Annotated in this window: 42 protein-coding genes (2 of these 42 cut by a window edge); 15 read left to right on the top strand and 27 right to left on the bottom strand. The window is 66.0% G+C overall.

Going from position 1 to position 57,671, the window contains the following annotated elements:
* Positions 1–325, bottom strand: the start of a protein-coding gene (locus BG60_RS01560; RefSeq protein ID WP_008346426.1) for a hypothetical protein. 428 nt of this gene lie to the left of the window's left edge; only the first 325 of its 753 coding nucleotides appear in the window; it begins with the start codon at positions 323–325; its stop codon lies beyond the left edge, outside the window.
* 153 nt (positions 326–478) lie between these two features.
* Between BG60_RS01560 and BG60_RS01565 the strand changes: the two genes are divergently transcribed.
* The gene (locus BG60_RS01565) at positions 479–2,254 is read left to right on the top strand and encodes an ATP-binding response regulator (protein ID WP_034470142.1); all 1,776 of its coding nucleotides are present in this window, start codon (positions 479–481) and stop codon (positions 2,252–2,254) included.
* Between the two features lie 14 nt (positions 2,255–2,268).
* On the opposite strand, the gene BG60_RS01570 is transcribed toward BG60_RS01565, so the two are convergent.
* The 8 genes from BG60_RS01570 to tssJ all read right to left on the bottom strand — a co-directional run bounded on the left by BG60_RS01570 (position 2,269) and on the right by tssJ (position 14,337).
* Positions 2,269–2,976, bottom strand: coding sequence for a response regulator transcription factor (locus tag BG60_RS01570; RefSeq protein ID WP_008346429.1), 708 nt, complete (start codon positions 2,974–2,976; stop codon positions 2,269–2,271).
* 21 nt (positions 2,977–2,997) lie between these two features.
* Positions 2,998–4,824 carry an MltA domain-containing protein gene (locus BG60_RS01575; protein WP_008346431.1) on the bottom strand — a complete coding sequence of 609 codons (1,827 nt, stop codon included), beginning with the start codon at positions 4,822–4,824 and terminating at the stop codon, positions 2,998–3,000.
* A gap of 49 nt (positions 4,825–4,873) precedes the next feature.
* Positions 4,874–6,697, bottom strand: coding sequence for a serine/threonine protein kinase (locus BG60_RS01580; RefSeq protein WP_008346433.1), 1,824 nt, complete (start codon positions 6,695–6,697; stop codon positions 4,874–4,876).
* On the bottom strand, positions 6,694–7,455 hold the full coding sequence (gene tagF / locus BG60_RS36225; RefSeq protein WP_008346435.1) for a type VI secretion system-associated protein TagF: 762 nt from the start codon (positions 7,453–7,455) through the stop codon (positions 6,694–6,696). The genes BG60_RS01580 and tagF overlap by 4 nt, the downstream gene beginning before the upstream one ends.
* Positions 7,452–11,081, bottom strand: coding sequence for a type VI secretion system membrane subunit TssM (tssM, locus tag BG60_RS01590; RefSeq protein WP_034470145.1), 3,630 nt, complete (start codon positions 11,079–11,081; stop codon positions 7,452–7,454). Before tssM ends, tagF begins: the two co-directional genes overlap by 4 nt.
* Before the next feature lies 1 nt (position 11,082).
* Complete coding sequence (locus tag BG60_RS01595; RefSeq protein ID WP_008346439.1) at positions 11,083–12,399, bottom strand: DotU family type VI secretion system protein; 1,317 nt, start codon at positions 12,397–12,399, stop codon at positions 11,083–11,085.
* Between the two features lie 18 nt (positions 12,400–12,417).
* Entirely contained in the window at positions 12,418–13,758 is a 1,341-nt protein-coding gene (gene tssK, locus BG60_RS01600; protein ID WP_008346440.1) for a type VI secretion system baseplate subunit TssK, read from the bottom strand.
* A 75-nt stretch (positions 13,759–13,833) separates the two neighbouring features.
* Complete coding sequence (gene tssJ, locus BG60_RS01605) at positions 13,834–14,337, bottom strand: type VI secretion system lipoprotein TssJ (RefSeq protein ID WP_144403632.1); 504 nt, start codon at positions 14,335–14,337, stop codon at positions 13,834–13,836.
* A 159-nt stretch (positions 14,338–14,496) separates the two neighbouring features.
* Between tssJ and BG60_RS01610 the strand changes: the two genes are divergently transcribed.
* The 6 genes from BG60_RS01610 (at position 14,497) to tssC (ending at position 26,948) form a co-directional block, all read left to right on the top strand.
* Positions 14,497–16,629, top strand: a complete 2,133-nt coding sequence (locus tag BG60_RS01610) for a CHAT domain-containing protein (protein WP_008346444.1) — start codon at positions 14,497–14,499, stop codon at positions 16,627–16,629.
* 35 nt (positions 16,630–16,664) lie between these two features.
* A complete protein-coding gene (locus BG60_RS01615) occupies positions 16,665–18,398 on the top strand; it encodes a ShlB/FhaC/HecB family hemolysin secretion/activation protein (protein ID WP_008346446.1) in 1,734 nt (577 codons plus the stop codon).
* 28 nt (positions 18,399–18,426) lie between these two features.
* Positions 18,427–23,775 carry a beta strand repeat-containing protein gene (locus tag BG60_RS01620; RefSeq protein ID WP_081851804.1) on the top strand — a complete coding sequence of 1,783 codons (5,349 nt, stop codon included), beginning with the start codon at positions 18,427–18,429 and terminating at the stop codon, positions 23,773–23,775.
* 9 nt (positions 23,776–23,784) lie between these two features.
* Complete coding sequence (gene tssA / locus BG60_RS01625; RefSeq protein ID WP_008346449.1) at positions 23,785–24,807, top strand: type VI secretion system protein TssA; 1,023 nt, start codon at positions 23,785–23,787, stop codon at positions 24,805–24,807.
* An 85-nt stretch (positions 24,808–24,892) separates the two neighbouring features.
* The gene (gene tssB, locus BG60_RS01630; RefSeq protein ID WP_008346450.1) at positions 24,893–25,402 is read left to right on the top strand and encodes a type VI secretion system contractile sheath small subunit; all 510 of its coding nucleotides are present in this window, start codon (positions 24,893–24,895) and stop codon (positions 25,400–25,402) included.
* Between the two features lie 28 nt (positions 25,403–25,430).
* Positions 25,431–26,948 (top strand): type VI secretion system contractile sheath large subunit, encoded by a 1,518-nt coding sequence (gene tssC, locus BG60_RS01635; RefSeq protein ID WP_008346451.1) that lies wholly within the window; start codon positions 25,431–25,433, stop codon positions 26,946–26,948.
* Positions 26,949–26,979: 31 nt separating this feature from the next.
* Here the strand turns inward: tssC and BG60_RS01640 are convergent, their stop codons facing one another.
* The 7 genes from BG60_RS01640 to BG60_RS01670 form a co-directional block, all read right to left on the bottom strand.
* Positions 26,980–27,765, bottom strand: a complete 786-nt coding sequence (locus BG60_RS01640; protein WP_008346453.1) for a PP2C family protein-serine/threonine phosphatase — start codon at positions 27,763–27,765, stop codon at positions 26,980–26,982.
* 13 nt (positions 27,766–27,778) lie between these two features.
* A complete protein-coding gene (gene tagH / locus BG60_RS01645; protein ID WP_008346455.1) occupies positions 27,779–29,113 on the bottom strand; it encodes a type VI secretion system-associated FHA domain protein TagH in 1,335 nt (444 codons plus the stop codon).
* Between the two features lie 3 nt (positions 29,114–29,116).
* Complete coding sequence (gene tssH / locus BG60_RS01650) at positions 29,117–31,744, bottom strand: type VI secretion system ATPase TssH (protein ID WP_008346457.1); 2,628 nt, start codon at positions 31,742–31,744, stop codon at positions 29,117–29,119.
* A 95-nt stretch (positions 31,745–31,839) separates the two neighbouring features.
* Positions 31,840–32,922 (bottom strand): type VI secretion system baseplate subunit TssG, encoded by a 1,083-nt coding sequence (tssG, locus tag BG60_RS01655; RefSeq protein WP_034470152.1) that lies wholly within the window; start codon positions 32,920–32,922, stop codon positions 31,840–31,842.
* Positions 32,898–34,784, bottom strand: coding sequence for a type VI secretion system baseplate subunit TssF (tssF, locus tag BG60_RS01660; RefSeq protein WP_034470155.1), 1,887 nt, complete (start codon positions 34,782–34,784; stop codon positions 32,898–32,900). Before tssF ends, tssG begins: the two co-directional genes overlap by 25 nt.
* A gap of 17 nt (positions 34,785–34,801) precedes the next feature.
* Complete coding sequence (gene tssE, locus BG60_RS01665; protein ID WP_008346462.1) at positions 34,802–35,308, bottom strand: type VI secretion system baseplate subunit TssE; 507 nt, start codon at positions 35,306–35,308, stop codon at positions 34,802–34,804.
* A gap of 16 nt (positions 35,309–35,324) precedes the next feature.
* Complete coding sequence (locus BG60_RS01670) at positions 35,325–35,915, bottom strand: type VI secretion system tube protein Hcp (protein ID WP_008346463.1); 591 nt, start codon at positions 35,913–35,915, stop codon at positions 35,325–35,327.
* 144 nt (positions 35,916–36,059) lie between these two features.
* Between BG60_RS01670 and BG60_RS01675 the strand changes: the two genes are divergently transcribed.
* On the top strand, positions 36,060–36,542 hold the full coding sequence (locus BG60_RS01675) for an Hcp family type VI secretion system effector (RefSeq protein WP_008346465.1): 483 nt from the start codon (positions 36,060–36,062) through the stop codon (positions 36,540–36,542).
* A gap of 4 nt (positions 36,543–36,546) precedes the next feature.
* On the opposite strand, the gene BG60_RS01680 is transcribed toward BG60_RS01675, so the two are convergent.
* From BG60_RS01680 to BG60_RS01735, 11 genes are all read right to left on the bottom strand, one after another.
* Positions 36,547–37,155, bottom strand: a complete 609-nt coding sequence (locus tag BG60_RS01680; protein ID WP_008346467.1) for a chemotaxis protein CheB — start codon at positions 37,153–37,155, stop codon at positions 36,547–36,549.
* 90 nt (positions 37,156–37,245) lie between these two features.
* Positions 37,246–38,160: a LysR substrate-binding domain-containing protein gene (locus tag BG60_RS01685; RefSeq protein WP_008346469.1), complete on the bottom strand. Its 915-nt coding sequence runs from the start codon at positions 38,158–38,160 to the stop codon at positions 37,246–37,248.
* 78 nt (positions 38,161–38,238) lie between these two features.
* Positions 38,239–38,985, bottom strand: a complete 747-nt coding sequence (locus BG60_RS01690) for an SDR family oxidoreductase (protein ID WP_008346471.1) — start codon at positions 38,983–38,985, stop codon at positions 38,239–38,241.
* A gap of 289 nt (positions 38,986–39,274) precedes the next feature.
* Positions 39,275–40,444 (bottom strand): dihydrodipicolinate synthase family protein, encoded by a 1,170-nt coding sequence (locus BG60_RS01695; protein WP_008346473.1) that lies wholly within the window; start codon positions 40,442–40,444, stop codon positions 39,275–39,277.
* 6 nt (positions 40,445–40,450) lie between these two features.
* Positions 40,451–41,230, bottom strand: coding sequence for a 3-ketoacyl-ACP reductase (locus BG60_RS01700; protein ID WP_008346475.1), 780 nt, complete (start codon positions 41,228–41,230; stop codon positions 40,451–40,453).
* A complete protein-coding gene (locus tag BG60_RS01705) occupies positions 41,227–42,372 on the bottom strand; it encodes an acyl-CoA dehydrogenase family protein (RefSeq protein ID WP_008346477.1) in 1,146 nt (381 codons plus the stop codon). Before BG60_RS01705 ends, BG60_RS01700 begins: the two co-directional genes overlap by 4 nt.
* Positions 42,373–42,783: 411 nt before the next feature.
* Positions 42,784–43,578 (bottom strand): TetR/AcrR family transcriptional regulator, encoded by a 795-nt coding sequence (locus BG60_RS01715; RefSeq protein ID WP_404989944.1) that lies wholly within the window; start codon positions 43,576–43,578, stop codon positions 42,784–42,786.
* A 210-nt stretch (positions 43,579–43,788) separates the two neighbouring features.
* A complete protein-coding gene (locus tag BG60_RS01720) occupies positions 43,789–45,453 on the bottom strand; it encodes an alpha-amylase family protein (protein WP_008346480.1) in 1,665 nt (554 codons plus the stop codon).
* A gap of 68 nt (positions 45,454–45,521) precedes the next feature.
* Entirely contained in the window at positions 45,522–46,010 is a 489-nt protein-coding gene (locus BG60_RS01725) for a hypothetical protein (protein ID WP_008346481.1), read from the bottom strand.
* Between the two features lie 84 nt (positions 46,011–46,094).
* Positions 46,095–46,553, bottom strand: coding sequence for a PRC-barrel domain-containing protein (locus BG60_RS01730; protein ID WP_008346482.1), 459 nt, complete (start codon positions 46,551–46,553; stop codon positions 46,095–46,097).
* Between the two features lie 161 nt (positions 46,554–46,714).
* Positions 46,715–47,809, bottom strand: coding sequence for a transglutaminase-like domain-containing protein (locus BG60_RS01735; RefSeq protein WP_008346484.1), 1,095 nt, complete (start codon positions 47,807–47,809; stop codon positions 46,715–46,717).
* A 592-nt stretch (positions 47,810–48,401) separates the two neighbouring features.
* Between BG60_RS01735 and oxlT the strand changes: the two genes are divergently transcribed.
* From oxlT to BG60_RS01770, 7 genes are all read left to right on the top strand, one after another.
* Complete coding sequence (gene oxlT / locus BG60_RS01740) at positions 48,402–49,754, top strand: oxalate/formate MFS antiporter (protein ID WP_008346486.1); 1,353 nt, start codon at positions 48,402–48,404, stop codon at positions 49,752–49,754.
* A gap of 285 nt (positions 49,755–50,039) precedes the next feature.
* Entirely contained in the window at positions 50,040–51,782 is a 1,743-nt protein-coding gene (gene oxc / locus BG60_RS01745; RefSeq protein WP_034470157.1) for an oxalyl-CoA decarboxylase, read from the top strand.
* Between the two features lie 27 nt (positions 51,783–51,809).
* Positions 51,810–53,063: a formyl-CoA transferase gene (gene frc, locus BG60_RS01750; RefSeq protein ID WP_034470159.1), complete on the top strand. Its 1,254-nt coding sequence runs from the start codon at positions 51,810–51,812 to the stop codon at positions 53,061–53,063.
* A 98-nt stretch (positions 53,064–53,161) separates the two neighbouring features.
* The gene (locus tag BG60_RS01755; protein ID WP_008346492.1) at positions 53,162–53,593 is read left to right on the top strand and encodes a PAS domain-containing protein; all 432 of its coding nucleotides are present in this window, start codon (positions 53,162–53,164) and stop codon (positions 53,591–53,593) included.
* Positions 53,594–53,865: 272 nt separating this feature from the next.
* A complete protein-coding gene (locus tag BG60_RS01760) occupies positions 53,866–55,425 on the top strand; it encodes a Re/Si-specific NAD(P)(+) transhydrogenase subunit alpha (RefSeq protein ID WP_034470162.1) in 1,560 nt (519 codons plus the stop codon).
* Between the two features lie 10 nt (positions 55,426–55,435).
* On the top strand, positions 55,436–56,833 hold the full coding sequence (gene pntB, locus BG60_RS01765; RefSeq protein ID WP_008346496.1) for a Re/Si-specific NAD(P)(+) transhydrogenase subunit beta: 1,398 nt from the start codon (positions 55,436–55,438) through the stop codon (positions 56,831–56,833).
* Between the two features lie 16 nt (positions 56,834–56,849).
* On the top strand, positions 56,850–57,671 hold the 5' portion of the coding sequence (locus BG60_RS01770; protein WP_008346498.1) for a 2-dehydropantoate 2-reductase. The gene runs 228 nt beyond the window's last position; only the first 822 of its 1,050 coding nucleotides appear in the window; its start codon is at positions 56,850–56,852; its stop codon lies off the right edge, out of view.

A 57,671-nucleotide genomic window follows, 5' to 3' on the forward strand; every position in this document is an offset into this window, starting at 1 on the left:
GCTGATTGCTCGCGCTGCGCAGACAATCGATCAGAAAGCGCCTGAAATACGTGCATACGGCGTAGCCGCTCGACGGCGCGCTGTGCTCGCTCGCGTGCGATTCGCCGTGGCCCGGTTCGAGCCGCAGCACTTTCGCGTAGATGAACTGCGCGACGAGTTCTTCCTTGTCCTCCTTGAGCGATTGCAGCTCGGGCGGATGATAGCCGCGCAACGCGCCTTTCACGAGGTTGTAGATCGAAACCATTTCGTCCTGCGACAGATGCGTGCGCCGGCGCCAAAGGTCGGTGAGCATCGAGGGCGCACCCGTCTCCTGGACGGGATTCATTGTCAAGGTCTCCACGTTGTCAATCCCCTCAAAACGGTGGCAACGTGATGAGTATGGTTTTCTCCTATTAAACGACCAATATGAAGTTAGTCATATCCGTCGACTAGAACTTTCGGGTAAACCGGGCGGATCAACGCAGCAAGGGGATGACAGATGCAAGGCGATCGTGAGCACGGCGAGACCGACGAGGACGTCGCCAGTGCGCTCTACGCGGCGGACCCCGCATCCTTCATCGCGCATTGCTGCGCGATCGCGCTCTTCTATCCGGCATTGCTGTCACGCCCGCACGCCGGATGGCTCGTCTTCGGCTGCGTGCTCTTCCACGCGGGCGCGAATGGTCTCGCGATCGGTCTTTGGGCCTGGCGGCGTCACGATCCGCTTCGTTTCGGCGCGCGTCGATGGATCGGCCTGCATGCGCTGCGAAACGTGCTGCTTCACGCGGCGCCGGGCATCGCGATCTGTTTCGCGTTCCAGAACGAATCCGCCGGATCGGTCGCCGCGCAGGCCGTTCTGCTCGTCACGCTGGCCGCGCTTGCCTACGGTTCGAACGGATTGAGCGTGCGCAACCTGTCGGGCGCGGTGCTGACGCTGCTTCTGCCCGTCACGATTGCGAGCCTGATGCAGCCCGCCGATGGCCGTTTCGGATTGGGCGTCGTGCTTGCCGTGTTCGTCGTCGCGATCCATCTTTTCGGCTCGCAGTATCGGCGTCTTTTTCGCGGCATCGTGAAGGCGCGCGTCGAGCAGGAGCGGCTCGCGCAAACCATCGCGCTGCAGAAAAGCGTGATCGAGGAAGCGAGCCTTGCGAAGACGCGTTTTTTCGCGGCCGCCAGTCACGATCTGCGCCAGCCGCTTCACGCGATCGGCCTGCTCGCGCAGGCACTCACCGACGGCCGCGCGAGCGCGCAGGAGCGCGATGACTCCGCGCAGCACATCATCGCCAACGTCGACGCGCTGAATCAGCTCTTCAATCAGGTGCTCGACCTCGCACGCATCGAAAGCGGCGTCACGCAGGTGATTCCGCAGCATTTCCTGATGTCGGAGCTGCTCGCGCGCATCGAGCGGCAGTTCCGGCCCGCCGCCGCCGCGAAGGGGCTGGCGTTGCGCATCGCGCCGACGTCGAGCGTCGCCTTCACCGATCCGGTGCTGCTCGAACGCGTGATCGGCAATCTCGTGTCGAACGCCGTGCGCTACACCGAGCGCGGCTCGATATGGATCGGCGTGCGTCACGGCGGCGATCCGGAGCAAGGTCATATCGAAGTGCGCGATTCGGGCATCGGCATCGCGCCCGACGAACACGCGCTCGTCTTCGAGGACTTCTATCAGGCGCCGCTCGCGCATCACGGCGCGCGCGAAGGACACGGCCTCGGTCTCGCGACGGTGCGCCGTCTGACGCGGCTGCTCGGCGGCGAGCCGACGCTGCGCTCGGAGCCGGGACGCGGCACGACGATCCGCGTGCCCGTGCGCTTCGGCGATGCGAATCTCGTTACGTCGAGTCTGTGCGCGCCGCTGCCGGTCATCGGATGCATCGAAGGACGCCATGTGCTGTGCGTCGACGACGATCCCGCGAATCTCGATGCGCTCAGCGCCTTGCTCACGCGCTGGGGATGCAGCGTGCGCGGCTGTCGCGACGAGCTGGCGGCGGTGCGCGCCATTTCCGAGGGCTTCGTGCCGGACGTGCTGCTGTGCGATTACCAGATCGACCGCCACGAGACCGGCGCGGAAGTGCTTCAGGCCGTGCGCGAGGCGTTGCGGCGGCGCGGCCACGGCGAGCCGGCGAGCGTGGTGATTACGGGCGACATGGCGTCGCCCGGCCTCGCGGCGCTCGTCGCCGCCGGTTTGCCGGTCCTGCACAAGCCCGTTACGCCGACGCGCCTGCGCCGCACGCTCGACATGCTGCTTCAGCCGCGCGGACAGGACGAAGCGGCCTGAGCGCGGCGCGCCGCTCAGAGCGTGCGCCCGCCTTGCAGCCAGCCGTTGATGAGCGCGATCGCCGAAGAACGGTTGTGCACGCCGAGCGCACGAAAAATCACGGAGAGATGAACCTTGACCGTGCCTTCGGCGACCTGCAATTCGCGCGCGATCATCTTGTTCGTGCAGCCGCGATGCACGAGCCGCATGATTTCGCGCTGACGCGGCGACAGGTTTTCCATCAGATGCAGATGATGCGGCGCGAGCGCGGGCGCCGCCGTGTTCGTCATCGGGCGCGGACGTTCGGCGGCGCTCTGGCGCGCGAGCCGCGACGGCGACGGATCGATCAGGCTCAGCGCCTCGATCGGCACATACGCGCCGCCGGACAGCACGAGCTCGATCGCCTTGACCATCACGTTGGCGGGCTCGCGCTTGGGCACGAAGCCGAGCGCGCCCGCGGCGAGCACCGCGCGCATCTCGTCGACGGATTCTTCCGCCGACAGCACCACGAGCGGCAGCGCCGGATTCGCCTTCAGCAGCGCCGAGAGCGACGCCGCGCTTTCCATGCCCGACATGTGCAGATCGACGATCGCGAGATCGTGATTCGCTTCCGGACGCGCGGCGGCGGCGAGCGTCTCCCAGTTGTCGGCTTCGTCGAACTGCGCGTCCGGATCGATGCCGCGCAAAAGCGCCTTGACGGCCTGGCGGATCAGTTCGTGGTCATCGGCGACGAGAAACCTCATGCGCTTCCCCGATAGGTTCCGTCATTGCGTATCGTCGACGCACAGGTCGGGATCGCTGACGACGCAATCCGCGCTCGGCATCGCGGGCCCGCCGCGCACGCGCACGCCGGTCTCCTTCGCGGAGATGCGCAAGCCCTTCGGCAGGAGCACCCACATTTGCGTCGGCTGCTTCATGCGGCTCGCCTGCTGCTGGGCCTGCGGTCCGGTGCCGAAGAAATAATCGGCGCGCACGGCCCCGCGAATCGCGCCGCCCGCGTCCTGCGCCATGAGCAGGCGCGTGATGGATGCGCCCGCCGGCCCGCCTTCGCTCGCGTTGACGAAGACGGGCGCGCCGAGCGGCGTCGTGCGCGGATCGATCGCGGCCGAGCGCCCGGCGGAAAGCGGCACGCCCAATGCGCCGATGGGTCCGGCGGGCGAATCGGGGATCGTGCGGAAAAAGACGTAGCTCGGGTCCGATGCCGCGAAGGCATAGCCGATCGGCGCGCTCTTCGCGAGCGATGGCGTCGCGGTCTTGTCCGTGGCGCGGTCGGATGGCGCGTCCGGCGCGCTCACCCGCGCCGGACGCGCGGCGGGAACGGCGGCGCTCTTCGCGAGCGTGAAGCCGCGCAGAAGCGGCGATTGCGGCGGACCGTCGGCGTCGCCATGCACGGCGGGCGATGCGCCGTCCGCGTCCGCATCCTGAGCGCCGCGCAGGAGCGAGGACTGAGGCACATCGTCGGAAGCCGCGCCGCCGACATCGTTTTTTGCGTTCTGCGTGCTCACGCTGCCTTCTTCCAGATCGATCTCCACGCCGCGCACCAGAATCTTGCGACCCTTGCTTCCCGCGCTCGCGACGGGCGGATTGAACGCGAAGCCGTTCTGTTCCGCATAGGCGAGACGGATGACGCTCTTGCCGTCGGGCAGCACGATCTTTCCCGCGCCCTGTAATTGCATAGAGTAGAGCATCGCGGGGTCTTCCACATAGGCGAGCACGGGCGCGCGGCTCATGCCGCGCTCGATATCGGCGCGTGCGTAGTAGGGCACGATATCCGCGCCTTCGCGGCGCAGCCGCAGCTTCTTGTCGCGGATGTCCGGCACGCTGTCGCCGACGCGCAGCGTGTACGTCTTGCCGCTCATCGATACGGTCGACAGCGGAACGACGTTGCGTCCTTCGATGCGTGCCGGAACCGGCGTGCCGCGCGCGCCGGGCGGCAGGCGGCGGGCGTCGAGGAACAGCATGTCGGTCGGCACGCCGTAGACCGGATAGACATACGGCGCGCGGCGCTCGCGGCTGCCCTTCAGGATCGGCTCGTAATAGCCGGTCAGGACGCCGCGCGCGCTTCTGTCGACATTGAGGATCTGATAGACCGTGAAGTTGTCCTCGAAGAAGCGGCGCACCGCGGCGGCGTTGCGCGCATCCACGCCGCGAGAGGCCGCGCAGGGCGCCGCCCACGCCGGCTTGCCGCTCAGCACGCCGCAACTGCGCCGGAACGCGTCCCAGGATTCGGCGACGTTGTCGGTCGCCCAGCCGGGCACGCTCGCGAAGGCGACGGGCGTATAGAGTGCGTTCTTCGTCGCGAAAGGCGTGGCGTTCATGCCGACCGACGCCGACGGACTCGCCGGCGACGGATTCGCGATGCCCGGCTCCGCGCCTGTCGCGCTGACCATGCGCGCGTCGTCGCCTGGCGCGGAGGGCGGCGCGGCCTCATCGACGCGCACGGCGGGCGAGGGCGGCGCGCCCGCGCATCCGGCGAGCGTGGCCGCGGTCAACGCAAGGGCGGCGAAGGCGGCGAGCGGATGCGCCGTTCCGGATGAAGCGCCCGGCGCGATGCCCGGCTGCGCGGCGACGCCGCTCGTTCGTGATGCCATGGTGCCCTCGTCTCGCGGCCGAAGCGCTTCGCTTTCGATTCGAATTTCCCTATTTAGACGAACGGACGACATCGATTTTGAAGGTCGCCGCGCCATACGCGACGGGACACGACGGCGCGTTGCCGCCGCACGCCGGCACGCCCGCGAACGGCGATGCGCTGAGCGTCCGCTGCGCAGCCGCCGCGTTCTGCGCCTCGGGCGAGAGACTGGCGAAGACGGCGTCGTGCGCGAGACCGAGCGCCGGGAACTCGCGCGGCGCGGCGGAAACGATCGCGACGAAATGATTCGCGCCGACGGGCTCGCCCGCCTGCATCGGCCAGCTCGGACGCGGCAGCACGAGACGTTTCTTCCTGCCGATGCGATTGTCGCTATCGAGCGCGTTCGGAAACAGTTGCAGATATTGATTCGCCGGATCGACGACGAAAACATACACATAGCCGTCGCGATTGCTCGTGATCGCGAAGCGCAACAAGTCGCGGTCGACGACGGCGCGCGCGACGGGCACGTCCACCTTGACATCGAACGACGGATCGGCGAGCGAAACGATGCGCGCGAATTCGCCATCGGGCGTGAAAGGCGGCAGCGCGGCGGGCGGCGGAGGCGGCGGCGCTTCGGGCGCGACCTCCGGCGCAGGCGCCGAAGCCGGGACGACCGCCGAAGCAGCGACGCGCTCGGCCGAAGGCGCATGATGCGACGTGAAGCGCGGCACGAACCATCCGAGCGTCGCCGCCGCGCCGAGCAGACACGCGGCGCCGGCCGCCCAGCCGATACGCCTGCGCGCCGCGCTTTTCGCCGTGCGCGGCGCGGGCGCGTCGTCGAGCGAAATGCCGAGCTCGGCGGCGAACTGCCGGTCGGTCTGCGGCCGATGCGCGGGCGCAACCGCGAGCGCATGATCGATCGCCTTCAGGAATCGGTCGGAGTAACGGCCCGCCGCCAGTTTCGCGAGCGGCTGATAACTGTCCTTGACCACGCGCCCGACCGAAGGCGGCGGCGTTCGCCCGGTGATCGCGAAATACACGAGCGCGGCGAGCGCGTAGTGATCGGTCCACGGTCCTTGCCGCATCGACGGCACTTCGGCGTACTGTTCGATCGGCGCGTAGCCCGGCTTGAGAATCACCGTGAGCGCCTGCGTCATGTCGCCGATCACGCGCCGCGCCGCGCCGAAATCGAGCAGCACCGGCCGATGGCTTTCCTCCAGCAGGATGATGTTGTCCGGCGCGATATCGCGATGAAAACAGTCGGACGCGTGCAGCACGGCGAGCGCGTCGATGAGCGGCGTGAGCAGCGCGCGCAGCCAGGCTTCGTCGGGCGGCTTTTTCATCGCCCGGAGCGTTTCCTTGAGCGTCACGCCCTTGTAGTAGGGCATCGCCATGTAGGCGGTGCCGTTGGCCTCCCAGAAGCGGTACACCTTCACGAGCGACTGATGATCGAAGCGCGCGAGCAGCCGCGCCTCGTCGTTGATGAAGCTCTTGAGACCGGCGCGGAACATCGGCTGGTAGCGGCCGGACTTGACCTGAACCTGCGTCACGCCGACGCGCGAGGCGAGCGCCGCCGGCATGTATTCCTTCACCGCGACGTAGCGGTCGAGCGAAGTATCGAAGGCCAGATAGACGATGCCGAAGCCGCCCTCGCCGATGAGCCGCACGATCTCGAACTCGCCGAGCCGCGTGCCGGGCGGCAGGATGCTGTGCGCGGGCGGCGCGTCGGACGTCGATGAAGGCGCGCCCGCGCCCGCCACGTCGGATCGACGCACGCGCGCGCCGCTGACGATCACCGTCTTGTCGTCGCCCGCGTCGCCCGGATTGGTTTCGGTCTTGCCGGCGTTGCCGGTCGTGCCGCCGCCTTCTTCCGGTAGCCTGCCCGTCGCATTCATGATCCGCAGTCCCGCAGCAGGGTGATGAAAAGCGCCGTGTCGGGCAGGCCGTACGCCGGCCAGATCGTGATCGGGCGCGGCGCGCGATCGTCGCGATCGTCGCGATCGTCGGGCTCGTCGGAAGCGGGCGCCGTCTGCGCGGCGGTCCACAGGCTCATCCCTTGGATCTCGGTTTGCCAGAGCGGCGCGAGCGTGCGCGCGAGTGAATCGGGCAGCGTCGCGGCCGATTGCGCGATCCACGGTTCGTCGAGCATGGCGGCGCGCGTGCCGGCGTTCGCCGGCTGCGGCACCGGCAGCGCGGCGAGCTGTTCGTCGAGCCGCTCGATGCTGTGATCGAAATCGAGCGCGGCGAGCGCGACATGTTCGATCGCCGAAAGCCATTGCCAGAGCGCGGCGACTTCGCCGCCCGTCGATGGCGCCGCCTGCAGCGACGCCGCGATCGTCAACGGAAAATGCCGCCCGACGCGGTCCACCGACGCCATCACCACGCCCGTCCAGCATGCGCCGAGCGCCGGCGCGATGGCGCCGGGCATCGCGAAAAAGCGCCACACCGGGCACGTCAGATAGATCGAGAGCCACGCGTCGCCGAGCGCGAGCTGCGTTTCGCCGACGCGCTCGGCGAGCCATGCGTCCCACGGCGCGACGAACGCGTCCGACAGCCGCCGCGCCGCGAAATCGCCGAGCGACGGCAGCTTGCCGTACCAGCCTGCGATCGCCGCGCCGTCGTCCGCGAGCGTGCCGCCGAGCGCGTCGTTCATAGCCGCTCCGGACAGGAGAACTTGCGCAGATCGGCGAGCCGGAACGGATTCTCCACGCTGTTCGCCGTCACTTCGAAGCGCGTCTTGCGCCCTTCGACATCGAACGTGACGATGAAGCGCTCCGGCTGATCGGTCGGCTGCACGTCGAGCCGGTCGAACATGCGAAACAGCGCCCACGGCCCCTCGAACACCAGATTGCTCGCGCCGCTCGTCGGCGGCGGCGTGAGTTGCAGGCTCACGCGTCCCGAGCCGCGCGTGCCGGGCCACTGAATCGCGGTCGCGATCTGCGGGCCGTGCGCGTAGGTGAGCACTTGCCCGTCGACGTCGAGCGTGAAGGAGAGGATCGACGGGTCCATGTCGAGCGGCTTGAACTGCAGCGCGAGCGCGGGCGACTTGCCGCCGCCGCGGAAGAACACGCCGCGGATCGTCGCGGCGCGCTCGAACTGCGCCAGACCGGCCGGACTGATCTGCGACGCCGACGAATCCGACTTCTTGAACGCCCACGGCTTCGCGGAAACATCGACGTCGGGCGCGAGGTTCTTCTGGAAGAAATCGTCGAACTTGCCGCCCGGCGCGAACAGCGTGCCGAAGTCTTCAGGCAGCACGTCGCGCGCGGAATTCGGGCTGAACGGATAACGCCCGCCGACCGCGCGAACGCAGAACGCCGAGATCGACTCCTTCAAGTCCGCCGACAGATTCACGCGCCGCGCCTCCTGCGACTGCGCCGCGCCCTGGCTGCCGAGATCGAGCAGCGCGGTGCGGATCGGCTCGGGCATGCGCGCGGCCTGCGTGCGCAGCTTCGCCGGCGCGTCCGATGGCGGCGGCGCGGTCTTCTGCTGCAGGGCTTCGTCGGTGGCGCTGAGATACGTGTAGACATCGTTGATGACGGCGAGCGTCTGCGCGATCGGCGCGGGCTGCCCCGCGCCCGGGCTCGTCACGAGCGCGCGCAGGCCGGTGAACCGGTCATCGACGATGCTTTCCAGTTGAGCGCCCGGCGCGACCGGCGCGATCTGCGTCGGATCGGCCCCGCGAATCACCTTCAGCAGCTTTTCGCGCGCCGCGCCGAGCTTGTCGCCCGCGCGATCGACGACGGTCGTTTCGCTTTCGGGCTTCGCGCCGAGCGTCGTTTCGCGCGACGCCGCCTTCGCGAGCGCGGCGAGCGGCGAATCGGGCGCGGAGAGAATGCGCGCGATCTGCGTCGATTGCGACAGCGTGTCGGCGCGCACGATGCGGACATCGTTCAGGAACTCGGTCCAGATCCGCGCGTAATCCTGAAGATAGAGCAGCCGCACGTCCTCGGTGATGCGCTGCATCGCCGCCGGATCGCCGCGCGGCAGGCCGCCCTGATCGCGGATGCCGAGCACCCACGGCTCTTCGGCGGCGAGCTGGGCGGCGGTTTCATCGACGGCTTTCAGGAACGCCTTGTGATAGCCGTCGAACGAATAAAGCCCCGCCACGCCGCGCGTGAGCGGCGCGCCGCTCGAACGCGTGAACACGAGCGACGCGTTCGGCCCGCCCGCGTGCGCGATCGTGAACTCCGGATAATCCGCGCCGACGCCTTGCTGCTTCACGCGCCCGTACACGCGCTGCGCGAGCGTGTTGGCGGCCAGCATGGCGCGCAGATGCGCGACGAGACGCTCGTCGAACGGCAGATTCGGATGCACGAGGCCGCGCGCCAGCAACGCATCGAGATGCCCGGCGAGCGCCGCGCGCTCCTCGTTGCCGACCTCGCGCGGCAGCGAGCGGTCCCAGTCGGTGAGAATCCACGCCTTGAGCGCATCGGCATCCTGATGATCGGGCTGATTCAGCATCAGATACGCCTTGAGCGCTTCGTACGCGTAGCCGGGATTCGCGGGCGTCGCGCCGCGCGCCTGTTCCTCGATGCGCGCCGCGAGCTTCGGCAGGAACAGATCGGTCAGAAGGCGCTCGTACGCGAGCGTCGCGGCGGCGTCGAGTTTCGCGCCTTGCCAGAGGCCCCATTGCATCGCGATCGGCGGATGCGCGGCATCGACCTGAGGCGTCGATGCGAGGCCGCGCACCGCCGACAGCAACGGCAGCAGCGCGACGAGATTCGTGCCCGCCGCCGATGTCCCCGCCACGGCTTCCTTCGCCGCGCGCGCGGTGTGATCGACGTTCGCGACATAGCTGCGATTGCGCACATAGCTCGTGCCCCAGAGTCCGAGCACGCCAGCCGTTACGGCCGCGATGACCGCATACGCGCCGAGCCGCCACAGATGCCGCTTGCGCGCCCATTGCAGATTCGATCCGGCGAGTCCCTGTTCGGCGAACACGACCTGCGTCAGAAGCCGCTCCAGAAAGAAGCTGCGCCCGCTCGACGGACGCGGCGGCTGCACGCCCCGCTCGATGCCGAACGCGCGCGCGAGCGAGCCGAGCACGCGATCGATCGGCGTGCCTTCCTGCGTGCCGCTCGTGAAATAGACGCCGCGCAAAAGCGGTGCATCGTCGTGTTTCGACTGGACGAAGGTCGCGCGCAGCGCATCGGCGACGAGCGGCTTCAACGCGGCGAACTGCTGCGGAAAACTCATGATCGCGGCGCGTTGCGCGAGTCCGCTTTCCGCGTTCAGGCGCTCCGGCAGACGCGCGACGAGCCGGGCTTCGAGCGCGTCCAGCTCGGCATCGATCCGTTCGCCGAATGCGGCCTGCGTGAGCGTGCGTTTCGGCTCGTAGGCAAACGTGAAGCCGAACACCTGCGCGCGCTCTTCCTTCGACATATCCGCGAAAAACTCCGTGAAGCCCGCGAGCAGATCCGTCTTGGTGACGAGCACGTAGACCGGAAAGCGCGTGCCGAACGCCTGCATCAGTTCGCGCATGCGCGCGCGCAAGGTCGATGCGGTTTCGTCGGTGCTCGCGGGCGTCGCGGCGAGCAGATCGGGGACGGCGAGCGTCAGCAGCACGCCGTTGATCGGCTGGCGCGGGCGCGTCTTTTTCAGGAGCGCGAGGAAGCCTTGCCATGCGGTCTGGTCGGCGTCGCGGTCGCTTTCGTGGGTCGTGTAGCGCCCGGCCGTGTCGATGAGCACGGCGTCGTCGGTGAACCACCAGTCGCAATTGCGCGTGCCGCCGACGCCGCGAATCTTGTCGGTGCCGAAGCGCTCGGCGAGCGGAAAGCGCAGCCCCGAATGCACCAGCGCCGTGGTTTTGCCCGCGCCCGGCGCGCCGATGAACATGTACCACGGCAATTGATACAGATATTGCCGGCCGGAGAGCGTGACCCAGTCGCGCCAGCCGGGTTTTCTGCCGGACGCGGTAACGCGCGCCTCGCGCAGCACGGCGAGCGCTTCGTCGAAACGCTTGCCGAGCGTCGCGACTTCCGCTTCGCCGGCGCTCGGTGCGGCAGCCTCGCGGCGCGGACTTTCGCTCTGCGCGGCGAGTCCCGCCGACAGCGCCGCCTGCGTGCGCCGCGCGCGCCACGCGGCCCAGAGCCGCCGCAGCACGAAGAGCAGCACGACGCAGCCGATCGCGATGTAACGCGACATCGCCGATTCGAGCGGATAGCTGCGCGCGAACGACAGGAGCGGCCCGGCGATCCAGATCGCAGCCGCAACGAGCAGCAGCCCGACGATCAGCAGCAGCACCGGATGAAACAGGATCGAGAGGATTTTTTTCATGTCAGGACCCGGGCTTCGCGAACAGCGTCACTTCGACGCGCCGGTTGCGCGCGCGGCCGGCGGGCGAATCGTTCGGCGCGACGGGATCGGCGTCGCCCTTGCCTTCCGCTTTGAGACGCGAAGGCGCGATTGTCGCCGCGAGCAGGTCGCGCACGTTCGCCGCGCGTTCCTGCGACAGCTCCCAGTTCGAAGGAAAGCGCGCCGAGCGGATCGGCCGGTCGTCGGTGTGGCCCGTCACGAGCACGTTGCCGGGCACCGCCTTCAGCGCCGCCGCGATCCGTTCGATGAGCGGCCGCGTCTGCCCCGACACTTCGGCGCTGCCGGGTTTGAAGACGTTGTCGCCGTGCAGCGTGACGACTGAACGGTCGACGCGGTCATCGACGGCGACGAGGCCATCGCGGATTTCCTGCGCGAGGAATTCCGCGAGACGGGGTTTCGCCGCCTGCGTCACGACGAGAGGACGCTGCGCACCCGCGCGGATCGAGGCGAGCGTGCCGAACGCGGGATCGGAGAGGCGTCCGAGCTGGAAGCTCATCGCGAGCCACGCCAGCGCGAGCACGAGCAGCGCGAAGGCGCCGACGACCCAAACCGGCAGCACGTCGGTCGTGCGCCGCCGCGCCGTCGGCACGCCTTGCCAGTGCGGCGACAGCGCGCGCTCCGGTTCGCCGCGCTCCTTGCGGATCAGTTGATACAGCCGCGCGCGGATCGCGTCGAGCGTCTGCCGGCCTTGCGCCGCCACGCGGTAACGTCCCTCGAAGCCGAGCGCGAGCACCATGCTCGCCAGTTCCAGCAGATGCAGATGTTGCGCGGGCTTCTGCGCGAGCCGCGCGAGCAGTTGAAAGACCTTCTCGCCGCCCCACGCCTCGTTGTGAAACGTCACGAGCAGGCTTTGCCGCGCCCAGACGCCCGCGCCCCACGGCGTGCCCGACGCGGCTTCGTCGAGCATCGTGCAGACGATGTAGCGCGCCGCCGTCACCTGTTCCGCCGGGATGCCATTGGTGCGCGCCTCGTCCTCGAAGCGGCGCACGCCCGCGGCGAGCGCGTCGCGCAGCGCGGCGGGATCGGCGCACGCGCTCATCGTGCGGATGCGCGCGGCGAGCTGCAACAGCGGCGCGCACGCGGCGACCAGCGGATTCACCGCGCCGCCCGTCGCGAAGGCGGCGTCGAACGCGCGCTGCCCGGAGGCCGCCGCGCCGCTCGCCGAGAACGGTCCCTGCGTGCTTCCGCCGCCCGCGCGGCGCCGCCGCGCGCCGGGGTTGGGCTTGATCATCGTCTGATCGGATTCGAATCCGGCGAAGGGATCGTCGTCGTTCGTCATGTTCGTCGATGACCTCGCTCAATGACGGATCGCCCAGAATTCGAGTTCGAGCGCCGGAAACTCGCCAGCGATGTACATCGCCAGATTGCCGGTCTGCTCCAGCTCCTTCCACAGCTCGCCGCCGCGATCCAGCTCGAAATACGAAAAGCCCGCGTGAAACGGAATCTGCCGCGGCGCGACCGGCATCGCGCGCAGGCCGATGCCCGGCAGCGCGAGATTGACGAGATCGCGCAGCTTTTCAGCGGGCGCGATCTTCACCTGCGTCGGAAAGCGCGTGCGCAGCGCTTCGCCCGGCATTTGCGCGTTCGCGGCGAGCACGAAGCCGGCGCTCTTCACGAGCTCCAGATCGTTGATGAGCGCGACGCGCACGCCGGGCTTGCGGCTTTGCAGCTCGATCGCGACGGCGTCGGGTTCGCGCACGATGCCGATCAGTTGCCGCACGTCGCGCATGAGCGGCTCGAACGACGTCGCGACATCGTCATGGCGATACGGCGGATACGCGAGCACGCGGCGGCGCTCGTCGAACGCGGCGAGATCGCCGGCGAGCGCGAGCGTCGTCTGGTACAGGCGTTCGGGATGCAGCAGCGGCACCTGCAACAGATGCGCGTACTGCGGCTCGAAGCGATTGAGCGTTTGCAGCAGCAGAAAATCGGCGATCTCCGCGACGCCGCCGCGCCCCGGATTCGCGAGGCGGCTCGCCAGGCGGTCCGCATGTTGATGCACGAGGCCGGCGAGTTCCTGCGCATAGCCGAAGAGACGCGGGTCGGCGTGCGCGTGGAGCATCGGCGGGATGTAGCCGGGATCGAGCACGACGCGGTTGTCGGCGCGCCGTTCCAGCACGCGCGCAAGCCCGATGGTCGCGAAGGCGTCGGTCGCGTCGCGCGCGAGCATGAGCCGCACGTTCGGCGCGCCGACGCGAATCTGCGCGACGCGGTCCGTGCTCGTCGTTATATCGGCGACGGAAGTATCCGTCGTGCGAAAGCGCAATCCGTCGATGCGGCCATCGGCAGCGCCATCGGCGTCGAATTCCTTTGCGCCCGCGCGCGCGAGCGGCAGCGCAAGCAACACGAGCTCGTCGCGCGTGCCGGCGGGAATGTCGAGCGGCGGCGGCGCGGGGAAGTCGTCGGGAAAGGAGAACGCGGTGCCGTCGGGCAGCACGCCGAACGCCGACGCAAGCGCGATCTTGCCGAGCCCGAGCGCGATTTCGTCGAGCATCACGGCGGCCCAGCCCCACGACCACGCCTCGGTCGCGCGCGCGTGCGAGCGCACGAGATGCTCGATGAAGCGGTCGTGCTGCTGGAAGTGCTGGGGTTCGAGGAACAGGCCCTCGGACCAGATCATGCGTTGGTGCCAGGTCATGGTGCCTCGTATGGGCTTGGGCTCGATGCTGAAAGAACGATTCAGCGCGGCGGATTTGCAAACCGGCGCGCGCTGTCACTTCTTCTTGCCCGATGGCGGCGGCGCGGGCTGCGCGGCGATCGATACGTCGGCGGCGTCGATACGCACGTTCATCAGCGTCGTCTGGTTCGGCGGCACCGGCGCGCTCGCCCGCCAGCGCGATCGCTCGATGTCGCGATACGCCGCCACGACCGCGACGAACTTCGTGCCGGGCTGCACCGTCTGCTCGACGCTGCGGCTGTCGCCGGGCCGCAGCACGTATTCGTTCTTCGCGTTGAGATCGCCGCCGAGCGTCGCCTGCTCTTTGCCGTAGAGCGTGAAGAAGTCGGCGCTGTCGAAGGCGGCCGTCGTCTTCAGCTCGTACACGCGCACGACGACCGGCGACGGGCGGCCCGCGTGATCGGGATTCGCGCCATCCAGCGCGCTCACGCTGATACGCACGACCGTCGGCGCGGGCGGCGGCGGCGGCGACTTGCAGGCGCTCGCCGCGAGCGCGCAAAAGAGCAGTGCGCAAAGACGCGGACGCGGGTTCTCCATCATCGGATCGTGTGACTTCGCAAGTGGCTTCGGACACCACAACAGACGAACGAAAACGCCGCGCTTTTCAAATCGCTCGCGGTGTTTCGTCTAGTGAGGGCACCGCGCTGGCGCTTCGCCGGTAGCGCCAGTGCGAAGCGGCGGTCATCGAGGAGGGCGTTCGTGAAACCGATCGGGCGGACATGCGCGGGGCTCGCGCTCTTTGCAATGCTTAACGTCTGCGCGCAGACGGCGCAGAAGGCGCATGCGGCCACGGCGGATCAGGCGCTCACGCCGGCCGCGCGTCAGGCCGAAGCCCGCGTGCGCGACGCGGAAACCATCGCGACGCTGTCGCAGGAAGGGCGGCTCCTGCTCGCGCGGGATCAGGTGAAGCTCGACGGCTACGCGTATTGCAGCATGTCGGTGGCGGCGGCCGAGCGCGGCGATTTCCGCGAGAGCATCGAGGCGGCGTCGCGGGCGCTCGTCGTCGCGCGGGAGACGGACAACGCCCATCTCGCCGCGCTGTCGCGGCGCGATCTCGCCATCGCGTACAGCTATGCGGGCGATCTCGACGATGCCGAACGCTACGCGAAGGAAGCCATCGCGGCGGGCGGGAAGAATCCGGAGCAGGTGCTCGCGCCCGCGCACAAGATCCTCGGCGATATCGCGGCGCGGCGCGGCGATCCGTCGGCGGCGCTCGGGGAATATCGCGCGGCGCTCGCGACGGCGTCGGCGCGCTATCGGCCGATGGTGCTCCTCTCGATCACCAACGCGCAGATCGCGACCGGCGACGCGGCCGGCGCGCGCGCCACGTTCGGAGAAACGTCCGGCGTGAAGGACACGTTGCTTGCGCCGTTGCGCAGGCGCATCGAAGGCAATCTGCTGCTCGCGGAGCACAAGCCGCAGGCGGCGCTCGAAGCGTTTTCCGCAAGCGCCACAAAAGGCGGCTCGGACGCGAGCTACGACAACCTGTGGGCGCACGAGGGCATGGGCCGCGCGTATCTCGCGCTCGGCGACCGCGGCAAGGCGCGCGAAGCCTGGCTCGCCGCGCTCGACGATTCGGAAACGATCCGCGCGCGCTTTCGCAGCGACGAGTTCAAGACCGGCCTGTTCTCCGATACGCAGACGGTCTTCGAGGAAACGATCGCGCTCGTCGTCGAGGACGGCGACTACAAGCAGGCGTGGGCGCTTTCCGAGAGAAGCCGCAGTCGCGCGCTGCTCGATGTCGTGCGCAACCGGCTCGCGACGAACGTCGATGAAACGCAACTGAACGGCCGCGCGCTCTCGCTCGACGACGTGACGAGCGCGCTGAATCCCGGCGAGGCGATCGTCGAATATCACGGCCTGCCCGACAAGCTGATCGCGTGGGTCGTGCGCCGCGACGGCATTCAGGGCTTCACGCTGCCGGTTCCGCGAAAGGATATGACGCTCGCCGTCGGCGATTTCCGCACGTCGATCATCCGCGGACGTCCGCAGGCGCTGACCTACGGCGCGAAGCTCGATGCGCTCCTGATCCAGCCGCTCGGCTTGCGGCCGAACGAACGGATCGTCATCGTGCCGAACGGCTCGCTGCATTACATGCCGTTTCAGGCGCTGAGGAACGCGCAAGGGTTTCTGATCCAGCGGCATGCGCTTGCGCTCGCGCCATCGGCGAGCATCGCGGTGCAGCTCGTGCGGCGGCAGCAGCGCATCGCGAGCAATCTCGTCGCGTTCGGCAATCCGCGCATCTCGCCGGAATTCGATCTGCCCGGCGCGGAAGCCGAAGTCCGCGCGATCGGACCGCTCTTCGCGCAGCGCGAGACCTTTCTGCAAGGCGACGTCACGCGCAAGACCTTCAGCGACAACGCGCCCGAGGGCCGCATCGTGCATGTGGCGACGCATGCGCAGGCCGACACCATCGATCCGCTGCATTCGCGCGTGCTGCTCGCGCCCGCGAAACAGCCCGCCGACGGCCCCGACCCGATGCTCGCGCAGGACATCTACAACCTGAAGTTCGATTCGGTCGCGCTCGTCACGTTGTCGGCGTGCGAGACGGCGCTCGGGCGCATCGAGCGCGGCGACGAAATCATGGGCTTCACGCGGGCGTTCTTCTATGCGGGCGCGTCGGCATTGCTCGTGTCGATGTGGCCCGTTTCGGACGAATCGACCGCGCTCACCATGCGCACGTTCTACGGCGCGCTCACGAAGGGCGAGGAAGCCATCGACGCGATGCGCGACGCGCAGCTAGCCGTGCTCGCCGACGGCAAGTTCGCTCATCCGTTCTACTGGGCGCCTTTCGATCTGATGGGCAACTGGCGGCTCTCGGTCGCGCGCTGAAAGACGTTTTCCGATCACCGGTGAGGATTGCAGAAGTGAACCAAGCTACGAAATCCCCATGCTTTTCCTCACGTTCGAAAGCGCGTGCGGCGGGCGTCGGCATCGTCTGTGCAAGCGCGTTCTCCGCGTGGGCGCAGCAGGTGCCGATGCCGGGCACGGCGCAAGTGCCGAGCGCGGGCACGCTGCTCAACGAGCAGCCGCGTCCGTCGACGTCCGCGCCGCCGCCGGGCGGTTCGAGCGCGCTGCCCGCGCCGCCGGCCGCCGCGCCGGAAGTGCCGGACGGCAAGAAGTTCACGCTGAAGAGCATTCGTTTCGCGGGCAACGAAACGCTGCCCTCGGACACGCTGCTCGCGCTCGTTTCCGACAGGATCGGCCAGGAAGTGTCGATCAACGATCTGAACGCCATGAGCACGAAGGTCGCGCAGGCGTATCGCGAGCGCGGCTATCCGCTCGCGCAGGTCGTGATTCCGCCGCAGGACGTGACGAACGGCGACGTCACGTTCACCGTGCTCGAAGGCAAGATCGGCCGCGTGCGGCTGACGATGGCGCCCGGCGCGCCCGTCAAGGAATCGATGGTGCGCGCGCGGCTCGCCGCGATTGAGCCCGGCAAGCCGCTGCGGCAAAACGAACTCGAACGCACGATGCTCCTGCTGTCGGACCTGCCCGGCATTCGCGTGAGCTCGGCGCTGGAAACGGGCAGCGCGCCCGGCACCGTCGATCTGAACGTGACGGTCGAGCCGACGCGCCGCTGGAACTTCGCGGTTTCCGTCGACGACTACGGCGCGGCGCCCGCCGGGCGCTGGCGGCTCGGCGCGGTGGGACGGCTCGCGTCGCCGTTCGGCATCGGCGACAACCTGGACATCAACCTGCTCGCGGCCGAGCGCGCCGATACCGTCTACGGACGCATCGGCTACGACGCGCCCGTCGATGCGAGCGGCACGCGCGTCGGCATCGCGTATTCGCATCTGTATTACTACCTCGGCGAGCAGTTCTCCTCGCTGAACGCGCATGGCGATGCGGATGTCGTCACCGCGTCGGTGTCGCATCCGCTGATCCGCTCGCGCAGCCAGAACCTGCTGTTGCGCGGCGCGCTCGAATACCGCTCGCTCACCGACAAGATCGACAGCGTCAACTTCGACAATCCGCAGAAGCTGTATGTGGCGAGCGTCGGGCTGTCGTACGAGAGCCGCGACAGCTTTCTCGGCGGCGGCTTCAACAGCGCGGACGTGCAACTGGCGTTCGCGCATCTGAACATCGATTCGGCGCTCGCCGAGGCCATCGATCAGGGACCGTTCGGGCGCAACACGCAAGGCAACAGCGTGCGCCTCACGATGCAGGCCAATCGCCTGAACGCGATCACGCGCAATACGAGCTTTTTCATCGGCGTGTCGGGGCAATGGGCGAACCAGAACCTCGACAGCTCGTCGCGCATCACGCTCGGCGGGCCCCGTGCGGTGCGCGCGTATTCGCCGTCGGAATCCGTCGTCGATGAAGGGCTGATCGCCACGGCCCAGCTTCGCTATGCGGTGATTCCGTCGCTGACGCTGTCGACGTTTTTCGATATCGGCGTGGGCCGCTACAACGCGCGCTCGATTCCCGGACAGGGCGCGAACACCGTGACGCGCAGCGGCGTGGGTCTCGGCGCGTTCTGGAGCGGGCCGTACGGCATCACCGTGGATGCGAGCGTAGCCTGGCGCACGACCCGCGCCGACACCACCGGCGACGACAAGGTGCCGCGCGTCTACGTGCAGGTATCCAAATCGTTCTAGCGCGGAAACAGGAAACGAGGAGTTCGACATGAGCGACATCACCTGCCTACGGACCCGCAGGCATCGCCGGGAATGGGAGCGCGCGATCAGGCGTTTCGCCAGACGCGCCGCCCGTCACATGGGCGCCGATCTGAGGGTATCCGCGCTGTTGCCGCTCCTCGTGGTCGTCGCGGCGCCGGGCGCGTTCGCGTTGCCGGTCGGCGAGCAGGTTCAGGCGGGCAGCGTGACGGTCAACCGGCCAAACGCGACGTCGATGACGATCACGCAAGGCTCGCAGAAGGGCATCGTGAACTGGAACGGGTTTTCGATCGCGGGCAACGAGCGCGTCGATATTTCGCAGCCGTCGGCGCAGGCGGTGCTGCTCAATCGCGTCGTCGGCAATGAAGTCAGCCGCATCGCGGGGCAGCTCAACGCGAACGGGCAAGTGTTTCTCGTGAATCCGGCGGGCGTCGTGTTCGCGCGCGGGGCATCGGTGAATGTGGGATCGCTCGTCGCATCGACGCTCGGCATTTCGAACGACGCGTTTCTCGCGGGCAAATATCACTTCGCGCAGGGCGGCGCGGCGGCCGGCAAGGTGTCGAACCAAGGATCGATCACGGCCGCGACCGGCGGCGCGGTCGCGTTGCTCGGCGCGCAGGTCGACAACAGCGGACTCGTCAGCGCGACGCTCGGCAAGATCGCGATCGGCGCGGGCAGCGACATCACGCTCGATTTCGCGGGCGACGGCCTCACGATGCTGAAGGTGAACGACAAGGTCGCGAACGCGCTCATCGGCAATTCGGGGACGCTGCAGGCGGACGGCGGACAGATCGTGATGTCGGCGCGCGCCGCCGACGACGCCGCGGCGAGCGTGCTCAACCAGACGGGCACGGTGCGCGCGAGGAGCGTCGAGTCGCGCAACGGGCGCATCGTGCTCGATGGCGGATCGGCGGGCGAGACGGATATCGGCGGCAGCGTCGATGTCAGCGCGCCCGATTCGGGCAAGGGCGGACAGATCGACGTGACCGGCTACCACGTCGCGGTGAGCGACGGTGCGCGTGTCGACGCGAGCGGCGCGGGCGGCGGCGGCCGCGTGCGTGTGGGCGGCGGCGCGGCGGGCAAGGCGCCGGACATCGTCAACGCCGATGCGCTCTGGATGAGCCCGAACGCGCACGTCATGGCCGATGCGCTCGTCGCGGGCGACGGCGGCAACATCGTCATGTTCGGGACGGAAGCGGCGCGCGTGTACGGCGAGCTTTCCGCGAAGGGCGGGCCGGGCGGCGGCAACGGCGGGCTCGTCGAGACGTCGGGCAAGTATCTGGCGACGGACGGTGCGCGGATTCACGTCGAGGCGCTGCGCGGGCACGGCGGGCAATGGCTGCTCGATCCGTCGAGCATCGAAATCGTCAATACGGCGCCGTCGAGCGTGAGCACGGGCACCACCGACAGCACGTCATGCTGCTCGCTTCAGGCGCTCAGCACGAGCCTGGGTCCGGCTCTTTCCACGACGACGAATCCGGTGACGTTCACGCCGGGCGCGGGCGACAGCTACGTGCTCGCGTCGGACATCACGTCGCAACTGAACCGGGGCGCGTCGGTGACGATCTCGACCAGCAAGGACGGCGGAGGCGAATACAACGGCGACATCACGATGCTGAAAGGGACGAGCATCACAAAGACCGCCGCCGACAACGAAGGCACGCTCACGCTGAGCGCCAACGGCTCCATCACCGTGCTCGGAACCATCGGCGGCGCGGCGGGCGACCAGCGGCCGGCGGGCAAGCTGAACGTCGTGCTCGACGCGAACACGGGCGCCTCGGGGCAAAGCAACATTCTGCTTTCCGGCGCGTCGATCAGCACGAATGGCGGTTATCTGGCCATCGGCGTGCCGCAAAGCGTTGCCGGGACGCCCGCGGCCGCGAAGCGCTTCGACGGCGCGGCGGTCGGCATCATCGACTCCAGGATCGACACGACCGTGCCGCAAGGCCCGACCGGTCTCGCGAGCGGCTCGGTGACGGTCAACGGGCAAGGCACGCTCAAGGTTCCGGACACGATTTTCGGGATCAGCGACACGGACGTGGGCCTAACGAAGAACCAGGCCTATGCGCCCGTCACCATCAGCAGTTCGAGCATCGCCACTTCGGTCAGCGACATTTCCGTGTCGGGGCAGGCCGGCGGCGACTTCGGGGCGCCGGCGGGCGTCGCCATCGGCGGGACATCGAGCCTGCGCACGTCGTCGGGCAACATCAGCATCACAGGCAGCGCGCCGACCACCAAGGAGCGCGTGCAGACGTTCACCGACATCTACGGCGTCGCGCTTCGTCCGGCATCGCTCAGTCCGTCGACGGCGCTATTGAGTACCACGACGGGCAACATTTCCATCACCGGTACGGGACCGGCGATGGATAGCGCGGTCAGCTCGGTGAGCGGCGGCGGCGTCCTGATCGCGCCGACGGCACGCCTCGACCAGAGCACCACGGTCATACGGACCGGGTCGGGAAACGTGAACATCATCGGCAACGGGATGTCGATCGGCACCGCGTTCGGCGGCGTGAGCGGCGCGGGCGTGATGTTGCGGCCGGAATTCCTCGGCTCGGGCGTCGGTCCGCTCGTGCATACCGGCTCGGGCAACGTCTCGATTTCGGCCTCCGCGACCACGATCGCGAACCTGAACGGGGGAACGCTGTCCGGCTCGGGCGTGAGCATCGCGGCGGACGGGGGCCAAGGCTTTCCCTTCAGCCCGTCCGTCGTTTCGGATGCCGGCGATATCTTCGTTACGGGCAACGGGGCGAGCGTCACGGGAACCGTGAGCGGCGGAACGGTCGGCGGCTCGGGCATCGCCATCGGCGGATCGTCGGTCGCGCTGAGCACAGGCGGCGCGGGCAGCATCACGCTCAACGGCAACGGGCCGAAGGTGCAGGCGCTCAACACCGGATCGGTGTCGGGTTCCGGCGTGAGCATGGTGGCGGCGTCCGTCTCCACGAACATCAACTCGATCAGCACGGCGAACGCACCGCTCGTGCAGACGCAGACGGGCCGCATTTCGATCGACGGCAAGGGGCCCGCCGTGCAGACCGTGGCCTCGCTTTCGACTTCGACCTCGGTGTCGACCGGCATCGGCAGCGTGACCGGCGACGGCGTGAGCCTGCTGCGGGCTTCGCTCAGCACGAGCGCTGGCGGGATCGTTCCGGTGATTTTGTCCGCGAGCGGCGACGTCGATGTTCACGGCACCGGGGCGGTCGTGCAGCGTTCGCCCGGGCGTGTCGGGGGCAACGGCGTGCGGATCATCGGCACGTCGCTCGGCACCGGCGGCGCGATGAGCATTACGGGAACGGGCGCGACGGCCGGCGGCGGCAGCGCCGCCGTCGCGGGCGCGGGTGTGTACGCGCAGAACGCGCGGATCTCATCGACCGGCGCGGACGTGTCGATCACCGGCACGTCGGCGAACGGCAAGCGGCGCTACGTTCCGGCGATCGAGGGCAGCGAAGAACCGGTTCATTTCGACGGCGTGCATCTCGAAGCATCGGATGTCGCGGCAAGCGGCGGCAGGCTGTCGATTCGCGGCACCGCGCCCGATGGCATCGCCGCCTACGGCGTGTTCGTGGCGGGCATGAGCCCGGCGCTCGGCTTGCACGCCGACGGCGCGGTCACGATCTACGGTCTGGGCAGCGGCGCGGACGGCGTGGCGCTGGCAGGCACGTCGTCGTCGAATCGCGGCGTCGTCGGCTCGGCGAACGGTTCGATCGATATTCGCGGCGGCACCAACGGCCAGCTCGACGCGAACGGCGCGCATGGCAAAGGCGTATCGCTCGCCGATGTGACGCTTCAGGCCAACGCGCCCGCGCAGACGGTGTCGGTCACGGCATCGACACCCGCCGACGCCGCCACCGCGCTGTATATGAACCGGGCGACGCTCTCGGCGGGCGACTACGGCACGATCGTCGTGCGGGCGTCGAACTCGGGCAAATACGGCTTCGTGTTCGACGATTCGGGCAGCACGTTCTCGTCGCGCTTCGGCACGGTCGTGTTCGTGCCCGGCAAGGTCGGCGCGGACTTCGACATCGTCGGCGACAACGCGCAGGCGATCAACGTGCTCGGCGCAAGCAGCGGCCTCAGCATCGGACCGTCGATGCTCGGCGCGATCGCGTCGAACATCGCGACGGTCGTCATCGGCTCGTCGACCCAGACCGGGAAGATCACGGTCAGCCTGCCGCAAGGCTTCGCGCACGACCTCACGCTGCAGAACACGGGCGCGGGCAGCCAGGGCATCGATCTGCCGTCGGGCGCCGCGATGCCGGACAGGACGCTCGCGCTCGATTCGTCCGGTCGCGTCACCGATCCGGGCGGCATAAAAGCGCAGACGCTTTTGCTCGCGGGCGGCGGCGACTTCGATCTCGCCGACGCGGGCAACGACGTCAAAGTGCTCGCGCTGTCGGGCGCGCATGACGTGCGGTTTGCGACGGCGGGCGGCTTCACGATCGGCACGGCGAGCGCCAATGGTTTCGACGGCGCGACGGGCAACCTCGCCAGAATCGGCGGATCGCAGCCGAACGTCACCGGCAACCTGACCGCGATTTCCGATGGCGGCGCGATCGCGATCGGAACACCCGGCACACCCGGCACGCCCGGCGCGCCGACGCACCTGAGCGCGGGCGGCAGCATCGACCTCGTGATGGAGCGCGGCGTCTTCGACAACGCGTCGGGCGGCACGATCGGCGCGGGCAACGCGTGGCGCATCTGGGCGGCGACGCGCAACGGCGAGAACCGCAACGGCGTCGATCCGGGCGGCGCGCTGCCGAACTTCTACGGCTGCGTCTACGGCGGATTCTGTAGCTGGAACAAGCAGCCGTCGCAGAGCGTCGTGCCGGCGGACGGCAACCACTTCGTCTACGCCGACCGGCCGACGGTCACCGTCACCATCGGCAGTCAAACGCGCGAGCAAGGCGGAGCGAACGGCGCGTTCGGTTTCGACGTCAGCGGTCTGCTGGCCGGCGATCGGCGCAGCACGTCCGTCGTCGCGGGGCGGCTCGGCTCGTCCGCGACGACGATATCGGCGGCGGGCGTGTATGGCATCGACGGCACGTTTTCGTCGCCGGTTGGCTACAACGTCGTCGTGGAGCCGGGCACGCTGACCGTCACGCCGATGCAGCTTCAGGGCGCCGTTTTCAACACCAGCGGACTTCAGCCGCTTTTCACGGCGCAGGAACAGACCTTCGTCTACGAGAGCAATCTGGGCGCGGTCAACATCTGCGTCGGCACGAACGAGCCGATCCTCGCGCTGCAACAGCCCGAAGGCGACGCCGACGCGCTCGCGGCGGAATGGAAGCGCGTGCGCTCGCGGCCGAATCTGAACAACTGTCTGGTCGTGAACGGACAGCACGGCTGCGGCGAGTTTTGAGGAGCCGCGATGATCGACATCGAACCGCTCCTCGCGCCGACAGAAACGACGCCGCCCGCAGGCATCGATCTGGAATACGACCCGGCGTTTCTCGAATTCGAAGCGCTCGCGCGCGGCATGCCGCAGCGTCAGTTCGACGTGCTCGTCGAGCCGCCGCCGTGGAACGACGTGCTGGAGCAGGGCGACGCGCTGCTCGCGCGCTCGAAGGATGTGCGCGTGGCGATTGCGTGGACGCGCGCGGCGGCGCATGTCCACGGACTCGCGGGCTTTCATGCGGGTTTGCGCCTGCTGACGGGCCTCGTCGAGCGCTATTGGGACGGCCTCTTCCCGCCGCTCGATCACGATGACGACAACGATGCCGTATTGCGCATCAACGCGCTTGCGCCGCTCGCCGATGCCTACACGCCGTTCGCGGAAGCCGAGACCTTGCTGCACGATCTGCGCGAATGCGAAGTGTGTCGCGTGCATGGCGAGCGGCTCGCCGTGCGCGACATTCTGGTGGCGCAGGGCAGGCTCGCGCCGGAGGAAGGCGCGAACGCCGCGACGCCGGCGCGCGTGGAAGGCATGCTCGCCGATGCCGTGGCGCAGGATGCCGAGCTTCTCGCGAATGGGCTCGATCTGCCGCGCGCCGTGCAGACGCTGTGCGCTTGCCTGACGGAGAAGCTCGGCGCGGAACGCGCGCCTTCGATGACCGCGCTGACGATCGCGACGCGTCACGTCGCCGCGCAGTTTCGCGCGTTCGCTTCGACGGACGCGCCCGAAGCATCCGCCGACATCACGAAGATGAAAGCAGCGCCGACGCTTCGTCGCGCGATTGCTCGCCCCGGCGAGATCGCGACGCGCGACGATGCGCTCGCCGCGCTCGACGCGGTGTGCGCGTTTCTCGAACGCACCGAGCCGACCAATCCCGCGCCGCTGTTGATCCGCCGCGCGCGCGGATTGATGGGCAAGGATTTTCTCGCGGTGATGCAGGATCTCGCGCCCGACAGCCTCGCGCAGATTCATCTGATCGCGGGGACGAGGCCGCAGTGAGCGCGGGTTCTCGAATCGAGTCTTCAATCCGGCCACAACTCGTTCGTTTTAATTGCGTGGCTCATGCCCACTCGAAGGAGACGTCATGGCAACCAGCAGTCAGAAATTCATCGGGCGCAATCGTGCGCCGCGCGTGCAGATCGAATACGACGTCGAAACTTATGGGAGCGAGAAGAAGATTCAGCTTCCGTTCGTGATGGGCGTGATGGCCGATCTCTCCGGCAAGCCCGCCGAAGCGCTGCCGCCCGTCGATCAGCGCAAGTTCCAGGAGATCGACATCGACAACTTCGACAGCCGCATGAAGGCGATGCATCCGCGCGTCGCGTTTCAGGTGCCGAACAAGCTGACGGGCGAGGGCAACATCAGCGTCGATATCACGTTCGAGAACATGGACGATTTTTCGCCCGCGGCCGTCGCGCGCAAGGTCGATGCGCTCGCGAAGTTGCTCGAAGCGCGCACGCAGCTCGCGAATCTCGTCATCTTCATGGACGGCAAGAACGGCGCGGAAGAACTGATCGCGCGCGTGCTCGACGATCCCGCGCTGCTCAAGACGCTCGCCACGGCTGCGCCATCCGCGGCTGCTGCAGCCGAATGAGACCCGAGAGCCTTGAAAGGAAACGACCATGTCCGACATTCCGCAATCCGCCGAACCGCAAGCCGAAGCGCCTTCCGCTTTGCAGGGCGCGCTGCTCGAAGGCGACGATCTCGCCGCGCTGCTCAACCGTGAGTTCCGTCCGAAGAGCGACGAAGCCAAGAGCGCCGTGCAGACGGCCGTGCAGACGCTCGCGCAGCAGGCGCTTTCGCAGACGAAGCTCGTTTCCGGCGATGCGATCCGCTCCATTCAGGCGATGATCGCCGAGATCGACGCGAAGCTCACCGAGCAGGTCAACGAAGTCATGCATCACGCGGACTTCCAGAAGCTCGAGGGTTCGTGGCGCGGGCTGCACTATCTCATCAACAACACCGAAACCGACGAGATGCTCAAGATTCGCGTGATGAACATCTCGAAGAAGGATCTAGGCAAGACGCTCAAGCGCTTCAAGGGCGTCGCGTGGGATCAGAGTCCGCTTTTCAAGCAGATTTACGAGCACGAGTACGGGCAGTTGGGCGGCGAGCCGTTCGGCGCGCTGATCGGCGATTACTACTTCAACCAGACGCCGCCCGATGTCGAGATGCTCGGCGAAGTGTCGAAGATCGCGGCATCGGCGCATGCGCCGTTCATCGCCGCCGCCGATCCGAGTCTCTTGCAGATGGACTCGTGGCAGGAGCTGGCCAATCCGCGCGATCTCACCAAGATATTCGGGACACCGGAATATGCGAGCTGGAGATCGCTGCGCGCATCCGAGGATTCGCGTTACATCGGTCTCGCGATGCCGCGTTTTCTGGCGCGCGTGCCGTACGGCGCGAAGACCGAACCGGTCGATGAATTCGACTTCGAGGAAGACACCGGTTCCGCGGATCACACGAAATACACGTGGGCGAATTCCGCTTATGCGATGGCGGTGAACATCAACCGGTCGTTCAAGTTGTATAGCTGGTGCTCGCGGATTCGCGGCGTGGAATCGGGCGGCGCGGTCGAAGGTTTGCCGGTGCACAGTTTTCCGACCGACGACGGCGGCGTCGATATGAAATGCCCGACCGAGATCGCCATTTCAGACCGGCGTGAGGCGGAACTGGCGAAGAACGGCTTCATGCCGCTGATTCATCGCAAGAACTCGGATTTCGCGGCGTTCATCGGCGCGCAGTCGCTGCAAAAGCCGTTCGAGTATGAAGATCCGGACGCGACCGCGAATGCCGCGCTTGCCGCGCGGTTGCCGTATCTCTTTGCTTGCAACCGCTTTGCGCATTATCTGAAGTGCATCGTGCGCGACAAGATCGGCACGTTCAAGGAACGCTCGGATATGGAGATCTGGCTCAACAAGTGGATCACGCAGTACGTCGATGGCGATCCGGCGAATTCGTCCGAGCACACGAAGGCGCAAAAGCCGCTCGCGGCCGCGGAGGTCAAAGTGCAGGAAGTGCCGGGCGCGCCGGGGTATTACACGTCGCAGTTCTTCTTGCGGCCGCATTATCAGTTGGAAGGGCTGACGGTGTCGCTCAGGCTGGTTTCGAGGTTGCCTTCGGCGAAGCAGGCGGCTTGATGCGTGGTTGGTTGGATGATGCCCGCGATGGTTACGTCGCGGGCATTTGCATCACCGTCACCTGCGAAGCATCCCCCACCCAAACCGCGCTGGCACTAAAGTTATCGTGCCCCGGCCGCGCGGCCTCACGCAGATGCGCCACCATCAGATCCAGCCACGCTTGAGGCGTCCGAGCGCGCCCGATCGCATCGATCATCACCGACTCGTCGAGATACTCCCAAAACCCATCGGTGCAAAGCAGAAAGGCGTCGCCCTCCGCGATGAGAAACGGCTCATCCGACGCCGCGATCGACAGATCATCCGCCGTTCCGAGCGCCGAAAACAGCACGTTACGGCGCGGATGCGTTCGCACGTCGCGGCTCTCCAGCAGATTCGCATCGATCATGCTCTGCACGAGACTGTGATCCTGCGTTTGCACAACCGTCGCGCCGCGCCGGAAGCAGTAAAGCCGCGTGTCGCCGCAATGCGCCCACGCCGCGATGCCCGTGCTTTCGTCGATGCCGAGCAGCACCGCCGTCGAACGCATCTGCGAAAGATCGCGGTCGTGCTCCTGCGCATCGATGATCGCGTCGTTCGCGCGCAGCAGCACGCGCAACAGGTTCGGCCCGGTCAGCGCGACGCCCGCCGATGCCACGCGCGTCAATTCCGCGAGCACGGTATCGACCGCGATGCGCGATGCCGCATCGCCGCCGCCGTGACCGCCCGCGCCGTCCGCGACCACGCTCGCAAAGAGCGCCGCATGCCGCCACGTCGCCAGCGCGTCCTCGTTGCGCGACCGGCCGCCCACATCGCTCACGCTCGCGGTTTGCAATTGCATGTCGTGTCTCTCGTTACCGGCGTTGTTTAAGCTCGTCGATCTGCGCCTCGTAGGCGGCGACGAACGCCCGGCCGAACAGCGTATGGAAATCTTCGGTGGCTTCGCGCGAAAGCTGGCCGTACATCTCGATGAAAAGATCCCAGCAGCGCGCGCGGCGATTCAATCCTGGCAGCACGCCGTCGAGCAGCGAGCGCCCGGACAGCCGCGCCTCGATGCGCTGCGGCTCGAAGCGCTCGAACACGCCGTCGAGCGCCGCGCGCATCCCCGCGACCATGCCGACCTGATGCGCCCGCAGATCGGCGTACGCATCGTCGAGGGCGGCGGCGGGCGGCATGAAGCCGCGCATCTGCGGATTGAGCAGATGCATGAGCGCGGCCTCCACGTTCGGCGAAAACTTGAGCGGATTGTTGTCCGACGCTTCGATCATCGTCGCGCCCGTTCGCATCTCGCGCTTGAGCGCGGCGCGCGCGGCGAGCAGTTCGAGCGTGCCGCGCGCCGCTTCGCGCAGCAGCTCGCCGAGAAGCTGCATCAGCGCGGGCGTCAGCGCATCGATGCGCACGCCGTGCGTGTTCAGCCCGCGCAGGAAGGCATCGACGAGCGCGCGATCGTCGGCGAGCTCCGCTCTCGATGCAACCGCTGACGGCGTCGGCGCCGATCGCGGACGCGGCGGCGTGAACGCGCTGTGCAGTTCCGATCCGGCGTCCGGCCGCGTCGCGGGCGTCCCGGCGGGGCGCGCCGCGGCCGTCAGGCTGGCGAACGGATCGGCATCGTGCGCGGTGTTGGGCTGCGCAAGCGGTTCGACGAGCGGATCGGTGATCGACGCTCCGTCGGACGACGCGCCCGGCGCGAGGTCGAACAACTCGTCGATCGAGCGTTTGCCCGCCGGATCGTCGAAGCCGAAGTCGAAGTGTTCGGCAGCTTTCGGCTTCGGCGTGTGGAGGTTGGCGTCGAAATCGCCAGGCGCCGACGAACCCGCGTCGAACAATCCCGCGAACGGATCGTCCGATGGCGCGTTGGCCGTGACCGTATCGTCATCGACGCCGATATCCGCGCGCAGCTGATAGCCGCCGATCTGCACTTCGTCGCCGTGCGCGAGCGCGACTTCCTGGCCCGGATCGAGCGGCGCGCCGTTGACGAGCGCCGGATTGCTGCCGCGGTCGATCAGCAGAAAGCGCCCGTCGCGCCACTCGATCTGCACATGCAGACGCGAGACCGTGCGCTCGGCGTCATCGAGCACGAGCCGGTTCGTGACCGCACGCCCGACCGTGCCGCCGTCGGCATCGAAGGTCGCCCAGAGCGGCACGCGCGGCGGCTGTCCGTTGTGAAGCGTCACCGTGAGCGTGAGCATGGTTCACTCGAACGCGTAGACGAAGTCGCCCGCGCTCGCCGAGAGCCGGATGTGCGCCAGCGCGCCGCCTTCGGTGAGACGCGTCAGATATTCCGTCGAGATGCGCGGCAGGACGGTGTTCGTGAGCAGCGCGTCGATCACGCGGCCGCCCGATTCGGCTTCCGTGCAGCGCGAAACGATGAGCCGCACGGCGTCGTCGTCGTACTCGAACGGAATGCCGTGATTGTCCGCGACGCGCCGCCGGATGCGTTCGAGCTGAAGCCGCACGATGTCGGCCATCATCGCGTCGGAAAGCGGGTAGTAGGGCACCGTGACGAGCCGGCCGAGCAGCGCGGCGGGAAACACGTCGAGCAGCGGGCCGCGCAACGCGCGCGCGAGTTCCTCCGGCGCGATCGCGCGCGCGGGATCGCGGCACATCGACATGATGACTTCCGAGCCGACGTTCGACGTCAGCAGGATGATCGTGTTCTTGAAGTCGATGTAACGCCCTTCGCCGTCTTCCATCCAGCCCTTGTCGAAAACCTGGAAGAAGATTTCGTGGACGTCGGGATGCGCCTTCTCCACTTCGTCGAGCAGCACGACGCTGTACGGACGGCGGCGCACCGCTTCGGTCAGGATGCCGCCCTCGCCGTAACCCACATAGCCGGGCGGCGCGCCCTTCAGCGTCGAAACCGTATGCGCTTCCTGAAACTCGCTCATGTTGATGACGATGACGTTCTGCTCGCCGCCGTAGAGCGTTTCGGCGAGCGCGAGCGCCGTTTCCGTCTTGCCGACGCCCGACGTGCCCGCGAGCAGGAACACGCCGATCGGCTTGTCGGGATTGTCGAGCCGCGCGCGCGAAGTCTGGATGCGCTTCGCGATCATCTCGAGCGCGTGGCGCTGGCCGATCACGCGGCGATCGAGCGCATCGGCGAGATTGAGCACGGCGGCCAGCTCGTTCTTCAGCATTTTGCCGACCGGAATGCCGGTCCAATCGGCGACGACGCCCGCGATCACGCCCGCGTCGACGCTCGGCAAAATCAGCGGCGCATCGGCCTGCAATTCGGCGAGACGCGATTTGAGCGACGCGAGGCGCGCGAGCTGGTCATCGCGTGAAGCGGCGTCGGCGGCTTCGCGCAACGTCGCGCGCAACGCAAGCAGTTCGTCGACGACGCGCTTTTCCTCGTTCCAGCGCGCTTCGAGCCCGCCGAGCGCATCGCGTTCGCGTGCGAGCATCGCGGCGACATCGGCTGCGCGCGTGCCGACATCGACGCCCGCATTCGCCTCCCGCGCGACGATCTGCGCCTCGACTTCGAGCGCCTCGATACGGCGTTGGCAGTCGTCGACGAGCGGCGGCGTCGCGTGCTGGCTGACGGCGACGCGCGCACACGCCGTGTCGATGAGCGACACGGCCTTGTCGGGCAACTGCCGCGCCGGAATATAGCGATGCGACAGCCGCACGGCCGCCTCGATCGCCTCGTCGAGCAACTGCACGCGATGATGCCCTTCGAGCACCGCCGCGACGCCGCGCAGCATCCGCACGGCCTTGTCCTCGTCCGGCTCCCGAACCTGCACGACCTGAAAGCGCCGCGTGAGCGCGGGATCTTTCTCGATGTGCCGCTTGTATTCGGCCCACGTCGTGGCCCCGATCGTGCGCAGATCGCCGCGCGCGAGCGCCGGTTTCAGCAGATTGGCGGCATCGCCGGTGCCGGCCGCGCCGCCCGCGCCGACGAGCGTATGCACTTCGTCGATGAAGAGAATCACCGGCTTCGGACTCGCCTGCACATCCTCGACGACCTGACGCAGACGCTGCTCGAACTCGCCCTTCATGCTCGCGCCCGCCTGCAAAAGCCCGAGATCGAGCGACAGCAGCGCGACCTCGCGCAAGGGCGGCGGCACGTCACCGCGCGCGAGCCGCTGCGCGAAGCCTTCGACAACGGCGGTCTTTCCGACGCCCGCTTCGCCCGTCAGCAGCGGATTGTTCTGCCGCCGCCGCATGAGAATATCGACGAGCTGGCGAATCTCGTCGTCGCGGCCCGTAACGGGGTCGAGCTGGCCGCGGCGCGCCTTGTCGGTGAGATCGGTCGCGTATTTGCGCAGCGCTTCCTGCTGGCCCATGGCGGCGGGCGCGGCTTGCGCATCGGCCGCGTCCGGCTGCGGCTCGGCTTCGCTTTCCTCGACCGAATCCGCGACGATGCGCGCGAAATTGTCCGACAGGTCTTCCGGCTTGATGCGCTCGAATTGCCGCGATATGCCGACGAGCACGCTGCGCAGCCGCTGCGTCTTCAGCATGCCGACGAGCACATGCCCGGTCCGCACTTTGTTCGCGCCGAACAGCAGCGTGCCGTAGACCCAGCCGCGCTCGATCGCATCGCCGATGTGCTCGGAGATGTCGGAGATCGACGTCGCGCCGCGCGGCAGGCGATCGAGCGACGCCGTCAGCTCGCGCGCAAGGGCGGCGGCGTCCACGCCGTAATGCGCGACGATGCGCTGCCAGTCGGAGTTCGGCGTCTCCAGAATCTGCATGATCCAGTGCGCCAGCTCGACATACGGATTGCCGCGCATCTTGCAGTAGACCGTCGCGCTTTCGACGGTCTTGTAGCCGAGCCTGTCGAGCTTGCCGAACAGCGCGACACGACTGATTTCCGCCATCGCCGGACTCCTTTTTTTACGATGCGCGCGGATCGAAGGCGCGCCTCCATCCGATAAGACGGCGCAGCGGCGGCTTTTTTTCAACGTGTCCGCGTTCAGGCGAGATGCGCGTCGGCGTCGAGCGCGAGATCGGCGCAATCGGCGCGGCGCGCGGCGAGACCGAGCCACGCCGAATAGCCGAGCCGTCCGTAGCGGCCGAGCTGCGCGGTCGGCACGTCGTCGGCGGCGAGGACGAGTTGCGCGTCCCATGCAAGCTCGCCGTTCAGATGCCGGCGCACCACGGCGACGAGCGTCGGCAGCGCGGCGCCGCCCGGCAGCAGCGACTCGAACTGCGCGAGCGACAGCGGCCCGATCGCGAGGCGAAACGCGTGCTGCCGATCCCACACCGCGCGTCCCAGCACCGCGCCGCGTCCGAGTTGGGCGAAGCCCGCTGGATCGCCGGGACCGCGCATCGCCCGATGCCGCAACGCAGTGCGCTCGTCGCGTTGCAGCGTCATCCAGTGCCCGCGATACGGCTCCACGCGCACCGGCACGCGCAAGAGCGCGCTCGCGATCGCTTCGAGCGCGTCGGCGGGACGCGTCTGCATGTTGGCGAGGCCCGCGAAATGCAGCTTCGCGTGATCGGAGACGGCGTCGCGATTGCGGCTGGCTTCATCCGCGAGTCCGATCAGCGCGCCCGCATAGAAGGCGAAGCGGTCGTGGCCGGGACGATCCAGCCACGCTACCGGCCGTCCCTGCGCCCACGCGCGATAGAACAGCAGCAGGAATCGATGCAGCAGCGTATCGAGCAGGTGCGCGAAAGCCGTGTCGCCGCGATGCAGCGCGCGCTCGCGGGCGAAGTCCGTCAGATGCAGCGGCAGCGGGCCGTTCGGTCCGAGATAACCGAAGCAGCGCTGTTCGAGGCGCGGCGCGCGGGCGTTCTCATCGCGTGTGAGCGCGGCGAGCGGCGCGGGCGCGAACGAAAGCGATACGTCCTGCGCGAGACGCAGCGGCTCGTCGGCGGGACGCGCGCCGCAGCCGAGACGCGGCAAGTGCGGCGTCAGTGCCTCGACGTGCCGCATCAGGCGATAGAAATCGTGCCGATGCGGCTCGGCGGCGACTGCATCGAAGAGATCGACGAGTGCGCGCGCAGGCTCGGGCAGCGCCGCCGCGCTCAGAAGATCGCTCTCGTCCCGCATCGCGGTGCCAGGCGCAGGATTTCGCCGCGCGCGCTCGTGCGCAAAGCGGTCTGCACGAACGCGTTGATCGACACGTAGCGCGCGAAAAAGCGGTCCAGCACGCAGCCGAAGAGCCACGCGCTGCCGCCCTGAAAGGCGAGATCGTCGACGAGCACGTCGATCATGAGGCCGCGACCGAACGCGATCGGACCGGGCATCGGCAGACGGCGCACGACGCCGCGCGCATCCACGGCGGCGACGCCCGCGACCTGGCTTCGCCCCGCCTGATCGGCGTCCGCGACATGCAGCATCAACAGCGCGCGCAACGCGGCGGCGGCTTCGCGCGGCCCGTTCGACACCGACAGGTAATGCAGCGACAATTGATCGATGAGCCGCCAGCTCCGCGCCGCGTCGAGATTCGCGGGCGCGGGCCGCGACGGGCCGCTCACACAGCGCACGCGGCTCACGGGCGCGGCGATGTCGAGCGAGAAATCGTCGCCGGTGGCGCTGCGCGGCATCATCAAAGGCAGATCGCGATTGGTGCAGAGCGTCGCGAACGACAGTTGCCGCAGCGAGCCGCGATACGGCGCGGCGTTGGGGTCGACGATCGATACATACGTCTCGCTGCCCACGTATTCCGTGCGCGCGCCGCTCTTGCGCCGTCCGGCGGGCACGATGCGCGGCTCGCGCTCGGTCGTGAAGTACGCGGCCTCGCCGGGGCGGTCCGCGAGAAAGTCCGCGTAGACCGGATGGAATGTCTGCTCCGCATCGTCGTTCGCGCCGTAGCCCGAGACGGCAGTGACGGAATGCACTTCGAAGTCGAGCGGATGCGTGCGGTCCGGCACGACATGAAAGCGCGCGGCGGCTTCGGTCACGAGCGCGCGATCCGCGTGCTTCGCGAAGAGATTGATCGCGGGCACGCAATCGAGCAACACGTTGTCCTTGGTGACGATGCGTTCGAGCGACGCATCGCCGTTCGCGAGCAGAAACGTCAGTTCGATTTCGCGCGATGCGAACGACGGCAGCACATCGGCGAACCCGGCGAGGCGCGCGAATCGAAACCGCTCGGGCAGCGCGAAATACTCATGCAGCAGCCGATAACCCTGAAACGCGTTCGGCGTGACGGGCAGGAGCGCTTCGCGATCGCCGAAACCGGCGGGCGCGACGGCATCGGCAGGCAACGCGGCAAGCGCGCGGCTCGGGCGCTCGGGCGTCGATACGACGACGGCGAGCGTCCCCGACATCACGAGTTCGTACAGGCGATACGCGGTTTCGTCGCCGCCCGCGAAATGCAGGTTCAGCGCATCGAGACGCAATGCGTCGAAGGACAGGCCTTCGGGCGTCGCGAGGCGGATGCGCAGCGCGCCCTTCACGCGCGGCGCGAGCGTCTGCGTCGCGGGAATCGCGGCGAGCGGCAGGTCCTGCATCTGCGCGACATAGCGCGCGTCCGTCAGCTCGATCGGCCAGAGCGTGAGATCGGCGCCGGTGCGGAATTCGCACGGCGTCATGTGCGCGCTCGCGGCATGCCGGGCGATGAGCGCGGTGCCGCGCGGCACGGTGAAGCCATCGGCGAGATTCGGATTCGCGAGATCGGGCGCGAGACGGGCGATCAGCATCGAAGGCGTCGGGCAGGCGGCCTGCGGCAGCACGACATGCGCGAGTTGCTGCGTGAAGCGCGGAAACTCCTCTTCGATCTTCAGTTGCACGCGCGCCGCGAGAAACGCCGTGCCTTCGAGCAGACGCTCGACATAGGGATCGGCCACGTCGATGCCGCTCATGCCGAGGCGCGCGGCGATCTTCGGAAACTGCTGCGCGAACTCCGCGCCCATCTCCCGCAGATGCGCGAGCTCGGTGTTGTAGTGACGCAGAAGTCGCGGGTCCATGTGCGTGGTCGTCGTGGTCAGCGCGGGAGTTCCATCACCGTGATGCCGCCTTCTTCCAGATCGATCTGCGTGCGCAGCGCGAATTCCAGCGGCACGGGCTGCGCCCAGAGCAGGCCGCGAATCACGAGCGCGATCTGGTTGTGCATGTCGAGCACGGAACGGTCGAGCACCGGCTCGATTTCGAGCGTCGAGGGATCGATGCGCGGCTCGAAGCGCTCGATCGCCTGGCGAATCGCCTGTTCGAGCAATACCGTGTCGATGGTCGATGCGAATCGCCCCGAGAAACACGGCAAGCCGTAATTGAGCACCGATGCGAACGCGTGCGGAAAGTCGTCCTCGACGATCGCGCCGCCGAGATTCGTCGTGTTGAAGAGCCACGACACGTCGCGCAGCACGGCCGCGCGCAGCCCGCGATGCGACATGAAGCGCTCGCCGGGCGGATCGGCGCGCGTGGCGGGATCGTCGTCGATCAGGCGGTCGAGCAGCGTGGGCTGCAGACGGTCGGCGGCGCTGGGCTCGTTCATCGCGCGGTCCTTGCGCTCAACTCACGCGCCGCGTCGATACATCGAGCGCGAAGGTCACTTCCGCCCCGCGGCTGCCGGTCGCGGTCTGCGGCGCACAGGTCATCGTCAGTTGTTGCGCCGACAGTTCGAAGACCTCGCAGGGCCGCGCAAGGCGCACGCTCGTGTAGATCTGATAGTTGCGGATGTACGCCTGCTCCAGCTTCATCGACAGATATTCGATCTGCACGCCGTGGTCCGTGCCCGCCGCCTTGAAGCACTTCACATGCGCAACCGCGAGCAGTTCGGCCTGCGCGCACAGCTTCGCGAGGACGGGCGAGGCCGAGTCCACCGACTTGATGACGCAAAGCGCCGTGACGCGCATGTCGTTGGCATTGAGCGCGGCGGCGTGCGGCGCGGCGTCGTAGCCTTGCGCCCAGCGCCAGCCGTGGATCTGCATCGGCGTGTCCCAGTCGCCGCGCTTGGCCGCTTCGCCCTTGACCGGCGTGTTGCTGCGCTTGGGGACGACGTGCAGGAACATGTCGTCCGATTCCGTGAGCGCGAGCAGATCGAACTGGCGCAGGGCGTCGAGCGTGAGGTGGCTGTCGGGGCGCGTATCGCTGGGTTGCATCGTGCTCATCCGGTGGACGACGGTCTGAACACAAGACGGCGCACATCGCGCGATTTTGAAGTTCAAAAATGCGCGGTGCGTTTCGTTTTACCAGTGGATTGCACGCGCGGCGCGCAACGAAAGCCGATCACGACGGAGGATCACATGGCTACGACCGACTGTTATCTCAAGATCGATGGAATCGACGGCGAGTCGAAGCACAAGGGGGCGGAAGGGCAGATCGAAGTGCTGAGTTTCAACTGGGGCGTGACGAACGCGAGCAACCCGATGACGGGCAGCGGCAGCGGCATCGGCAAGGCGTGCCCCGGCGTGTTCCAGTTCGTGCATCAGTACGACAAGTCCGCGCCCACGCTCAAGAAGAACTGCGCGAGCGGCAAGCACATGGCGAACGCGAAACTCACCGTCAGCAAGGCGGGCGAAGGGCAGAAGGAATTTCTCACCGTCACGATGAAACAGGTCACGGTGACGAAGGTCTCGCTGATCTGCGTGCCGAATGGCCATCCGGAGCAGACGGTCGATCTGAGCTACGCGGACATCGAGTTCGAATACAAGCCGCAGGACGACAAGGGCGCGCTCGGCGGCGCCGTGAAGTTCGGCTGGGACGTGCGCAGCACCGAAGTGCGTTGATCCGTCAGGCGCTTCCCGCGCGGTCGGCCCGCGAGCGTGCTCGCTGACGCGCCAGCGGTCCGAGCAGATGGCTGATTTCGGCGACCGACAGAACCTGATCGGGGCTATCGAAATTCAGGGCGTTCATCGGCATTTGCGGCGCTTCGGCCTGCGCGGGATGTTGCACGATGCTCATTCCGCCCGCCGCCTTGATCGCCTGCAAGCCCCGCGTTCCGTCGCCCCCGCCGCCCGTCAGCACGACGCCCACGACGCGTCCGTGAAAGCACGCCGCCGCCGATTCGAAGAGCGGATCGGCCGCCGGGCGCACGTGATGGACCTTGGGACCGTCGTCGAGCGCGAGATGGCCGTCAGCCGATACCACGAGATGACGGCCCGGCGGCGCGAGATAAATGCGTCCGGGCTCGATGCTTTGTCCGTGACGCCCGTATTCCACGGTGAGCGACGTATGCCGCTGGATGCACTCGCCCAAAAGACGCGGCCCTGTCATTCCCGAATGGAGCACGATCAGAAGCGAGCCTTCATAGTCGGGATCGAGCGCACTCACGAGCCGGCATAGCGCCTTGAACCCGCCCTGCGAAGCTGCAACGACTGCAATGTCGCGTCGCACCGTCATGCTTGTCCTTGATTGTCTCTGAAGTTTTCTCCGTGGACCTAGCAAAGAAGATGCCGCGCGCCCGGATGACCGGCGACGGGCGCGCCTGTTTCAACGAACGCCGGCTTCTTCCAGCAGCCATTCCTTGAACGCGATCACGGGTGCATGGGCCGCGCTTTCCGGCCGATGCACGAGGTAGTACGCCAACTCGCAACTCTGGACGATATCGAACGGCTTGACGAGGCGGCCTTCGGCCAGATCGCGTTCGACGAGCGTCGTGCGTCCGAGCGCCACGCCGTAACCGGAAATCGCGGTTTGCAGGCCCATCGCAGAATCGTTGAGCTGCAGTCCGCGGTCGGTATCGATGCGGTAGCGGCAGCCGGCATGCAGCAGCCACGAACGCCACGTCGGGAAGAGACCGGCGCCGGTCATCGACGTATCGTGGATGAGCGGATGATGTTGCAAATCGGACGGCGCTCCGAGCGCGTGCTCGCCTTCCATCAGCGCCGGGCTGCATACCGGAAAAAATTCGTCGCGCAGCAGGAACGTAGAGACGAGGCCCGCCCATGCTCCCGCGCCGTAGCGTATGCCGACGTCGATCCGTTCGGCCGTGAAGTCGGTGAGGCGGCCGCTCGTGTCGATCCGCAGGTCGTAGTAAGGATGTCTTCGCTGAAAGCGTTCGACGCGCCAGAGCAGCCAGCGATCCGCGAAAGCCGGCGGCACGGTCAGCGTAAAGACGATGCGCGACTTGCTGGCCTTCAGCCGTTCGACGGCACTCGACAGCAGATCGAAGCCGCCTTGCAGATCCGGCAGCGCAGCGCGGGCAGCGTCGGTCAATGTGAGACGCGACGGTCCCGATGCCGATCGATGGAACAACTCGATATCCAGATAGCTTTCGAGTCCGCGAATCAGTTGGCCGACCGCGGCCGGCGTGACGTTCAACTCGTCCGCCGCCGCAGCGTAGCTCAGATGCCGCGCGACCGCCTCGAAGGCTCGCAGTGCGTTCAGATTGCTGGGCGCTCGCATGTTTCTTCATTCAGCCGTGGAATCTCGTGAATGTACAGAATCATGGTGACGCGTGCATCCGCCATCGAAGGCGATGCGTCAGAGCTGCGTCAGTCCGCCATCCACGACGACTTCGGTGCCGGTCACGAACGATGCATCTTCGCTCGCGAGAAAAAGGGCGGCACGCGCGACTTCCTGTGCTTCGCCGAAACGCTTGAGCGGCACGGCGGCTTCGATGGCCGCGCCCGCATCGGCGAGTTCCTTGTCCGACAAGCCCAGTTTCGTGTGAAACGGCGTGGCGATCGGGCCGGGGCTCACCGCATTGATGCGAATGCCACGCGGCGCGAGTTCGGCGCCGGCGGTGCGAACGAGCGAACGCAGCGCGGCTTTCGTCGCGGAAAGAATGGACAGTCCCGGCGTGCCGGTTTCATTCAGGAACGAAGTCGTGACGACGATTGCGCCGCCCTTCGGCAGATGCGGCGCCGCCTTCTGGATCGTGAAGAACACGCCGTTGAAGTTGAGCGAGAATTGCGCTTCGATCTGTTCGGGCGTCACGGCTTCGAGCGGCGCGGCCTGGCCGGCTCCGGCGTTGGCGAACACGATGTCGATACGGCCGTGGCTCTCCACGATATCGACGATCGCGCGATCGATCTGCGCCGGATCGCGCGAATCGACTTTGAGCGCGATCGCCGAATCGCCGAGAATCCGCGCTGCTTCGTCGAGCCGGCTTTGCGTCGTGCCGGTGACGATGACCGTCGCGCCTTCCTTCTGAAACAGCTTGGCCGCTTCCAGTCCGATTCCCGACGTGCCGCCCGTGACGAGCGCGACTTTGTTCTTCAGTTTCATGGCTTGCTCCTTCGATCGATGTTTGAGGTCAGGGGCTTTCGCTTGATTGCGCTGCCCGGTGACTCAACTATCGGCGAGAGGCCCGACACCGGCAAACGAGAAGATCTGCCAACGCGGAGAAGAAAAACTTTTCGGGTGTTGGAGAGGCGCAAGCGATCCTGATGCGCGCGGATCGCGTGGGCGCAGCGGGCCGATAGGCCAGCCGAGTTCGATTCTCAGGCCGCGGCGTCCGAGCGCGCTCACGTATGCCAGCGCCCGTGAATGCGTCAACGAAAGCAGATTCGCGCGCTCATGCCTCGATGCCGAGCGGCGCGAGCACCTTGCGCATGCGCTCGATCGCGAGCGCCGGATCGCGCAGCAGACGCGCCTGATCCGCGAGCCGGAACACATCCGCGAGATAGGCGGGCGGGCGCATGCCGTGATGTCCGCCCGGCATGAAGAAGTGATCCTGAAAGCCGTTCAGATACGAGAGAAAGACCACGCCCGTCTTGTAGTACTGCGTCGGTGCGCGAAAAATGTGGCGCGACAGCGGGACGGTCGGCGACAGCAACGCATGAAAGGTGTCGAGATCGTCGTTTGCGAGTGCGGCGAGCGCCTGCGACGCCGCTGGCGCGATCGCATCGAAAATGCCGAGCAGCGCGTGCGAAAAGCCGTGCTCGTCGCCGGCGATGAGACTCGGATAGTTGAAGTCATCGCCCGTGTACATCTTCACCGATGACGGCAGGCTTCGGCGAAACGCGATTTCCTTCGCGTCGTCGAGCAGCGAGATCTTGATGCCGTCCACCTTCCCGACGTTCTCGCCGATCACGTCGAGGCACACGCGCGCCGCGCCTCGATGATCGTCCGCGCCCCAGTAGCCTTCGAGCTCGGGATCGAACATCTCGCCGAGCCAGTGAAGGATCACCGGCTGATCGCACATCGCGAGCACTTCCCGATAGACGCGCCGGTAATCGTCCGGCGTGCGCGCGACTTTTGCGAGCGCGCGGCTCGCCATCAGAATGACGCGGCCGCCCACGCGTTGCACGGCTTCGAGTTGCTGCCCGTAGGCGCGGATGACTTCATCGCACGTCGAGATATCGCGCGGCGCGACATGATCCGTGCCGCAACCGGACGCGATGCGCGCGCCGGGAATGTCGCGCGTGCCCGCGATCGTGCGCGTGATCAGTTCGAGCGCGCTCGGCCACGGCAAGCCCATGCCGCGTTGCGCGGTATCCATCGCTTCGGCGATACCCAAGCCTTGCTGCAACAGATAGCGCCGATAGTCGAGCGTGCGCGCCCAGTCGATGGCGGGCGTGCCGTTCAGTTCGACCGCGCGCAACGGATCCGCGACGACGTGCGCCGCCGAATACGCGATGCGGTTGAAGGGCGCGGCGGGCGTGCGTACGTCGAGCGGCACGCCTTGCAGACGATATGTCTCGAGTGTGCCGGATGCGGTCGGGAGCGTGATGGTCGAGTTCATGTCGGATCAGTATTTGGTGACGAGCAGGCCGCCGTCGACACGGATGGCCTGGCCAACGCTGTAGGGCAATCCGCCGGTGGCGAGCGTGCGCACGGCGACGGCCACTTCCTGCGGCGTGCCCCAGCGATTGATGGCGGTGAGACCTTGCTCCATTTGCTGGTCGTAGCGTTCCTTCGACGGCGCGGTCATCTCGGTCGCGATGAGTCCCGGCTGCACTTCATACACGCCGATGCCGTGCGGCGCGAGCCGCAGCGCGAACAACGTGTTCGCCATCGAAAGCCCGGCCTTCGATACGCAGTATTCGCCGCGCAACGGCGACGCCGCGACTGCATTCGACGACGTGATCGTGATGACGCTCGGATGCGCCGCGACGCTCGCGCGCGTTCGAGCCAGCATGTGCTTCGCGAACGTCTGCATGAGAAAGAACGTGCCGCGCGTATTGACCGTCATGCAGCGGTCGAAACTTTCCGGCGTGACGTCGAGCAGATCGCCGCGCGACATGACCGAGACGCCCGCGTTGTTCACGAGGCAGTCGATCGTGCTTTCGAGCCGCGCTTCGATATCGAGCAGCATCGGGCGATGGCTGTCGATATCGGCGAGATCGTTGATGACGGCGATGGCGCGCGCGCCGCTTGCCTCGACATCGCGCACGGCCTGATCGAGTTCATCGGATGCGGCGATATCGGTGAGGGCGATATCGAAGCCCGCGCATCCGAGTTCGATGGCGATCGCGCGTCCGATGCCGCGCCGGCTGCCCGTGACGAGCGCAATGGGCCGCGCGCTCACAGCGATGCTCCGTTCGCGACGAGATCGCGCGCGATGATCGTGCGCTGAATCTGATTGGTGCCTTCGTAGATCTGCGTGATCTTCGCGTCGCGATACAGCCGCTCCACTTCATAGCCGCGAATGTAGCCGCTGCCGCCGAATATCTGCACGGCGTTCGCGCTGTGCTTGACGGCGGTGTCGCCCGCGAAGCATTTCGCCATCGAACAGGCGATGCTGGCGCGGTCGCCCGTATCGAGACGCTCGGCCGCGTCGTGCACGAGCAGGCGCGCGGCCTGAATGTCTTTCGCCATGTCGGCGAGCATCCACTGCACGCCCTGAAATTCGGCGATATGGCTGCCGAACTGCTTGCGCGTCTGCGCATAGTCGAGCGCGGCTTCGAGCCCCGCCTGCGCGATGCCGACCGCCAGCGCCGCGATGCCGACACGGCCCTTGTCGAGCACGCTCATCATGATGTGAAAGCCGCGTCCTTCTTCGCCGAGCAATGCGTCGTGACGCAGCTTCACGCGATCGAAATGCAGCTCGCCCACTTGCGACGCGCGCTGGCCCATCTTGTGTTCCTTCGGTCCCTTCGACACGCCTTCGAGATCGCAATCGACGATGAAGATGCTCATGCCGCGCTTGCCCGCGGCGGGATTCGTGCGCGCGAGCACGAACGCGACATCCGCGACGGGCGCGTTGTGAATCCACAGCTTCGCGCCGTTCAGCTCCCAGCCGTCGGCGGTGCGCGTGGCCGTGGTGCGAATGCCGGAGACGTCGGTGCCCGCATCGGATTCGGTGATGCAGTACGCGGGCCGCAGCGCCGCGCGCAACAACGGCTCCATGTACTGCGCGCGCTGCGCCTCGGTGCCGTGCACGCTCAGCAACGTGCCGACGAGTTCGAGCAGGCCGCATTGATCCGCCACCGACGAATAGCCGCGCGACAGTTCTTCCATGACGAGCGCGTACGCGGCGGCATCGAGACCCGCGCCGCCGTATGCTTCCGGCACCGTGATGCCGAAAAGCCCGAGCTCGCCCATCTGCCGATAAACCTCCGCCGGAAAGCGCTCTTCGCGGTCGAGTTCTTCCGCCAGCGGACGGATGACTTCCTGCGCGAAACGGCGCGTCGTGTCGCGAATCTGTTGATGTGTTTCCGAGAGTTTCATGCCGTCTCCGATCGATATGAAAAGGCCCGCAATTTGCATTCGGCCGACCCGTTCAGATAAACCGGAGCGCCTCGCAGAAGACCTTGAATTACGTGGTTTTGTGTGCCGGCATTCGCAGCAAGTAACCATCTGGTGGGTTATTTAAGACCAACGAAACGCCGCTGTCAACGTGTTTCGCGGCCGATGAAAACGGAGGATGACTTGAGCAAGTGGATGCAGGCCGCCGACGCGGTGCTCGCGCAACTTGAGGCGCGTTTCCTTGGCGACCGGGCACTCGCGCGCTCTGACGATCGTTCGTGCGCTCGGCATCGGCGATGGCAAGGGCAGCGGGCTAGGCCGCCTGGCTCACGAGGGAAGGGTCAGGCGTGTGAGCGGCTTCTCGCGGCCGCATAAGCGGCGCGAACGTATTCGCTATTTGCGGATGGTCCGCAGCACCGTGTCGATGTTGAAGGCGAGGCGCGCATCGAGCGCTTCCTTCTCCATGAAGTCGAAGTCGAAGATCAGCCCGCTCGTAAAACGGTTGGTCAGATAGTAGTAGCTGATGCCGGCCATCGTGATGTGCAGCTGCCGCGGATCGATGCCGCTGCGAAATGCGCCCGATGCGACGCCGCGATCGAGGATGCGCTGCAGCATCGACGTGAAGTTCTGATGGAGTTCCATGAAGCGCGCGGACTTCTTCACGTGACGAGCCTTGTGAAGATTTTCGTTGCTGACGAGGTTCAGGAATTCCGGATGACGAAGGTAGTGGTTCCAGGTATGCGTGACGAGGGCGGCGATCGCATCCTCGGGTGACAGATGATCGAGATCGAGTTTTTGCTCGGCGGAACGGATGTCGGCGTAGACATCCTCCAGCACCTCGAGGAACAGGTTCTCCTTACTGCCGAAGTAGTGATAGATCATCCGCTTGTTGGACTTCGCGCGGGCCGCAATGGCTTCGACGCGAGCGCCATCGAGACCGAGTTTCGCGAACTCCTTCTTCGCCGCTTCGAGAATGCGGGCGCGTGTGACTTCGGGATCGCGCTGTCTGGGTTGGCGAGTGGCGGTAGCCTTCGTGGCTTTGGCGGATTTCGCGGCCGCTTTTTCTGGCGTGGTCGCAATGGTCATGGGGTTCTCATGCACAGAAGTCCGGGAGCCGGCCAATGCCGGCGGTCTGGCGACGACTATAAACCAAAACGTTCGTCTTAAGAGAGTAACCGGGTAGTGCATGGAATGAGGCAGACAGGGTGACGACGAGTGAATCGAAAGCAGCCCTGAAGCTCCCGCGCGAGGCGATATGCACCGCGATGTATATCGACGGCAGGCATCACGCGAACGCGGAGTGCGAATTCATCGCGCGCAAGCGTTCAGGCCATGGCGTGCCGGTGGCGGCGACGGCGCGCCCGCGGCCGCACGTCGATGCGGCCATGCTCTCCAACGTCAAACTTCGCTGCGCTTCAGAAGATAATCGAGACCGCCTGCGCGGAACCATCGATAGCCATACGGCTCCAGCACGACCGTATGCTGTCCCTTCGCATCGCCCTGACTATGATCGTCGGATAACAGATTGACCAGCACGTCGTTCTCTCCAGCGCCGAGGCCGACCCGAAACTTCACGGTGCACGCCGCGGCGCTGAAGTTATGCAGGCAGACCACCGAGTTGTTTCGCCAGTCGTAACGCAGCGCAAGCACGTCGTCGCGCGATGCCTTCAGAATCGCGAAGTCGCCCCAGCTTATCTCGGGCACTTCCTTGCGCATCCGGATCATTCTCTCCATCCAGTTCAGCAGCGAGTCCGGATCGCGGCGCTGGCTCGCGACGTTCACACGTTCGTAGCCGTAGGGTCCGCCAGAAATCACCGGGCAAACGGGACGCGCGTGCTTCGTGAAACCGGCATGCGGCTCCGTCGACCATTGCATCGGCGTTCGCACGCTTTCGCGCTCGGGCAGGCGCAGGTCGTCGCCCATGCCGATCTCATCGCCGTAGCGCACGACGGGCGTGCCCGGCAGCGTCAGCATCAGACTGTACGCAAGCTCGAGCCGATGACGATCTCCGTCGAGCATCGGTGCAAGACGACGGCGAATGCCGCGCTTGTACAGTTGCATGTCCGGCTCCGGGGCGAACGCCGCGAACACGGCTTCGCGCTGCGCGGGCGATAGACGGCCAAGATCGAGTTCATCGTGGTTTCGCAGGAATACGCCCCACTGCGCGGTTGCGGCGCGCGATTTCGTCGCGTCGAGCGCGTTCTTTAGAGGCGTGGCGTCGGCGCACGCGAGCGCATGAAACGTGTTCTGATTGACCTGGAAGTTGAACATCATCTGCAATCGCTCGCCCGCGTCGCCGAAGTATTTCATGTCGGTGTCGGGCAGCACGTTCGCCTCCGCGAGAATGATCGCGTCGCCCTGACGCCATTGCAGGAACTCGCGAAACATACGCAGCATGTCGTACTGCTCAACGGGCCGCTTCACCTGTGCGCCCTTGGCGGCGATGACGAACGGGACCGCATCCATGCGAAAGCCCGAAACGCCGAGCTGAATCCAGAAGCCCATGATCTTCAGCAACTCCGCCTGCACGAACGGATTGGATGTATCGAGGTCGGGCTGAAACTCGTAGAAGCGGTGGAAGTACCACATGGCCGCTTCCTTGTCGTAAGTCCACGTCGTCTTTTGCACGCCGGGGAAGACCACGCCGTCCTTCGCGTTGGCCGGCCGCTTCTTCGACCAGACGTACCAGTCGCGATATTTCGAATCGGGATCGCGCCGCGCCTCACGGAACCACGGATGCTGATCCGACGTGTGATTTACGACGAGATCGATCATCACGCGCAACCCGCGTTGACGGCACGCGTGCGTGAACTCCGCGAAGTCGCCGAGCGAGCCGTATCGCGGATCGACGTTGTAGTAATCGCTGATGTCATAGCCGTTGTCGCGGCCAGGCGACGGCTGGAACGGCATCAGCCAGATGGTGGTGATGCCGAGCCCCTGAAGATAGTCGAGCCGCCGCAGCAAGCCCTGAAAGTCGCCGACGCCATCGCCGTTCGCGTCCATGAACGTGCCGACGGACAGGCAATAGATGATCGCGTTCTTGTACCAGAGGTCGTTGACCATACCGATCGCGTGAAGTCGATGAAGGGCGAACCGGGACGGTGCGCCCCTGCATTGCTTATTGCATATGCTTATTGCTTCTTCGCGGCATCGACCTTCGCTTCGGCCGCTTTCTTGTTCGCGTCGTTCTGGGCTTCGACCTTGTTTTCATCGGCCTTGGCCTGCGCTACGTTCGCATCGTGGGCGGCGTCCTGCTTCTTCCTGTCCGCCTTCGCCTGGGCATCGTGCATCTTCTTGTTGGCCTTGCTCTGCGCGTTGGCCGCGTCGTTTCGCGCGCCCGATGCCTCCGCAGCCGTGGTCGCCTTCGCGCCCTTGGCGGCCTTCTTGTCGGCATCGGCCTGAGCGGAAGCCTTGTCTTCGTCCGCCGATGCCTGTGCCTTGGCCGCATCGCTCCGAGCTTCGGCCTTCTTCTTGTTCGCCGTCGCCTGCTCCTCCATCTTTTCGCTGTTTGCCTTCATTTGAGCCTTTTGCGCGTCCGAGGCATCTGCGGCGACTGCCGCGTGCTGAAACGCCGTCGTGGCGAGGAGTGTGGACGCGATAACAGCGATGAGCTTTTTCATGATCGATATCTCCTGTACATCTGTTTTTGAATGACTGCTCCCGACGCGGCGGGCTAACGGCATCGCCGATCAATGAAGTTCGCTTCAGAGTTCCGGGGGCACGTTGCGATACGTTGCGTCGTCCCGCTCGAAGCGTTGCCAATAGGGCGGCCGGCTGTAGTACCGGTGAATCGAGTCGGCCCACGAGCGATCTGCCATCGATGGCCACGCATCCTTGTCGAAGCCGGGCGCGCTCTTCACTTGTTCCGTGGTCGCTGAAATCCGAAAGCACTTGTTGTTGGTATCCAGCGTCAAGGCGCTCCATGGAATCGCGAGCAGCTTGTCGCCGATCCCAAGGAAGCCGCCGCTCGAAAGGACCGCATACGCGATGCGTCCGGATGTGACGTCGAGCATGATCTCCTTGATCTTGCCGACATCGTCTCCATCGGAACTCAGTACGTTGTTTCCATCCAGCGTGCTCGCGGCCATGACGTCGGGGCCAGGACCATCCGCGGTCTCGGCGCCTTTCCCGACAATGTTCATCTGGCTTGTATCGACTGACATGATTTGTCTCCCAATGAGCCGACGTTCGACATCGGCATGTCGTTATCGACGCAAAGAACGTTCCGCATATTGGGAGACTGCTTTCGTACGACCGTCGGATGTTTCGCGACTGGATGCTTCTCAGTTCGCCGCGGGACGGACCGTTGCAGTCAGTGCTCCAGTCAGCGTGCCGTCACGCGAATGAGCCTTGCTGCCGGACCTTGATCGATGGGCGCGTCTGCGCGATCAGCGGCGACGCGCCACTTCGGGAACGTGCCGGAGCTGTCGACTTGCCACGCATCACCCGCTTCATCGACGTAGATCGCGCTCGCGCGTCCCTTGGCAGCCGATGTCCTGCGCGCACGCGGCGCATCGCGGTCGAATGACCGGCTGCCCAGCTCGTTGAAGACCGTCGCAAGCGGGCGGTCTGCCTGACCCGACTCGCTGAGCGGAGCGGCGAGCGGTCCTGCGGGCGCGCGCAGCACTGCTTCGGCAGGCTTGCGACCAGCGAGGATCGCGGAGAGCAGCGCCGACGGACCAGTCCAGGCAGATGCTTCGGAAACCTTATCGTCTGCACGCTTCGCGGATGCCGCACCCGGTGAATCGAGCGTGAGCGGCTCGCTCGCGTTGTCGATCTGCACGACGAGGATGACGTGCCAGTCGTCCGGCGTGTTCCTGTAGCGCGGCGCGAGCGACACGAGACGCATGCGCGCGATGTCGAAGCCCGCGTCGCGCAGCAGCAGATATTTGGCGACGGCGAAATCCTTGCACACGCCGCTTTCGATGAAGAAACGCGCCGGCGCGTAGTAGCTGCCATCGGTTCCGTCGCGGTAGCGGATCTCGTTGACGAGCGCGTCGGCGAGCAGCGCGGCGGAGCGATCGCCGGTCTTTGCGCGCGCGGCCTTGACCTGCGCAACGAGCCGAGTCCATCCGGCGGGTTCGCGCATCTGATGGATGCGCACCGCTTCGCGCAGGCGCTGCACGCGGCCGATCGCATCCGATGATGGCTCGAGCTTGCTGTCGGCAAGGGGCAAGAGAAAGATCAGGTCGCCGACCTGCGCGAGTTCCGGGCGCATCTTGCGGTTGGCTTCCCACCATGTGCCGGTGCGCAGGCGCTCGATGCCGGCTTTGAGCGCGTGAGGCGTGGCCGTATCGTCAGGAACCGCGACATGCGCGCCGGATGCGGCTACGTTCGCTGCGCCCGCGACGACGGGCAAAAGCAGCGCGGCTGCCAGCGAGCACTGGAGAAAGCAGACGAGCAGTCGGGCGAGTGGCATGGGCGGACTCCTGACAACCGTACCGCGCGCCAATGCGCCCGGTGACTGGAAGCCGCTCATGCTGTTCGTATCGATGGCAACGCGGGCTTTGAACCGACATTGCATGCGACGTGCCAATTTTCAGTGGCACGCCAGATCGTTGATTAGACGAGACATTGCGATCGTGAACGGGAATGCCGCAAGTCCGCGGTGATGGCCGCCGACCAACTGTCGCGCGATATCTGTTGCCGTCCCGCGGACATTCCGGCGCGCGCGCATAGACGTGGCGGCCAATCTGGCCCCGTCATCCATTCACGATAATTAATCCAAACTGAAATTTTTAATAACTTTCCCTTATATTTTTTCTCGCGCACGATGCTCACACTGTCCACTCTCGATACCACTTGGAGGAAAGCGCGGACGTAGCAGGAAACGACGGCACACCTCAATCGCGTGCCCGTCGAGCGAAATCGTTGCCTCAATACACGCGCCACTCGCGCGCGTCAATCGGCTTTCCCCCTGCACGCCCGTCTCGCAAACAAACCTGACGCATCGGCTTTTCAGCACGACATCAAGCGCCGAACGAGCGCAATGACACATAACGGAGACAGACATGGTGAGCGCAGATACGACGGTGGCCGGGCAGTCGCACGGGCGTCGTCAGAACAGGTGGGTGCAGTTGGTCATCGGCATCGTCTGCATGGGGCTGGTCGCCAATTTCCAGTATGCGTGGACGTTGTTCGTCATGCCGATGGACGCAAAGCACCATTGGGGGCAAGCGGCGATTCAAACCGCCTTCACGATCTTCATCGTGACCGAAACGTGGCTCGTGCCTGTCGAAGGCTGGCTCGTCGATAAATTCGGACCGCGCCCGGTGGTGATGGGCGGCGCGATCTTCGCTGCGATCGGCTGGATCATCGACGCCCATGCCACCACGCTCATGCATCTGTACATCGCCGCAGTCGTTGCGGGCATCGGTGCCGGCTGCGTGTACGGTACATGCGTCGGCACGGCGCTCAAGTGGTTCCCGGACAAACGCGGTCTCGCGGCCGGCCTGACCGCGGCGGGCTTCGGCGCGGGCGCGGCCGTCACGGTGATTCCGATCTCGAACATGATCCAGAGCTCAGGCTACGAGCATGCGTTCATGTTCTTCGGCATTCTGCAAGGCGCCGTCATATTCGTGCTCGCGCTGATGCTCGTGCGGCCGAATCCGCCGAAAGGCATCGTGCCGGCCAAGCGCATCGTGGCGACCAAGATCGACTACACGACCGGACAGATGGTGCGAGCGCCCATCTTCTGGGTGCTCTATGCGATGTTCGTCGCGGTGGCGGCGGGCGGTGTGATCGCCACTGCGCAATTCGGGCCGATCGCCAAGGAGTACGGCTTCGCAAGTTTGCCAGTGAGTCTGTTCGGCGCGACCTTGCCGCTGCTCGCGATGACCTTGTCCATCGACAATCTGTGCAACGGCTTCACGCGCCCGCTATGCGGTTTCATCTCGGACAAGATCGGTCGCGAGAACACCATGTTCATCATCTTCTTGGGCGAAGGCGTCGCGCTGCTGGGGTTGATGCAGTTCGGGCAGAACCCCTACATGTTCATGCTGTTCGCGGCGCTGACCTTCCTGTGTTGGGGCGAGATATTCTCGATCTTCCCGGCGACCTGCGCGGACACCTTCGGCAGCAAGTACGCCGCCGCCAATGCAGGAACGCTATACACGGCCAAGGGCACGGCTTCGATGATGGTGCCGCTCGCGTCGGTGCTCGCGTCGCTCGGTTCCTGGAACGCCGTGTTCATCGCTACCGCGATCACGTCGATCGCGGCGGGCGTGTGCGCGAAGTTCGTACTCGCGCCAATGCGTCGCCGATGGATAGAGAACACGGTCACGCAGGCTTCGCCGCAGTCCTATATCGACTTGCCCTTCCAGACCGACTGGACGGACGCGCCGAGCAAGTCGTCGACGCGATGAATCCCGCCTGCTGATACCGAAGCGACGCGTTTCAAGCGCACGCTGTCGCGCGTCCTCCGCAAGAGCTGCGCATTCGATTTGAAAAAAGAAAGGCCGCGTGACAGATGTCCGCGGCCTTTCTTTTTTTAGCAGTGCCGCGCCTGATCTGATGATCGTCAGCGCCTTGACACCGAAACATCTCATCTAAGGGTTCATCCCGATCCCGAACAGCAAACTAAGCTTTGACAAATTCTGTATCTAATATCTAGTATATCACCAACATAACCGGCCCTCTGGGGGAGACAAATGGCAGACGTACTCGAGGCAAGAACACAGGAAGCCGCCGAAGTTCAGGCGCCGCAATTGACCGACGGTTTCCATCTCGTCATCGACGCGTTGAAGCTGAACGACATCGATACGATCTTCGGCCTCGTCGGGATTCCCATCACCGACCTCGCGCGACTCGCTCAGGCCGAAGGCATGCGTTTCATCGGCTTTCGCCATGAGCAGCATGCGGGCAACGCAGCCGCGATCGCGGGCTACATGACGCAGAAGCCGGGCATCTGCCTGACGGTGTCGGCACCGGGCTTCCTGAACGGACTCACGGCGCTCGCCAACGCGACCACCAATTGCTTCCCGATGATCCTGATCAGCGGTTCGAGCGAGCGTGAAATCGTCGATCTGCAGCAGGGCGATTACGAAGAGATGGATCAGCTGAACGCGGCGAAGCCGTATGCGAAGGCCGCCTATCGCGTGCTGCATGCGGAGGACATCGGCATCGGCATCGCGCGTGCGATCCGCGCGGCCGTGTCGGGCCGTCCGGGCGGCGTGTATCTCGATCTGCCCGCCAAGCTGCTGTCGCAGACGATGGACGCGCTCAAGGGCCAGCAATCGCTCATCAAGGTGGTCGATGCCGCGCCGCGTCAGTTGCCGTCGCCGGATTCGGTGAAGCGCGCGCTCGACGTCATCAAGGGTGCGAAGCGTCCGCTGATCCTGCTGGGCAAGGGCGCAGCGTATGCGCAGGCCGACGCGCAGATTCGCGAACTGGTGGAGAAGAGCGGCATGCCGTATCTGCCGATGTCGATGGCCAAGGGCCTGCTGCCGGACACGCATGCGCAATCGGCGTCGGCTGCGCGGTCGTTCGTGCTGCAGGAAGCGGACTGCGTCGTGCTGATCGGCGCGCGTCTGAACTGGCTGCTCGCGCATGGCAAGGGCAAGACGTGGGGCTCGGCGCCGAAGAAGTTCGTGCAGATCGATATCTCGCCGACCGAAATCGACAGCAATGTCGCGATCGCCGCACCACTGATCGGCGACATCGGCTCGTGCGTGGCGGCGCTCGTCGAGGGCATCGGCGCGGAGTACCCGAAGCCGTCCGTCGAATGGACGGGCGCGATCAACGAGCGCAAGAACAAGAACCTGGAGAAGATGGCCGCGACGCTCGCGAAGAATCCGTCGCCGATGAACTTCCACAGCGCGCTGCGCGCCATTCGCGACGTGTTGAAGACGCGCCCGGACATCAACGTCGTCAACGAAGGCGCGAATACGCTCGACTATGCGCGCAGCATCATCGACATGTACGAGCCGCGCAAGCGCTTCGATTCCGGAACGTGGGGAATCATGGGCATCGGCATGGGCTTCTCGATCGGCGCCGCGGTGACGAGCGGCAAGCAGGTCGTCGCGATCGAAGGCGATAGCGCGTTCGGCTTCAGCGGCATGGAACTCGAAACCATCTGCCGATACGACTTGCCCGTCTGCACCATCGTGTTCAACAACAACGGCGTGTATCGCGGCACCGATGTGAATCCGACCGGCGGCAAGGACGTCGCGCCGACCGTGTTCGTGAAGAACGCACGCTACGACAAGATGATCGAGGCATTCGGCGGCATCGGCTACAACGCGACGACGCCCGAAGAGCTCACGCATGCGCTCGAAGAAGCGATCAAGTCGGGCAAGCCGACGCTCATCAACGCAGTGATCGACGAAACGGCCGGCACGGAGAGCGGTCGCCTGACGAATCTGAACCCGCAAAGCGCGGCATCGAAAAAGTAACCAAGACTAGCCACCCAGGAGAAATTCGTGAGCAAGAAACCACTCGAAGGCATCAAGATCATCGACTTCACGCACGTTCAGGCGGGTCCCGCATGCACGCAGATGCTGGCCTGGTTCGGCGCCGATGTCATCAAGGTCGAGCGTCCCGGTTCCGGCGACGTCACGCGTAACCAGCTGCGCGACATTCCGGATGCGGATGCGCTGTACTTCACGATGCTCAACAGCAACAAGCGCTCGTTGACGCTCGATACGAAGCAGCCCGAAGGCAAGGAAGTGCTCACGAAGCTCATCAAGGAATCGGACGTGCTGGTCGAGAATTTCGGGCCGGGCGCGCTGGACCGGATGGGCTTCTCCTGGGAGAACATCAGCAAGCTGAATCCGAAGATGATCGTGGCGTCCGTCAAGGGCTTCAGCGACGGCCATCACTACGACGATCTGAAGGTCTACGAAAACGTCGCGCAATGCGCGGGCGGCGCGGCATCGACGACGGGCTTCTGGGACGGCCCGCCGACCATCAGCGCGGCGGCGCTCGGCGACAGCAACACCGGCATGCACCTCGCGATCGGCATTCTCACGGCGATCATCGGCCGCCAGCAAACGGGCAAGGGACAGAAAGTCGCCGTGTCGATGCAGGACAGCGTGCTCAATCTGTGCCGCGTGAAGCTGCGCGATCAGCAGCGTCTCGATCGCGTCGGCTATCTCGAGGAATATCCGCAGTATCCGCACGGCACGTTCAGCGACGTCGTGCCGCGCGGCGGCAATGCGGGCGGCGGCGGTCAGCCGGGTTGGGTGCTCAAGTGCAAGGGCTGGGAAACCGATCCGAACGCCTACATCTACTTCACCATTCAGGGGCACGCGTGGGCGCCGATCTGCCGCGCAATCGGCAAGGAGCAATGGATCGAGGACCCGGACTACATGACGGCCGAAGCGCGCCAGCCGCATATTTTCGATATCTTCGGCAAGATCGAAGAATGGCTCGCCGACAAGACCAAGTTCGAAGCGGTCGATATCCTGCGCAAGTTCGATATTCCGTGCGCGCCGGTGCTGACGATGAAGGAACTCGCGAACGATCCGTCGTTGCGTGCGAGCGGTTCCATCGTCGAGATCGATCACAAGGTGCGCGGCAAATATCTCACGGTCGGCAGCCCGATCAAGTTCTCGGACCTGAAGCCGGAGATCACGGGCTCGCCGCTGCTCGGCGAACATACCGAAGAAGTGCTGCTCGAACTCGGCTATAGCAAGGAGCAGGTAGCGCAAATGAAGGAAGCGCGAGCTGTCTGACGCGCTTGAAAAGGTAACCGCTGCCGTCCACGAAAGCCCAAGACGGCAGCGGCCCTTCAGAAATCAGTCTCGATCGATACCCAAGCATGGACGACACAATGACCCCCACGATCGACTACGAACAACTCGTCAATGCGATCGGCGATGCCGTGATCGTTTCGGATGCGAGCGGCGCGATTACGCTATGGAATCCGGCGGCGCAACGCATGTTCGGCTTCACCCAGAGCGAAGCTTTGGGGCAGTCGCTCGATCTGATCATTCCGGAGCGCCTGCGCGGTCGTCATTGGGACGGCTATCACAAGACGATGGCGACCGGCGAGACGCGCTATGGGCACGATCTGCTCAAGGTTCCCGCCGTCGATAAGGCCGGACGCGCGATGTCGATAGCGTTCACCGTCGCGCTGCTGCATTCGCCGCAAGGCGAGCTGACCGGTATCGTCGCGATCATCCGCGATGAAACGGCGCGGTTTCAGGAAGAGCGTGCGCTCCGCAAGCGTATCGCCGAACTGGAGGCGAAAGTCGACGCCTGATGATTCAGCGATTCAAAGTATAAAAAGCACCATAGAGATAACGGCTCGCGTCCGCGCAACAAAAGGCGCATGAACGCAGCTCAAGGACGAAGCGGCCACCCATCCCACCGGCCGCTTCGCTCGATGCCCGTATACGCGGCTGACCGACCAGACACTGACCATTATTCGTAACTCGCGCCAGCTTTCTCGCTGATGCGAGGTTTGGCATGCTCGCCAGCCGAATGCAGGCGCGCGCCACTGAAGAATTGAAACCGTCGATTGGGAATTTAGTCATGCCAATGATGATTGCTGTGCCACGGGAACGCTTTCCCGGGGAGCGTCGTGTCGCGTTGACGCCGGAAGTAGTCGGGCATCTGCTGAAGCTCGGATTTGAAGTGAGCGTCGAGGCCGGCGCGGGCGAGCTTGCCGCATTCTCCGACGATGCCTATCGCGCTGCGGGTGCGCGAATCGTGGAGAATGCGCCGTCGCTCTGTGCGGACGCGCATATCGTCGTGAAAGTGCGTGCGCCTTCCATTGCGCCCGTGGGCGATGAAGTCGAGTTGCTGCGCGAAGGATCGACGCTCATCAGTTTCATCTGGCCGGCGCAGAACGAAGCGTTGTTGACGCGCCTCTCTGCGCGCAACGTCACCGTGCTCGCGATGGACTGCGTGCCGCGCATCTCGCGCGCTCAAAAGCTCGATGCTTTGAGTTCGATGGCCAACATGGCGGGCTATCGCGCGGTCATCGAAGCGGCGCACCAGTTCGGCCGCGGCTTCATGGGACAGATCACGGCGGCGGGCAAGATCGCGCCCGCGAAAGTGATGGTGATCGGCGCGGGCGTCGCGGGACTGGCGGCGATCGGCGCGGCGCGCAGTCTCGGCGCGATCGTCCGTGCTTTCGATACGCGGCCCGAAGTGCGGCAGCAGGTGGAAAGCATGGGCGCCGAGTTTCTCGAACTGGACTACGTCGAGGACGGCAGCGGCAGCGGCGGCTACGCGAAAGAGATGAGCGCCGAATTCATCGCGGCTGAAATGGCGCTGTTCGCCGCGCAGGCAAAAGACGTCGACGTCATCGTGACGACCGCGCTGATTCCGGGCAAGCCCGCGCCGAAACTGATCACCGCCGACATGGTGCGCAGCATGCGCCAAGGCAGCGTGATCGTCGACATGGCGGCGGAGCAGGGCGGCAACTGCGAGCTGACGCGGCCGGGCGAGGCGGCATCGATCGAAGGCGTCACGATCGTCGGCTATACGGATCTGCCATCGCGCATGGCAACGCAATCGAGCCAGTTGTACGGCACCAACCTGCGGCATCTTCTGACCGATCTGACGCCGCAGAAGAACGGCGAAATCACGCTCGATACCGATGACGAAGTGATGCGCGGCGTCACCGTCGTGCTGCGCGGCGAGGTGAAATGGCCGCCGCCCAAGAAGCCGGAGCCCGCGATTGCGCCGCCCGCTGCCGCAAAGCCCGCTGCAACGATTGCCGTGACCATCGAACAGAAGCGTCGCGCGGGATGGATCGGCGTGGCCGGGCTCGTCATCGCGGCTGCGTTGCTTGCCGCGCTCGGCGCCGTTGCGCCGCCTGCGTTCGTCGCGCACTTCACGGTGTTCGTGCTGGCGATCTTCGTCGGCTTTCAGGTCGTGTGGAATGTGACGCCCGCCTTGCACACGCCGCTGATGAGCGTGACCAACGCGGTCAGCGGAATCATCGTGACGGGGGCGCTGCTGCAGGTCGGCACGCCGGATCATCTGGTCGCGATTCTCGCGGGCCTCGCGATCCTCGTCGCGACAATCAATATCGCTGGCGGCTTTCTCGTCACTCAACGCATGTTGAACATGTTCCAGCGCTAAGGAGATCGACATGCAAACTGGAATCGGAAGCATCGCCTATCTGGCGGCGAGTGTGCTGTTCATCCTGAGCCTGCGCGGGCTCAGTCATCCATCGACGGCGCGGCGCGGCAATCTCTATGGCGTCGCCGGCATGGCGATCGCGATCGTCACCACGCTCTGGCTCAACGGCGGGGAAGCGCTGCCGGCCGTCGCCGCGCTGATGGCGATCGGCATCGCGGGCGGCGCGATCCTCGCGCGGCGCGTCGAGATGACGCAAATGCCGCAACTCGTCGCGGCATTGCATAGCTTCGTGGGCCTCGCGGCCGTGCTGGTCGCCATTGCGAGCTACCTGTCGCCGGCAGCCGGCGCGGAATCGGACAGCGCGGCGCAGTCGGTCCACAACGTGGAGATCTATCTCGGCGTGTTCATCGGCGCGGTAACGTTCACGGGGTCCATCGCCGCGTTTCTGAAGTTGCAGGGCGTGGTAGGCGGCAAGCCGTTGCTGCTGCCGATGCGGCACACGCTGAATCTCGTCGGCGTGTTCGCGTGCATCGCGCTCGGCTATGTGTTCCTGACAGCGCCCGACGCCGATGTGGGCATCAGCTCGCTCTTGACGATGACCGTCATCGCCGCGCTGATCGGCGTGCATCTGGTGATGGCGATCGGCGGCGCGGACATGCCGGTGGTCGTGTCGATGCTGAACAGCTATTCGGGCTGGGCCGCCGCCGCGACGGGTTTCATGTTGAGCAACGATCTGCTGATCGTGACCGGCGCGCTGGTCGGGTCGAGCGGAGCGATTCTGAGCTACATCATGTGCCGCGCGATGAACCGCAAGTTCCTCTCCGTGATTCTCGGCGGATTCGGCACGGCGACCTCGACCGCTTCGAAGACGATCGAGGGTGAAGTCGCGCCGGTCACGGTCGATGAAGTCGGCTCGCTGCTGCGCGATGCGTCGGAAGTCGTCATCGTGCCCGGTTACGGCATGGCGGTCGCGCAGGCTCAGGCGACGATCAGCGAGATCACGAAGAAGCTGCGCAGCAAGGGCGTGAACGTGCGATTCGGCATTCATCCGGTGGCGGGCCGCTTGCCGGGGCACATGAACGTGCTGCTCGCGGAGGCGAAGGTGCCCTACGACATCGTCCTGGAGATGGACGAAATCAACGACGACTTTTCCAACACGGATGTCGTGCTGGTGATCGGCGCAAACGACATCGTGAATCCTGGCGCGCTGGAGGATCCGGGCAGTCCCATCGCCGGGATGCCCGTGCTCGAAGTGTGGAAGGCGCGCACCGTGGTCGTGTCCAAACGAAGCATGGCGGCAGGCTACGCCGGCGTCGACAATCCGCTCTTCTATAAGGAAAACACGCGGATGCTCTTCGGCGATGCGAAGGGCAGTGTCGATGCGTTGCTCAGTCATCTTGGCGCTTGAGATAGGGGTTTAAACGATGAAGATCTGTGTGTATGGCGCCGGAGCGATCGGTGCATATATGGGCGCGCAACTGGCGTCGGCGGGCGCGGACGTGAGCTTCGTTGCGCGTGGTCCGCATCTCGCGGCGATGCAGGAAAACGGTGTACGGCTGCAAATCGATGGCGGGGAACGTGTCGTCAAGGTCAGATGCGCGTCGGATCCGCGCGAGCTGGGTCCGCAAGACTACGTGATCATCGCGTTGAAAGCGCATTCGGTGCCGGGCGTCGTCGGCCAGATCCAGACTTTGCTCGGACCAGAGACGGCTATCGTCACGGCCGTCAACGGCATTCCGTACTGGTACTTCTACAAGCATGGCGGCGAGCTGGAAGGCTCCACGCTCGACAGCATCGATCCCGGCGCGAAGCAATGGAACGCGCTCGGACCGGAGCGTGCGATCGGTTGTGTCGTGTATCCGGCGGCGGAAGTCGTCGCGCCGGGCGTGATCCGCCATGTGTACGGCAAGAAGTTCCCCATCGGCGAACCGAATGGAGCGCGCAGCGAGCGCGTTCAGAAGCTGCATGAAATCATGAGCGCGGCGGATCTGGATGCGCCCATTCGGGAGCGTATTCGCGATGAAATCTGGCTGAAGCTCTGGGGCAACCTCTGCTTCAATCCGATCAGCGCATTGACTCATGCAACGCTCGATGTCATTACGAGCAATCCGGCCACGCGCGCCGTGTCGAAAGCGATGATGCTGGAGGCGAAAGCGATCGCGGATCGCTTCGACGTGCATTTCCGTGTCGATGTCGAAAGACGTATCGACGGTGCGGGTGCGGTCGGCGCGCACAAGACGTCGATG

The sequence above is a fragment of the Caballeronia zhejiangensis genome, from assembly GCF_000698575.1.
GTDB classification, from domain to species: Bacteria; Pseudomonadota; Gammaproteobacteria; order Burkholderiales; family Burkholderiaceae; genus Caballeronia; species Caballeronia zhejiangensis.

Coding starts and splice junctions, on each gene's coding strand:
- BG60_RS01715 (WP_404989944.1), bottom strand. CDS start 43,578: ATGCACTACCCGGTTACTCTCTTAAGACGAACGTTTTGGTTTATAGTC.
- tssJ (WP_144403632.1), bottom strand. CDS start 14,337: ATGATGGAGAACCCGCGTCCGCGTCTTTGCGCACTGCTCTTTTGCGCG.
- BG60_RS01705 (WP_008346477.1), bottom strand. CDS start 42,372: ATGAAACTCTCGGAAACACATCAACAGATTCGCGACACGACGCGCCGT.
- pntB (WP_008346496.1), top strand. CDS start 55,436: ATGCAAACTGGAATCGGAAGCATCGCCTATCTGGCGGCGAGTGTGCTG.
- tssF (WP_034470155.1), bottom strand. CDS start 34,784: ATGGACCCGCGACTTCTGCGTCACTACAACACCGAGCTCGCGCATCTG.
- BG60_RS01680 (WP_008346467.1), bottom strand. CDS start 37,155: ATGACGGTGCGACGCGACATTGCAGTCGTTGCAGCTTCGCAGGGCGGG.
- BG60_RS01685 (WP_008346469.1), bottom strand. CDS start 38,160: ATGCGAGCGCCCAGCAATCTGAACGCACTGCGAGCCTTCGAGGCGGTC.
- BG60_RS01640 (WP_008346453.1), bottom strand. CDS start 27,765: ATGCAATTGCAAACCGCGAGCGTGAGCGATGTGGGCGGCCGGTCGCGC.
- tssE (WP_008346462.1), bottom strand. CDS start 35,308: ATGAACGAGCCCAGCGCCGCCGACCGTCTGCAGCCCACGCTGCTCGAC.
- tssG (WP_034470152.1), bottom strand. CDS start 32,922: ATGCGGGACGAGAGCGATCTTCTGAGCGCGGCGGCGCTGCCCGAGCCT.
- BG60_RS01755 (WP_008346492.1), top strand. CDS start 53,162: ATGACCCCCACGATCGACTACGAACAACTCGTCAATGCGATCGGCGAT.
- BG60_RS01690 (WP_008346471.1), bottom strand. CDS start 38,985: ATGAAACTGAAGAACAAAGTCGCGCTCGTCACGGGCGGCACGTCGGGA.
- BG60_RS01670 (WP_008346463.1), bottom strand. CDS start 35,915: ATGCAACCCAGCGATACGCGCCCCGACAGCCACCTCACGCTCGACGCC.
- BG60_RS01575 (WP_008346431.1), bottom strand. CDS start 4,824: ATGGCATCACGAACGAGCGGCGTCGCCGCGCAGCCGGGCATCGCGCCG.
- BG60_RS01735 (WP_008346484.1), bottom strand. CDS start 47,809: ATGCCACTCGCCCGACTGCTCGTCTGCTTTCTCCAGTGCTCGCTGGCA.
- BG60_RS01675 (WP_008346465.1), top strand. CDS start 36,060: ATGGCTACGACCGACTGTTATCTCAAGATCGATGGAATCGACGGCGAG.
- BG60_RS01720 (WP_008346480.1), bottom strand. CDS start 45,453: ATGGTCAACGACCTCTGGTACAAGAACGCGATCATCTATTGCCTGTCC.
- tssH (WP_008346457.1), bottom strand. CDS start 31,744: ATGGCGGAAATCAGTCGTGTCGCGCTGTTCGGCAAGCTCGACAGGCTC.
- tssB (WP_008346450.1), top strand. CDS start 24,893: ATGGCAACCAGCAGTCAGAAATTCATCGGGCGCAATCGTGCGCCGCGC.
- tssA (WP_008346449.1), top strand. CDS start 23,785: ATGATCGACATCGAACCGCTCCTCGCGCCGACAGAAACGACGCCGCCC.
- BG60_RS01725 (WP_008346481.1), bottom strand. CDS start 46,010: ATGAAAAAGCTCATCGCTGTTATCGCGTCCACACTCCTCGCCACGACG.
- tagH (WP_008346455.1), bottom strand. CDS start 29,113: ATGCTCACGCTCACGGTGACGCTTCACAACGGACAGCCGCCGCGCGTG.
- BG60_RS01730 (WP_008346482.1), bottom strand. CDS start 46,553: ATGTCAGTCGATACAAGCCAGATGAACATTGTCGGGAAAGGCGCCGAG.
- BG60_RS01580 (WP_008346433.1), bottom strand. CDS start 6,697: ATGAATGCGACGGGCAGGCTACCGGAAGAAGGCGGCGGCACGACCGGC.
- BG60_RS01595 (WP_008346439.1), bottom strand. CDS start 12,399: ATGACGAACGACGACGATCCCTTCGCCGGATTCGAATCCGATCAGACG.
- BG60_RS01695 (WP_008346473.1), bottom strand. CDS start 40,444: ATGAACTCGACCATCACGCTCCCGACCGCATCCGGCACACTCGAGACA.
- oxlT (WP_008346486.1), top strand. CDS start 48,402: ATGGTGAGCGCAGATACGACGGTGGCCGGGCAGTCGCACGGGCGTCGT.
- oxc (WP_034470157.1), top strand. CDS start 50,040: ATGGCAGACGTACTCGAGGCAAGAACACAGGAAGCCGCCGAAGTTCAG.
- tssC (WP_008346451.1), top strand. CDS start 25,431: ATGTCCGACATTCCGCAATCCGCCGAACCGCAAGCCGAAGCGCCTTCC.
- tssK (WP_008346440.1), bottom strand. CDS start 13,758: ATGACCTGGCACCAACGCATGATCTGGTCCGAGGGCCTGTTCCTCGAA.
- BG60_RS01565 (WP_034470142.1), top strand. CDS start 479: ATGCAAGGCGATCGTGAGCACGGCGAGACCGACGAGGACGTCGCCAGT.
- BG60_RS01620 (WP_081851804.1), top strand. CDS start 18,427: ATGAGCGACATCACCTGCCTACGGACCCGCAGGCATCGCCGGGAATGG.
- tssM (WP_034470145.1), bottom strand. CDS start 11,081: ATGAAAAAAATCCTCTCGATCCTGTTTCATCCGGTGCTGCTGCTGATC.
- BG60_RS01760 (WP_034470162.1), top strand. CDS start 53,866: ATGCCAATGATGATTGCTGTGCCACGGGAACGCTTTCCCGGGGAGCGT.
- BG60_RS01570 (WP_008346429.1), bottom strand. CDS start 2,976: ATGAGGTTTCTCGTCGCCGATGACCACGAACTGATCCGCCAGGCCGTC.
- tagF (WP_008346435.1), bottom strand. CDS start 7,455: ATGAACGACGCGCTCGGCGGCACGCTCGCGGACGACGGCGCGGCGATC.